General features: G+C 31.5%; 51 protein-coding genes (2 of these 51 running past the window's edge). 46 read left to right on the forward strand and 5 right to left on the reverse strand.

The genetic code is table 11. The annotated features are described in order from the left end of the window. On the forward strand, positions 1-1,171 hold the 3' portion of the coding sequence (locus CLOCEL_RS07100) for a hydratase (RefSeq protein WP_010075978.1). It extends 1,040 nt beyond the left edge of the window; 1,171 of the gene's 2,211 nt are visible here — the last part of the coding sequence; its start codon lies off the left edge, out of view; the stop codon is at positions 1,169-1,171. Between the two features lie 180 nt (positions 1,172-1,351). Here the strand turns inward: CLOCEL_RS07100 and CLOCEL_RS07105 are convergent, their stop codons facing one another. Further along, entirely contained in the window at positions 1,352-1,816 is a 465-nt protein-coding gene (locus tag CLOCEL_RS07105; RefSeq protein ID WP_010075977.1) for a GreA/GreB family elongation factor, read from the reverse strand. A 320-nt stretch (positions 1,817-2,136) separates the two neighbouring features. Here CLOCEL_RS07105 and holA point away from each other — a divergent pair, with 320 nt between their 5' ends. Further along, positions 2,137-3,168 (forward strand): DNA polymerase III subunit delta, encoded by a 1,032-nt coding sequence (holA, locus tag CLOCEL_RS07110; RefSeq protein WP_010075976.1) that lies wholly within the window; start codon positions 2,137-2,139, stop codon positions 3,166-3,168. 232 nt (positions 3,169-3,400) lie between these two features. Next, a complete protein-coding gene (locus CLOCEL_RS07115; protein WP_010075974.1) occupies positions 3,401-3,952 on the forward strand; it encodes a DEAD/DEAH box helicase family protein in 552 nt (183 codons plus the stop codon). 169 nt (positions 3,953-4,121) lie between these two features. On the opposite strand, the gene rpsT is transcribed toward CLOCEL_RS07115, so the two are convergent. Then, positions 4,122-4,382, reverse strand: a complete 261-nt coding sequence (rpsT, locus tag CLOCEL_RS07120) for a 30S ribosomal protein S20 (protein WP_010075973.1) — start codon at positions 4,380-4,382, stop codon at positions 4,122-4,124. A 235-nt stretch (positions 4,383-4,617) separates the two neighbouring features. Between rpsT and gpr the strand changes: the two genes are divergently transcribed. From gpr to CLOCEL_RS07185, 13 genes are all read left to right on the forward strand, one after another. Continuing rightward, the gene (gene gpr, locus CLOCEL_RS07125) at positions 4,618-5,589 is read left to right on the forward strand and encodes a GPR endopeptidase (protein WP_010075972.1); all 972 of its coding nucleotides are present in this window, start codon (positions 4,618-4,620) and stop codon (positions 5,587-5,589) included. Between the two features lie 116 nt (positions 5,590-5,705). After that, entirely contained in the window at positions 5,706-6,809 is a 1,104-nt protein-coding gene (locus CLOCEL_RS07130; RefSeq protein WP_010075971.1) for a stage II sporulation protein P, read from the forward strand. Between the two features lie 82 nt (positions 6,810-6,891). Then, entirely contained in the window at positions 6,892-8,697 is a 1,806-nt protein-coding gene (gene lepA, locus CLOCEL_RS07135) for a translation elongation factor 4 (protein WP_010075970.1), read from the forward strand. Positions 8,698-8,757: 60 nt separating this feature from the next. After that, positions 8,758-9,879: a radical SAM family heme chaperone HemW gene (hemW, locus tag CLOCEL_RS07140; protein ID WP_010075969.1), complete on the forward strand. Its 1,122-nt coding sequence runs from the start codon at positions 8,758-8,760 to the stop codon at positions 9,877-9,879. Between the two features lie 207 nt (positions 9,880-10,086). Continuing rightward, complete coding sequence (hrcA, locus tag CLOCEL_RS07145) at positions 10,087-11,118, forward strand: heat-inducible transcriptional repressor HrcA (protein ID WP_010075968.1); 1,032 nt, start codon at positions 10,087-10,089, stop codon at positions 11,116-11,118. Then, a complete protein-coding gene (gene grpE, locus CLOCEL_RS07150) occupies positions 11,108-11,722 on the forward strand; it encodes a nucleotide exchange factor GrpE (RefSeq protein WP_010075967.1) in 615 nt (204 codons plus the stop codon). The genes hrcA and grpE overlap by 11 nt, the downstream gene beginning before the upstream one ends. A gap of 16 nt (positions 11,723-11,738) precedes the next feature. Further along, entirely contained in the window at positions 11,739-13,583 is a 1,845-nt protein-coding gene (gene dnaK, locus CLOCEL_RS07155) for a molecular chaperone DnaK (protein WP_010075966.1), read from the forward strand. Between the two features lie 107 nt (positions 13,584-13,690). Then, on the forward strand, positions 13,691-14,827 hold the full coding sequence (gene dnaJ / locus CLOCEL_RS07160) for a molecular chaperone DnaJ (RefSeq protein WP_010075965.1): 1,137 nt from the start codon (positions 13,691-13,693) through the stop codon (positions 14,825-14,827). Positions 14,828-15,241: 414 nt separating this feature from the next. Further along, positions 15,242-16,198: a 50S ribosomal protein L11 methyltransferase gene (gene prmA, locus CLOCEL_RS07165; protein ID WP_013291668.1), complete on the forward strand. Its 957-nt coding sequence runs from the start codon at positions 15,242-15,244 to the stop codon at positions 16,196-16,198. A gap of 116 nt (positions 16,199-16,314) precedes the next feature. Further along, the gene (locus CLOCEL_RS07170; protein WP_010075962.1) at positions 16,315-17,061 is read left to right on the forward strand and encodes a 16S rRNA (uracil(1498)-N(3))-methyltransferase; all 747 of its coding nucleotides are present in this window, start codon (positions 16,315-16,317) and stop codon (positions 17,059-17,061) included. A gap of 331 nt (positions 17,062-17,392) precedes the next feature. Beyond that, complete coding sequence (locus CLOCEL_RS07175; protein WP_010075961.1) at positions 17,393-20,476, forward strand: glycoside hydrolase family 9 protein; 3,084 nt, start codon at positions 17,393-17,395, stop codon at positions 20,474-20,476. 269 nt (positions 20,477-20,745) lie between these two features. Next, on the forward strand, positions 20,746-21,099 hold the full coding sequence (locus tag CLOCEL_RS07180; protein WP_010075960.1) for a PadR family transcriptional regulator: 354 nt from the start codon (positions 20,746-20,748) through the stop codon (positions 21,097-21,099). Continuing rightward, positions 21,083-22,054 carry a permease prefix domain 1-containing protein gene (locus CLOCEL_RS07185; protein ID WP_010075959.1) on the forward strand — a complete coding sequence of 324 codons (972 nt, stop codon included), beginning with the start codon at positions 21,083-21,085 and terminating at the stop codon, positions 22,052-22,054. The genes CLOCEL_RS07180 and CLOCEL_RS07185 overlap by 17 nt, the downstream gene beginning before the upstream one ends. Positions 22,055-22,322: 268 nt before the next feature. Here the strand turns inward: CLOCEL_RS07185 and CLOCEL_RS07190 are convergent, their stop codons facing one another. Together CLOCEL_RS07190 and CLOCEL_RS07195 are read right to left on the reverse strand one after the other, a co-directional pair. Beyond that, positions 22,323-23,120, reverse strand: a complete 798-nt coding sequence (locus CLOCEL_RS07190; protein ID WP_010075958.1) for a DedA family protein — start codon at positions 23,118-23,120, stop codon at positions 22,323-22,325. A 28-nt stretch (positions 23,121-23,148) separates the two neighbouring features. Next, a complete protein-coding gene (locus CLOCEL_RS07195; RefSeq protein WP_010075957.1) occupies positions 23,149-24,132 on the reverse strand; it encodes a pectinesterase family protein in 984 nt (327 codons plus the stop codon). 501 nt (positions 24,133-24,633) lie between these two features. Between CLOCEL_RS07195 and CLOCEL_RS07205 the strand changes: the two genes are divergently transcribed. From CLOCEL_RS07205 to CLOCEL_RS07270, 15 genes are all read left to right on the forward strand, one after another. Continuing rightward, on the forward strand, positions 24,634-27,831 hold the full coding sequence (locus CLOCEL_RS07205) for a leucine-rich repeat protein (RefSeq protein WP_010075955.1): 3,198 nt from the start codon (positions 24,634-24,636) through the stop codon (positions 27,829-27,831). 292 nt (positions 27,832-28,123) lie between these two features. Continuing rightward, positions 28,124-30,391 (forward strand): peptidase domain-containing ABC transporter, encoded by a 2,268-nt coding sequence (locus CLOCEL_RS07210; protein ID WP_010075954.1) that lies wholly within the window; start codon positions 28,124-28,126, stop codon positions 30,389-30,391. Then, complete coding sequence (locus CLOCEL_RS07215; protein WP_010075953.1) at positions 30,378-30,875, forward strand: hypothetical protein; 498 nt, start codon at positions 30,378-30,380, stop codon at positions 30,873-30,875. The genes CLOCEL_RS07210 and CLOCEL_RS07215 overlap by 14 nt, the downstream gene beginning before the upstream one ends. Next, complete coding sequence (locus CLOCEL_RS07220; RefSeq protein WP_013291669.1) at positions 30,859-31,974, forward strand: HlyD family secretion protein; 1,116 nt, start codon at positions 30,859-30,861, stop codon at positions 31,972-31,974. The genes CLOCEL_RS07215 and CLOCEL_RS07220 overlap by 17 nt, the downstream gene beginning before the upstream one ends. Before the next feature lie 112 nt (positions 31,975-32,086). Continuing rightward, positions 32,087-32,482: a hypothetical protein gene (locus CLOCEL_RS07225; protein WP_010075951.1), complete on the forward strand. Its 396-nt coding sequence runs from the start codon at positions 32,087-32,089 to the stop codon at positions 32,480-32,482. A gap of 354 nt (positions 32,483-32,836) precedes the next feature. Further along, complete coding sequence (gene yicI / locus CLOCEL_RS07230) at positions 32,837-35,179, forward strand: alpha-xylosidase (RefSeq protein ID WP_010075950.1); 2,343 nt, start codon at positions 32,837-32,839, stop codon at positions 35,177-35,179. Positions 35,180-35,390: 211 nt separating this feature from the next. Continuing rightward, positions 35,391-37,853: a GH39 family glycosyl hydrolase gene (locus CLOCEL_RS07235; protein WP_010075949.1), complete on the forward strand. Its 2,463-nt coding sequence runs from the start codon at positions 35,391-35,393 to the stop codon at positions 37,851-37,853. Positions 37,854-38,085: 232 nt separating this feature from the next. Then, positions 38,086-38,253 carry a hypothetical protein gene (locus tag CLOCEL_RS23070; RefSeq protein ID WP_198283750.1) on the forward strand — a complete coding sequence of 56 codons (168 nt, stop codon included), beginning with the start codon at positions 38,086-38,088 and terminating at the stop codon, positions 38,251-38,253. A 68-nt stretch (positions 38,254-38,321) separates the two neighbouring features. Beyond that, on the forward strand, positions 38,322-39,713 hold the full coding sequence (locus CLOCEL_RS07240; protein ID WP_010075948.1) for a cellulase family glycosylhydrolase: 1,392 nt from the start codon (positions 38,322-38,324) through the stop codon (positions 39,711-39,713). 365 nt (positions 39,714-40,078) lie between these two features. Then, positions 40,079-40,711 carry a hypothetical protein gene (locus CLOCEL_RS07245; RefSeq protein WP_010075947.1) on the forward strand — a complete coding sequence of 211 codons (633 nt, stop codon included), beginning with the start codon at positions 40,079-40,081 and terminating at the stop codon, positions 40,709-40,711. Between the two features lie 138 nt (positions 40,712-40,849). Further along, the gene (locus CLOCEL_RS07250) at positions 40,850-41,302 is read left to right on the forward strand and encodes a hypothetical protein (protein ID WP_010075946.1); all 453 of its coding nucleotides are present in this window, start codon (positions 40,850-40,852) and stop codon (positions 41,300-41,302) included. A gap of 109 nt (positions 41,303-41,411) precedes the next feature. Then, positions 41,412-42,284, forward strand: coding sequence for an NADAR family protein (locus CLOCEL_RS07255; RefSeq protein ID WP_010075945.1), 873 nt, complete (start codon positions 41,412-41,414; stop codon positions 42,282-42,284). Between the two features lie 67 nt (positions 42,285-42,351). Continuing rightward, entirely contained in the window at positions 42,352-42,621 is a 270-nt protein-coding gene (locus CLOCEL_RS07260) for a DUF7660 family protein (RefSeq protein WP_010075944.1), read from the forward strand. 88 nt (positions 42,622-42,709) lie between these two features. Beyond that, positions 42,710-43,162, forward strand: a complete 453-nt coding sequence (locus CLOCEL_RS07265; RefSeq protein WP_010075943.1) for a DUF6882 domain-containing protein — start codon at positions 42,710-42,712, stop codon at positions 43,160-43,162. Between the two features lie 27 nt (positions 43,163-43,189). Then, positions 43,190-44,002: an acyltransferase domain-containing protein gene (locus CLOCEL_RS07270; protein ID WP_010075942.1), complete on the forward strand. Its 813-nt coding sequence runs from the start codon at positions 43,190-43,192 to the stop codon at positions 44,000-44,002. A 213-nt stretch (positions 44,003-44,215) separates the two neighbouring features. Here the strand turns inward: CLOCEL_RS07270 and CLOCEL_RS07275 are convergent, their stop codons facing one another. Further along, positions 44,216-45,340: a radical SAM protein gene (locus CLOCEL_RS07275; RefSeq protein WP_010075941.1), complete on the reverse strand. Its 1,125-nt coding sequence runs from the start codon at positions 45,338-45,340 to the stop codon at positions 44,216-44,218. 582 nt (positions 45,341-45,922) lie between these two features. On the opposite strand from CLOCEL_RS07275, the gene CLOCEL_RS07280 reads away from it, so the two are divergent. The 15 genes from CLOCEL_RS07280 to ppdK all read left to right on the forward strand — a co-directional run. Beyond that, the gene (locus tag CLOCEL_RS07280) at positions 45,923-46,234 is read left to right on the forward strand and encodes a hypothetical protein (RefSeq protein ID WP_010075940.1); all 312 of its coding nucleotides are present in this window, start codon (positions 45,923-45,925) and stop codon (positions 46,232-46,234) included. A 150-nt stretch (positions 46,235-46,384) separates the two neighbouring features. After that, positions 46,385-47,686 carry a tRNA (N(6)-L-threonylcarbamoyladenosine(37)-C(2))-methylthiotransferase MtaB gene (gene mtaB / locus CLOCEL_RS07285; RefSeq protein WP_010075939.1) on the forward strand — a complete coding sequence of 434 codons (1,302 nt, stop codon included), beginning with the start codon at positions 46,385-46,387 and terminating at the stop codon, positions 47,684-47,686. 25 nt (positions 47,687-47,711) lie between these two features. Further along, positions 47,712-48,056: a histidine triad nucleotide-binding protein gene (locus CLOCEL_RS07290; protein WP_010075938.1), complete on the forward strand. Its 345-nt coding sequence runs from the start codon at positions 47,712-47,714 to the stop codon at positions 48,054-48,056. A 122-nt stretch (positions 48,057-48,178) separates the two neighbouring features. Further along, positions 48,179-48,355, forward strand: a complete 177-nt coding sequence (rpsU, locus tag CLOCEL_RS07295; protein WP_010075937.1) for a 30S ribosomal protein S21 — start codon at positions 48,179-48,181, stop codon at positions 48,353-48,355. 288 nt (positions 48,356-48,643) lie between these two features. Next, positions 48,644-48,934: a sporulation protein YqfC gene (yqfC, locus tag CLOCEL_RS07300; protein ID WP_010075936.1), complete on the forward strand. Its 291-nt coding sequence runs from the start codon at positions 48,644-48,646 to the stop codon at positions 48,932-48,934. Next, positions 48,927-50,069 carry a sporulation protein YqfD gene (yqfD, locus tag CLOCEL_RS07305; RefSeq protein ID WP_010075935.1) on the forward strand — a complete coding sequence of 381 codons (1,143 nt, stop codon included), beginning with the start codon at positions 48,927-48,929 and terminating at the stop codon, positions 50,067-50,069. The genes yqfC and yqfD overlap by 8 nt, the downstream gene beginning before the upstream one ends. An 18-nt stretch (positions 50,070-50,087) precedes the next feature. Beyond that, complete coding sequence (locus CLOCEL_RS07310) at positions 50,088-52,148, forward strand: HD family phosphohydrolase (protein WP_010075934.1); 2,061 nt, start codon at positions 50,088-50,090, stop codon at positions 52,146-52,148. 7 nt (positions 52,149-52,155) lie between these two features. Next, the gene (gene ybeY / locus CLOCEL_RS07315; RefSeq protein ID WP_010075933.1) at positions 52,156-52,656 is read left to right on the forward strand and encodes an rRNA maturation RNase YbeY; all 501 of its coding nucleotides are present in this window, start codon (positions 52,156-52,158) and stop codon (positions 52,654-52,656) included. Between the two features lie 8 nt (positions 52,657-52,664). Beyond that, positions 52,665-53,375, forward strand: coding sequence for a diacylglycerol kinase (locus tag CLOCEL_RS07320; RefSeq protein WP_010075932.1), 711 nt, complete (start codon positions 52,665-52,667; stop codon positions 53,373-53,375). A 165-nt stretch (positions 53,376-53,540) separates the two neighbouring features. Next, entirely contained in the window at positions 53,541-53,939 is a 399-nt protein-coding gene (locus tag CLOCEL_RS07325) for a cytidine deaminase (protein ID WP_010075931.1), read from the forward strand. A gap of 9 nt (positions 53,940-53,948) precedes the next feature. After that, on the forward strand, positions 53,949-54,839 hold the full coding sequence (era, locus tag CLOCEL_RS07330; protein WP_010075930.1) for a GTPase Era: 891 nt from the start codon (positions 53,949-53,951) through the stop codon (positions 54,837-54,839). A gap of 28 nt (positions 54,840-54,867) precedes the next feature. Then, complete coding sequence (recO, locus tag CLOCEL_RS07335; RefSeq protein ID WP_081446448.1) at positions 54,868-55,593, forward strand: DNA repair protein RecO; 726 nt, start codon at positions 54,868-54,870, stop codon at positions 55,591-55,593. Between the two features lie 12 nt (positions 55,594-55,605). Continuing rightward, positions 55,606-56,304: a DUF4342 domain-containing protein gene (locus CLOCEL_RS07340; protein WP_010075928.1), complete on the forward strand. Its 699-nt coding sequence runs from the start codon at positions 55,606-55,608 to the stop codon at positions 56,302-56,304. A gap of 235 nt (positions 56,305-56,539) precedes the next feature. After that, positions 56,540-57,175 (forward strand): transcriptional regulator CcpN, encoded by a 636-nt coding sequence (gene ccpN / locus CLOCEL_RS07345; RefSeq protein ID WP_029169245.1) that lies wholly within the window; start codon positions 56,540-56,542, stop codon positions 57,173-57,175. Positions 57,176-57,252: 77 nt separating this feature from the next. Beyond that, on the forward strand, positions 57,253-57,671 hold the start of the coding sequence (gene ppdK / locus CLOCEL_RS07350) for a pyruvate, phosphate dikinase (protein WP_010075926.1). The gene runs 2,212 nt beyond the window's last position; 419 of the gene's 2,631 nt are visible here — the first part of the coding sequence; it begins with the start codon at positions 57,253-57,255; its stop codon lies off the right edge, out of view.

Genomic DNA, 57,671 nt, shown 5'->3' on the forward strand with positions numbered 1-57,671 from the left:
TGGTGGTACTTTTGAAAATATTACAAAGATGGCTGCTATTTTAGACGGAAAATCTGTAGGATCAGATTATTTCAACTTAAGCGTATATCCATCTAGTCAACCTGTATATTCAGAATTACTTAAAAACGGTGCAGCAGGTAAGTTAATGGAAAGTGGAGCTGTAATGAAAACTGCCTTCTGTGGACCATGCTTTGGTGCAGGAGACGTTCCAAATAACAACGGTTTTAGTATAAGACATACTACTAGAAACTTCCCAAGCAGAGAAGGTTCAAAACCGGGTGCAGGACAAATTGCTGCTGTAGCATTAATGGATGCAACATCTATAGCAGCAACAGCATTAAATGGTGGTATATTAACACCAGCTACTGAAGTTTATATACCAGAATTCTCAACAGCATATAGCTTTAATGGTAACATCTATGGAAATAGAGTATACCAAGGTTATGGCAAAGCAGATACAAGCTTAGATTTAAAATTTGGACCGAACATAACAGATTGGCCAAAGATGCCTCAATTAGCAGATAATATGCTATTAAAATTTGCTGCTGTAATCTATGATGAAGTTACTACTACTGATGAATTAATTCCATCAGGAGAAACTTCTTCATACCGTTCAAATCCATTAAAATTAGCTGAGTTCACATTATCAAGAAAAGAGCCATTATATGTAGAAAGAGCAAAAGCTACACAAGCTTTAAATGGAGAATTACAAAATGGTGTAGTTCCAGAAGAATTAAAGAAGGTATTTGACCAAGTTGAAGCTACAGAAGATATGATAAAGAACACAGGTCTTGGTAGCGTAGTTTATGCAAACAAACCAGGTGACGGTTCTGCTAGAGAACAAGCAGCTTCATGCCAAAAAGTTTTAGGCGGAACTGCTAATATAGCAGTAGAATACGCAACTAAGAGATATAGAAGCAATCTAATAAACTGGGGTATGCTTCCATTCACAATTGATCAAGAAAACAGCGTTGGTATCGAAAACGGTGATTATGTTTTCGTTGAAGGCATAAGAGCAGCTGTAGAAGCTGGCAAAGAAGAAATCAAAGCTAAACTTGTAGGTTCTAAAGGAGTTAAAGAAGTTACCCTTTACTTCAAGAACCTTACAAAGGATGAAAGAGATATAATCTTAGCTGGTTGTCTAATAAACTATTACGGAAAAGATAAATAAGACCTGTATTTTTATCAACAGGACTAAGTTTTTGAAGATAAAATAACTTTTTAAAATTGAAAACTTATATTAATAATAAAGCTACTTTCATTAGTTAACTGATGAAAGTAGCTTTTATAGATAGCATCTATAAAAATTGTAGTTATTCATATATATAGTACTGAAGCTAAAGATAATAAATTATAATATTTCTAATATTTCTACTGTATAAATATCCTCAGGAGCATTGACTGTAACTATTTCTCCAGCCTTTTTGCCAGATAGTGCTTTGCCTAAATCTGATTCTATACTTATGTACATATTTTCAGGATCTAAATCCATAGTCGTTACTAATGTTAATACGTCTTCATAATCATCTTCTATAAATCTAACTTTAGCTTTAGTATTAATTCCTAAAGTTGACTTATCTACAGTATGTTCATCTATTAAGGTAGCTGTTGAAATCATAGTTAATAAATATTGAATTCTATTATCATTTTCTCTATAATTTGCACAAGCTTCTTTGTATTCTGCATTTTCAGATCTATCTCCGTGGGCTGCTGCAATTAGTTTTTCTTTTGCTATCTCAGCTCTTTTTACGGTCATTCTATATTCTAATTCCTCCTGTAGTTTCTTCATGTTTTCTAATGTTAATTTATTATTCATAAAATTTAAACCTCCAATGAGACGGGTAATATTAATTGGATTTATAAAAGTATGATTACAATTTATAAACATATTCTTACTTAAATAATAATTTTAATATGTATTGATTAAGTTGTAAAGTATTGTATTTCGCTAAGAATGTATATAACAAATACAATTTTTTATATACTTCTAATAAAGAATAGTGAGTTTTTAATATATCTCAAAATTTATGGACTAGTTTCAATAATAAAACTCATAGATATGGTCAGCGGAAATAATTTTGATATTTTTATGAGAAATGATAAAATATCCTTAAGAATGCAAAGGAGAATACATTAATGATAGACTTTTTAGTTCTTGAGGAGAATATAAAAAACAATAAAATTGATAATAAATATATATTGTTTGGTTTTAATGAAAGCTTAATCAAAGAAAATATAAGAAATATTTCTAAAAAGCAGTTAGATCCCAATTTTTTTGATTTAAATTATGTACAATTTGATGGTATTACATCAAAGGCTGAGGATATAATAAATTCTTGTGAGACCTTGCCTTTTATGGATTCAAAGAGAATTGTAGTTGTATATAGAGCAGTTTTTTTAGAGGACGATGGAAAACAACAAGGTGTTAGTGCGGAAGATACCTTCAAGAAAATAAGTGCTTATATAGATAAGGTGCCAGAACATTGCATCTTGATACTTTATTACGTTTTTGACGAGAAAAGAGATAAGGCAAGTAAAAAGATTAAGGCTCTTGAGAAAAAGTGTACAGTTGTTGAATTCAAACAACTTAAAAGTGCAACACTACAAAAAAAAGTTAAAGTACTTTTTGAGGAAAGAAACCAACCAATAGAAAAAGCAGAACTTTCACTTTTCTGTTCAGGGCTTGATAATAATATGGATATTATAATAAATGAAGTAGAGAAACTTTGTTGTTATGCTCTGGGAAGAACTATAACAAAAGAAGATATTTTTCTTTTAGCTCCACCTAAAAGTGATAGTGATATCTTTAATCTAGTGGATTATGTTTCACAAAAGAATACAAAGGTAGCCTTGGATATATTGAATGAACTTATATTTAGAGGTGAGAAGTTTCCTGTGATTCTATCTATGATAGAAAGACAGTTTAAAATAATATTAAGCCTGAAGCTTGGTTCAAAAAAAGGAAAGAATTTAGAAGTGCTTTCAAAGGAATTACATCTTAATCCTTATATAGCTGAAAAGATGATGGCACAAAGTAAAAAATTTACGGAAGAGAAATTGATGAAAATTTTAGGTCATTGCTTAGAAAGTGAAAGAATACTTAAAAGTTCTTCTGTGGATGTGAAAATAGAGCTAGAAAGGTTATTAATAAAGATAGCTTTAGCTTAGAAGGCCTAAATAGTAGATATAATAAAAACTTTAACAATAAATTAAGTATATCTACAGCATTTTATTGGAGGCATACATTATTATTTATGGGTATCGTGAGCATTGGTGGCGTTGTAGAGGTTAATAAAGTTTTTTTGAAGAATCTTTTAAAAGATATCATAAGAAAGTGGAATTTTTACAATACCACGTGAGCCCCATAAAAGAGTTGTTAAGTAGTATAGGAGGAAATTTTTTGAAGTTGGTATTTTTAATCGGAGATGGAGCAGTAGGAAAAATGACAGTTGGACAAGAACTTATGAAAATTACAGGTTTACGATTATTTCACAATCATATGACCATCGAACCAGTTCTTGAAGTGTTTGGAGATTTTCATGGGAAAGCTATAGCTAGGATGAGAGAGGTTATTTTTGAAGAATTTGCGAACTCAAGTAACTATGGATTGATATTTACATATATATGGGCTTTTAATCAAAAGTCGGATTGGGATTATATTGAGCATGTAACTAATATCTTTAGAAAAAATGGTGCTGATGTTTATTATGTGGAACTTGTTGCATCTCAAGAAGTGAGATTACAAAGAAATATTACTGAAAATCGCTTAAAGCATAAGGCTTCAAAGAGAGATATTGAAAGTTCTAATCAAAGGCTAATCAATGATGACATGAATTATCGTTGTGTTAGCAATGATGGTGAGATACTATTTGATAATTATATTAAAATTAACAATTCTAATCTTTCAGCAGAAAGTGTTGCAAAAATTATAAAAGAACACTTTGATTTATGATTTTATAAAGAAGGTAAGAATAATATTTAATCCACGAAGCTCTTTAAATATATATTAAAGGAGTTTTTAATGACATCCATAGAAGAGTCGTATATTAGCCACTATATTATTAAGAATAAATTAATATAAAAAGAAATAAAACCGGTCTTATAAAACCGGTTTATTTATCCTACATAGCTGATAATTTTGCTGATAATCTTGACTTCTTTCTAGCAGCTTTGTTTGAATGTACTATTCCTTTTGAAGCCGCCATATCTAAAGCTTTAACTACATTGTTGAAGTTTGCCTTAGCTTCTTCAGCATTTTTAGCATCAACAGCAACTTCGAACTTCTTTATAGTAGTTTTAAGAGCTGATTTGATCATTTTGTTTCTTAAAGTTTTCTTTTCGATAACTTTAATTCTCTTTTTAGCTGATTTAATATTTGCCATAATTTCACCACCTTTTTCTATAAGGTTTTACAGCTTGGGGAATTGCTGTTTAATCGAGTAACGTATGTATTATATCACTTTATGCAAATTACTTCAAGGGAAAAAAATCAGAACCTATATTTTATTTAATTTACCTTAGAAATATTACCAAGAATATTAAAAAAAATATAAGAGATAATATATTTATAGGTAATGTTATAAGAAAATTACAATAAAATCCTAGGATGGTGAGTTTATGTACAGTATAAGTACTGATTTAGCTGTGGAAGCTAAAGAATATATAGAACAGCAAAATAAAAGTGAGATAAACGGCGTTGAATATTTAGAAAAGGTTGATGATGATGTAAAAGTAGCTACAGTTAAAGTTTTAACTGATGAAGGTGCAAAGACCTTAGGAAGACCGAAGGGTACCTATATCACTATAGACATTCCAAGTTATGCTCATTATGACTCAGATACTATGGATTCCTTGAGCAGGACAATGGCTAAGGAATTATCTCAATTAGTTAAGCTAGATAATAATGAGACAGCTTTGGTTGTAGGATTGGGTAATAGGATGGTAACACCAGATGCTTTAGGGCCTAAAGTTGTTTCAAAACTCATGGTAACCAGGCATTTAAAAGAATTGGTTCCTGAGTCAATTGATGATGATATTAGACCAGTTTGTGCTATGGCCCCAGGGGTTCTTGGTACTACTGGTATAGAAACCGTTGAGATAATTAAGGGAGTTGTTGAAAAGATTAAGCCAAAGCTCATAATTTGTATTGATGCTTTAGCTAGTAGAAAATTAGATAGGGTGAATTCTACAATACAAATTGGAACTAGCGGTATATCACCTGGTGCAGGAATAGGAAATCACAGACTTTCGATAAGTGAAGAAGTTTTGGGTATACCGGTTATAGCAATTGGTGTTCCAACAGTAGTTCATGCTACAACTTTAGCTCATGATACAATAGAAATGGTATTAGATGATCTTAGTAGCAAATCAACAGAGGGAAGTAGTTTTCATAGAGTAATTACTGAATTAAATGAAGATAAGGAAGCATTGATAAAAGAAATTTTAGCACCAAGATTAGGTGATTTGGTAGTTACTCCAAAGGAAGTTGATCTTATTATAGAATCTCTATCAAAAATTATAGCTAATGCTATAAATATTTCATTGCAGCCAGCTCTTGATCTAGACGATATTAATAGGTATTTAAATTGATTTTCTAACACTAAGTCTGACAATGAAATTTTGATTTATTCAAATAAGTTTTAAATTTTCATTAATCATATAAGTAAATCCTTTCTCATATCTTTTACATGAGGAGGGATTTACTTATGAGCTATAAGGTGAGGAACAAAGAAAAAGGTCTAGAAGCTCTAACAATTACCTTGTTTTTATTTTTGATTTTCACAATCATACTTTCAGCACTTTTAAAATATTGGACTGTCTGGGGAGATATTAACAAGACAGGACAAAATACTTTTTATAAAAAGTTAATAGATAATTCTGTAACATACATAGGAACTAATGCTGAAATGAATGCGGACAACTCCGAAAGTGCGTTCACTCTAAAAAAAGTCTTCTCAAAGATTTTTAATATGAGTCTTGATGCTCCTCAGACGATTATAGTAAAGGAAACTCCTATATTATTTAAAAAGACTCCAAGTGTTGAGGATAAAAAATCAAGAAGTCTTTATAATATAATAAAATCTTTTACCTTAAATGATGGGGATATAGTTATTGAGCAACCTTCAAATGTAGTACCACCATTAAATCCAGATGAAGACTATAATAATCTACATAATTTTGATAAGAATCTCATTGTAAAACCTTCAAGTAAGCCACAAGTACTTATTTACCATACTCATACTTATGAAGCTTACAACGATACTGGTTCTAGCACACAAAAAAATCCTAATTTAAGTGTTGTGGCTGTTGGTGAGGTTTTAACCAAAGAATTAAATCGATATGGTTATAATGTAATACACGATACTTCAGATCATAGCTTTGATTATAATAATGCCTATGCTAGTTCTAGAGAGAGTTTTAAGAATTATTTAAATACCTATGGAGATTTTCAACTTGTTATAGATCTTCATAGAGATGCAGGTTCTATAAAAGCATCATTTACTTGCAGCATTAATAATAATCTTTATAGTAAAGCGATGTTTGTCTATGATACAAGCTTTGGCAGTTATAATAAAAACATAGAAGTAATGAATAATTTAATGGCTATAGGAAATTCTATATATCCTGGGCTTATTAAGAGTCCTACAGAGTATAATGGAGGAATCCTTTGCTTTAACCAAGATTTAAGTAACAATGCTGTTCTTATTGAGGTGGGGGCAGATTGTAATACCTTAGGGGAAAGTAAAAATACCGCAAGTGCTTTAAGCAGAATAATTGCACAATATCTATATAATAAAAACCCACACTAAGATTTTAATAGAATTACTTGACACAGACGAAAGATTTTATGATATAATGTACTTTGATTTAATATACGTTGGGGGTAGAAGCATGGATAAAAACATCGCTAGTAACATAAGAAACTTTTGCATAGTTGCACATATAGATCATGGAAAATCTACTCTTGCCGATAGATTATTAGAAGAAACCGGAACTTTGACTCAAAGAGAAATGGAATCACAGGTTTTAGATAATATGGAACTTGAGAAAGAGAGAGGAATCACTATCAAATCTCAAGCAGCAAGATTAATATATAGAAGAGACAATGGAGAAGAATACATATTGAATCTCATTGATACTCCAGGTCATGTAGACTTTAACTATGAGGTATCAAGAAGCCTTGCAGCTTGTGAAGGCGCTATATTAGTTGTTGATGCAACACAAGGAATACAGGCTCAAACTTTAGCCAATTGCTATCTTGCAGTAGATAACAATCTTGATGTTGTACCAGTTATAAATAAAATAGACCTTCCAAGTGCAAGACCAGATGAGGTTAAGCAAGAGATAGAAGATATAATCGGTATAGAAGCGCATGATGCTCCACTTATTTCAGCAAAGACTGGATTAAATATTAAGGATGTTCTTGAAGCTATAGTAGAAAAGGTACCAGCCCCTGTAGGAGACCCAGATGCATCTTTAAAGGCATTAATCTTTGATTCTTACTATGATAGCTATAAAGGTGTTGTATGCTATGTAAGAGTTAGGGATGGAGTATTAAAGCCAGGAGTAAAAATTAAGTTAATGGTTACAGGTAAGGAATACGAAGTTACAGAAGTAGGGGTGTTTACACCAGGTTATTTCCCAATACCTGAATTAACACCTGGTATGGTTGGTTACTTTACGGCCTCTATAAAAAATGTAAGAGACGCTAGAGTTGGAGATACAGTAACTTATGCGAAGAATCCTGTAACTGAAGCACTTCCAGGATATAGACCAGCAATACCTATGGTATACAGCGGTATTTATCCTATTGATGGAGCTAAATATACAGAATTAAAAGAAGCTTTAGAAAAACTTCAAGTTAATGACGCATCTTTAGCTTTTGAACCAGAAACATCAATAGCCTTAGGATTTGGTTTTAGATGTGGCTTCCTTGGATTATTACATATGGAAATCATCCAAGAAAGAATAGAAAGAGAATTTAACCTGGATATCATAACAACAGCACCATCAGTTATATACAAAATCACTAAAACTGATGGAGAGTTAATCGAGCTTACAAACCCTACAAATATGCCGCAACCTACAGAAATTAGTAAGATGGAGGAACCAATGGTTAAGGCATCGATAATAGCTCCTTCTGATTATGTAGGACCTATTATGGAATTGTGCCAAGACAGAAGAGGTATCTTCAAGGGAATGGATTATATCGAAACTACTAGAGTTATGATAACTTATGAAATTCCGTTAAATGAAATTATCTACGATTTCTTTGACGCATTAAAATCTAGAACAAAGGGTTATGCATCCTTTGACTATGAATTAATAGGCTATACTGAAAGCGAACTTGTTAAGCTTGATATACTTTTAAATGGAGATATAGTGGATGCATTATCCATGATTGTTCCAAAAGAAAGAGCGTATGCAAGAGGTCGTGGAATAGCTGAAAAATTAAAAGAAATAATTCCAAGACAAATGTTTGAAGTGCCTATACAGGCATCTGTTGGTTCAAAGGTAATTGCTAGAGAAACTGTAAAAGCTATGAGAAAAGACGTATTAGCTAAATGTTACGGTGGAGATATTACAAGAAAGAAGAAGTTGCTTGAAAAGCAAAAAGAAGGTAAGAAGAGAATGAGACAGGTAGGTTCTGTGGAAGTACCACAAGAAGCCTTCATGACTATACTAAAAATAGATTAAGATAAAAAAAACAGCCTCTATGGATAAACATAGAGGCTGTTAATTTTAGGAGGTTTTAACTTGAAGTCTTTATATATACATATTCCATTTTGTAAGAATAAATGCTTATATTGTGATTTTAAATCATTTGAAGGAAAAGAAAATCTTATGGAACAATACATAGATAGCTTGATAGTTGAGATGAGTCTTAGGGTTTCAGAGAAGGTACAAAATATTTTTATTGGTGGTGGAACACCTACCTTTCTAAAAGAAGAACATATAAAGAGTCTTGGAGAAGCTATAAAGAAGATTCAAAAGGCTGAGAATTATGAATTTACTGTTGAGGGGAATCCAGGTACTTTTACAAGGGAGAAGCTTCTATTGTTTAAAGACATGGGGGTAAATAGATTGTCTATAGGACTTCAAGCATGGCAAAATAGTCTCTTAAAGGTTTTAGGGAGAATTCACAATAATGACGAGTTTATAGCTAGTTACAAATTGGCTAGAGAAATTGGTTTTAATAATATAAATATCGATTTGATGTTTGGATTACCAAATCAGACAATAGATATGTGGATGGATACCTTAGAAAAAGTAGTAGATCTAAATCCAGAACATTTATCTATATATAGTTTAATCATTGAAGAAGGAACAAGTTTTTATGATTTAAATGAAAAGGGAAAATTACTTGTACCTACTGAAGAAGAAGAAAGAGAAATGTATAACAAGGCTAAAACTTTTTTAGAATCAAAAGGATATAAGCAATATGAAATATCAAATTATTCAAAGTTAGGAAGCGAATGTAAGCATAATTTAGTTTATTGGGAACTTAATGAATATATAGGTTGTGGTTCTGCAGCACATTCTTATATTGATGGCAAACGATATGAAAATCTATCTTGTATAGAAGAGTATATAGATGCAATAAAAGAAAAGGCTGAAGCTGTGAAAGAAGTAATAATAAATAGTGAAGAGGACAATATTGAGGAGTATATTTTCATGGGACTAAGAAAAATACAAGGTATTAGTTTGCAGGATTTTAAAAATAGATTTGGGAAAGATATAAATGAAATATATCCAGAGATTATAAATAGGCATAAATCCGCAGGTCTTCTTATAGTAAATGATGAGAATATAAGGCTCAGCGAGAACGGTATAGAGTTATCAAACATAGTAATGAGCGACTTTATTCTTACTGTTTAGTATGAAATTTAGAACAGAAATGAAAAAAAGAGAAAATGAAAGATTTAACTAGGAATTTGATGGTAGTTTAATATAATAAGAGTTAAATGGTTTTTTTTATAAAAATAGTGTTTTTAGTGATGTTGACAAAAAAATTTGGAGATGTTATTTTAAATACATAGTGATTAGCACTCGATAGAAGTGAGTGCTAATAATGAGGTGATGATTATGGATATGGACGAAAGAAAACTTAGAATTCTCCAGGCTATAATCGACGACTATATAAATACGGGAGAGCCTGTTGGATCAAGAACCTTATCAAAGAAATACAACTTAGGAATAAGTTCAGCTACAATAAGAAATGAAATGTCTGATTTAGAGGAGATGGGGTATTTAATTCAACTACATACATCCTCAGGAAGAATACCATCAGATAAAGCTTATAGGTTGTACGTAGACAAATTAATAGAAGTACCAAAGCTGACCATTGCAGAGGAGAGAGCTATAAAGAAATATATAGTTGATTCTGCTATGTATGAGGTAGATAAGGTTTTAAAATGTACAGCTTCGATTTTATCGAGCTTGACAGGTCTAGCCTCTATTGTCAATACACCTACAACTGAATTAAGTTATATAAAAGCTATAACACTACTTCCAGTAAATAAATCAAATGTTCTGCTTACAATAATAACTGATAGCGGAGTTATTAGACAAAAGGTTTTAAAGACCTTTCATGAGGTTAAAGATGACATCCTTACAGAACTTAATAATCTCATTAATACTTCATTAAAGGGTGCCACCATTGATGATATAACTCATAAGCTTATTTCAGAGCTTAAGGAAGGCTTTAGTGGGCACGAAGATATTTTTATGAGTTTACTTCAGAGTGTTATAGAAAGCCTCCAAGAAGTAGATTTATCTAAAGTATATATTGATGGGGCAGTGAATATTTTAAACTTCCCTGAATACCAAGACATTGCAAAAGCCAAAAGTATGCTAACATTTCTTGAAAATGAAGAAACATTGAAAAATTTATTGAAAATGAATGATAAGTTTTCAATTGTAATCGGTAGTGAAAATAATATTGAAGAAGCTCAAGGTTGCGCTATAATTACAACAACCTATGGAGTCAATGGAAGAACCCTTGGCACAATAGGATTAATAGGACCTACAAGAATGCAGTATTCAAAGGTAATATCTATTTTGAACAATACTGTAGATGAGTTAAATAAGGCGATTACTAAGAATTATGAAGAATAGAGGTGACCTTATGTCAGAAGAAAAAAATATAGATAAAGAAGAATTAAATGATGTAGAAGAAAACTTAGAAGAAGCACAGGTTAATGAGGATTTAGAATTCGAAGGTGTAAAAGAAGAAGCTGACGAAGCATCATCAGAATTTTTACAAAAGAGAATAAAGAAATTAGAAGAGGAAAATAAAAAGCTTTCAAATGAAGTTTCAGCTTATCAAGATAAGTTAACTAGACTTCAAGCAGAATTTCAAAATTATAAAACAAGAACTGCTAAAGAAAAAGAAGGTATCTTTACAGATGCTACTTTAGAAGTTTTAAAAGAAATGCTTCCTGTACTTGATAATTTAGAAAGAGCAGCAACAGTTGATGGAAGTATTGAAGATATAAAAAAGGGTATAGACATGACAGTAAAGCAATTCCAGAATGCTTTAGTAAAATTGAATGTAGAAGAAATTCCAACATCAGAAGGTTTTGACCCAAATCATCATGAAGCTGTTATGCATATACAAGATGATAATTATGGTGAAAATGAAATTACAGAAGTATTCCTCAAGGGTTATAAAAGAGGAGATAAAGTATTAAGACATAGTATGGTGAAAGTTGCTAACTAACAAGGAGGAGAAATAAATGGCAAAGGTAATAGGTATCGATTTAGGAACAACAAATTCATGTGTAGCGGTAATGGAAGGTGGAGAACCAGTAGTTATAGCTAACGCTGAAGGTGCAAGAACAACACCATCAGTAGTATCTTTCCAAAAAGATGGAGAAAGACTTGTAGGTCAAGTTGCAAAAAGACAATCAATAACTAACCCAGATAAGACAATAATTTCAATAAAAAGACATATGGGAACTAACCATTTAACTAAAATAGATGATAAAGAATACACACCACAAGAAATATCAGCTATGATACTTCAAAAGTTAAAAGCAGATGCTGAGAGCTATTTAGGTGAAAAAGTAACTCAAGCTGTAATAACAGTACCAGCTTACTTTAACGATAGCGAAAGACAAGCAACAAAGGATGCAGGAAAAATCGCAGGATTAGAAGTTTTAAGAATAATCAATGAGCCAACAGCAGCATCATTAGCTTATGGTATAGATAAAACTGAAATCAGTCAAAAGATATTTGTTTATGACTTAGGTGGTGGTACATTCGACGTATCTATCCTTGAACTTGGAGATGGTATATTCGAAGTTAAATCAACTAACGGAGATACTCGCCTTGGTGGAGATGACTTTGACCAAAAGATCATAGATCATATAGCTGAAACATTCAAAAACGAATATGGCATTGATTTAAGAAACGATAAGATGGCACTTCAAAGATTAAAAGAAGCTGCAGAAAAAGCTAAGATTGAATTATCATCATCAATGCAAACAAACATCAATCTACCATTCATCACAGCTGATGCTACAGGTCCAAAACATATAGATATGGACTTAACAAGAGCTAAGTTCAACGAATTAACTCACGATTTAGTTCAAAGAACATTAACTCCAATGCAAAAAGCTTTAGACGACGCTAAGATGAATATAAATCAAATAGATAAAGTAATATTAGTTGGTGGTTCAACAAGAATTCCTGCTGTTGTTGAAGCTGTTAAGAACTTCACTGGAAAAGAACCATCAAAGGGTATCAACCCAGACGAAGCTGTTGCAGTAGGTGCGGCAATCCAAGCTGGAGTTTTAACTGGAGATGTTAAAGACGTTGTATTATTAGACGTTACACCATTAACTCTTGGAATAGAAACAATGGGTGGAATAGCTACACCATTAATCGAAAGAAATACAACAATACCAACAAGAAAGAGCCAAACTTTCTCAACTGCAGCAGATAACCAAACTTCAGTTGAAATCAACATTGTTCAAGGTGAAAGACAAATGGCTGCTGATAACAAGAGTCTTGGAAGATTCACTCTAAGCGGTATTGCACCAGCTCCAAGAGGAATTCCTCAAATCGAAGTTACTTTTGATATAGATGCTAACGGTATAGTTAACGTTACTGCAAAAGATAAAGCAACTGGAAAAGAAGCTAATATCACAATAACTGCATCAACTAACTTAAGCGATGATGAAATCGATAAGGCAGTAAAAGAAGCAGAAAGATTTGCAGAAGAAGATAAGAAGAGAAAAGAAGCTATCGAAGTTAAGAACAATGCAGATCAATTAATATACCAAACAGAAAAAGCTTTAACTGATCTTGCAGAAAAGGTTACTGAAGAAGAAAAGACTAAAGTTCAAGACAAGATTGAAGACCTTAAAAAGGTAAAAGATGGAGAAGATTTAGAAGCTATTAAAGCGGCTACAGAAGCATTAACTCAAGAATTCTATGCTTTATCAACTAAATTATATCAACAAGCAGGTGGCGAAGGTCAACCAGGACCAGATATGGGAGACTTTAACCAAGGAGCTCAAGGACAAAAGGATGATAATGTAGTTGACGCAGACTTTAAAGTAGACGATAATAAATAAGATGATTAGATGGGGAGGGGAGTATTCTCTTCCCTATTTTAAGGCATCTGAAATTAATTAAATTCTTTTATGATGTCGAAAGAAACTTTTATAGGTGGTGAAGATACTTGGCTAGTAAGGATTACTATGGTGTTCTCGGTTTAGAAAAGGGAGCAAGTGATGACGAGATAAAGAGTGCCTTTAGAAAAATGGCAGTTAAATATCATCCAGATAGAAATCAGGGAGATAAAGAAGCAGAAGAAAAATTTAAAGAAATAAATGAAGCATATCAAGTACTATCAGACCCAGAGAAAAAGGCTAGATACGATCAATTTGGTTCAGCAGATCCTCAAGATTTTGGAGGCTTTGGTGGCGGCGGTTTCGGCGGGTTTGACGTAAGTGATATTTTTGAAAGCTTTTTTGGTGGTGGATTTGGTGGCGGTTCTTCTAGACGTAGAAATGGTCCAGAAAGAGGCGCTGATATTGAAATTAGCTTAAATCTTACCTTTGAGGAATCAATGTTTGGAGCTGAAAAGGAAGTAAAAGTAGTAAGAAATGAATCTTGCGAAACTTGTAATGGTTCTGGAGCAAAGCCAGGAACATCGCCTGTAACTTGTGATAAGTGTGGTGGAACAGGGCAAATAAGAATTCAAAGGAATACACCACTAGGCGTTATGCAAAGCACAACTACTTGTGATAAATGTGGTGGTAAAGGAAAAACTATCACAGATCCTTGTACAAAATGTCATGGTTCAGGAATAGAAAGAAGACAAAGAACTATAAATGTAAGTGTTCCAGCTGGTGTTGACACTGGTAATGTAATTCCATTAAGAGGTCAAGGACATCATGGAAAAAATGGTGGACCAGCAGGTGATTTATACATTCATCTTAATGTTGCATCTAGCAGAGTTTTTGAAAGAGATGGTTTTGATTTAAGAATTGAAAAGCACATATCCTTTGGGGCAGCAGTATTTGGTGTAGAAGCTACAGTTCCTACTATAGATGGGGATGTAAAATACTCAATACCTTCAGGAACCCAATCTGGTACTGTATTCAGATTAAGGGGGAAGGGTGTTAAAAAGATAAACTCAACTCAAAGAGGAGATCAATATGTAAAAGTAATAGTTGATATCCCTAAAAACTTAAATGAGAAACAAAAAGAAGCTTTAAGAGAATATATGGATGCTTGTGGAGAAGATGTAACTCAAGCAAAAAAATCTAAGGGCGTTTTTAGTAAAATAAAAGATAATTTAAAAGATCTTTAGTAGGAATCACCCCTCTATAAAAGGATATTTATAGAAGGGTGTTTTTTTCAATCCTATAATTTGAATTTTATGTGGATAAATATAGATAACTACAATTGTAACTAAATGAATTCAAAAACAATTCTCAGCTTACAACAAAAAAGCAAGACGATGATTTGACGAATAACTTAAATTTAGGATATGGGTATCTATATAGATACCCATATCCTAAATTATTCAAGAAAGCTTTTAGCTGTATTTCAAAGATTATACAACGATTTTTTTATGAATAACTCAAATTTTAGCTGTGGCTATCTATAAACGGTGAACTTACAGTTCTAAAGTATAGGTTAAAACCTGACAAGGGTTAATACTTGTATTTATTTTTTATTATATGTTAATATTAATAGATAGATTTTATACGGAGGAAAATATATGAATAGCGAATGGATAGAGATTAGTATAGTAACTACTTCAGAGGCTGTAGAGCCTATTCAAGGAGTAATATATACAACAGATGTAAAGGGAGTTTCTGTAATAGATTCAGAGGATTTAGAGTTTAAGAAGAAACACCCAGGAGATTGGGATTATTTTGACGAAAACATTTTAAATATAAGAAAAGGTGCTGTTATAAAGGCTTACTATAATAGTTCTGTAGATCATAAAGAAGTTGAAGAGTACATAAGAAAAGGAATACAGCAAGTAAAAGAATATGGAGTCAACATAGAGCCTGGTACAATAATGGTGAACACTGTAAACGAAGAGGATTGGGCTAATAATTGGAAGAAATATTATAAGTCTACTAAGGTTGGAGCAAGAGTTGTTATTAAACCACAATGGGAAGAATATACACCTAAGGCTCATGAATTAGTTGTAGAATTGGATCCAGGTATGGCTTTTGGTACAGGAACTCACGAAACCACAAGAATGTGTATTCAAGCACTAGAAAGATATGTAGACGAAGGTAAAACAGTTTTTGATATTGGTACAGGATCAGGAATTCTTGCAATAGCGGCAGCAAAGCTTGGGTCAAAAAGTGTAATCGGTGGAGATTTAGATCCAGTAGCTGTTGATTCTGCAAATATGAATATAGGTTTAAATAATCTAGGAAACAATATTAGAATTTTTCATGGTGATCTTATGCAAGGAGTAGCAGGTCGTGCAGATGTAGTAGTTGCGAACATTATTGCTGATGTAATTATGTTTTTGACTCCTCAACTTAGAGATTATATTGTTGATGGAGGATATTTCATATCTTCTGGTATCATAAAAGATAGAAAAGACGAAGTTGTTAAAACTTTAATAAAAAATGGATTTGAACCTATGGAAGTAAATAACCAAGGCGAATGGATTTGTATCGTAGCTAAAAAACACGAAGACTTCCCAAGGTAGTAAAGTTCTTAGCATCTTTGATGCCTAGAAAACCTTATCTAGGGACTTATCGTCCGTCAAGATCAGTATTACCGGTGATAGCCGATAAACCTTTTAAAGTATAGGAGTTAATAAATATGCATAAGTTTTTTGTTGAGCCTTCTGAAATAGCAGAAGGAATAGTAACAATTGAAGGTGAAGATGTAAAGCATATATACAAGGTCTTAAGATTAAAGGTTGGAGATATAGTCAACATAAATGATTGTAATGGTACAGAATATAATGCTAAGCTCACTTCTATTGATAAAAAAGAAGTAAAGGCAGAAATTATTGAAACCCTTGATAGTAATAATGAGAGTCCAATCAAGATAGTTTTGTATCAAGGAATGCCTAAGGCAACAAAGATGGATTATATTGTTCAAAAGGGTACAGAGGTCGGTATAAATGCTTTTATACCTGTTAATACAGAAAGAGTAGTAGTTAATACCAGCGAATTTAAAAAATTAGACAGGTTAAATAGGATTGCTAAAGAAGCTGCAAAACAAAGTAAGAGAACGATAATCCCAAAGGTCCATGAGCCAATTGAATTTGAGGAATTGTTAAAGGAATTAGAAGAGTACAGTCTAATAGTAGTTCCTTATGAAAATGCTGAAAACTTTGGCATAAAGAATTTAGCAAAAGGTGTTAAAAAAGAAGAAGTAGACTCTGTTGCTATAATTATTGGACCAGAAGGTGGTTTTGAGGATTCTGAGATAGAGAGACTTAAGTCTATTAATGCACATATAGTAACCTTAGGACCAAGAATTTTAAGAACAGAAACTGCTGGTGTGGTTTGTGCTTCATTGATTATGTATGAATTAGGTGATATGGGCGGAAGCTTGTAATAGATATATAAAATAATAATTAAACTTAAGGTATTCAAGGTGATTAAGACACTTTGGATACCTTCTTTTTATAGTATATAACTTTCAATATTGAAGTTACAACAATATTCAATATATATATCGAGAAATCAATACAACCTATGAAAAGTCCTTATGAAAAAATTTCAAGGTCTATCTTAAGAAGGTTTGCTTCACTATATTCTACGTCAAATTAACTGTAATTAATATAAATATTTACAATTACTTTCAAAACAAGTAATATTAAAGTGAAAGGTTTTATAATTTTACATAAATTATAAAACTTAAAACATAAAAATGTGGGGGGAAAAAAATGAAAAAAAGATTTTGGTCTATACTTCTGTTAGTTATGGTGTTTATTATTAGTAATCAGCCAATAACTAATGCAGTAGTCAAAGCAGAAACTTCTAGACAGCTTTGTGATTTGCAGATTTTTAAAGATAAGGCTCCAGCCGGTTGGTGTGGAAGTGGAAATGGAGAATTAGAGACACAAAATGATATGTTACCAGTTGACACAGCAGTAATATGCAATGGTTTGCCGTCGCTAAAATTCAACGTTTCAAAACAAATAGATACATGGATGTCAGCTCAATTAGCAATAAGGGATTGGAATGCCCACGACTTAACACAATATCTTCCTAATGGATATATTGAATTCAATATAAAAGGAAATATTGGAGGAGAAGATGTTTTAATTGGTGCAAAGGATATTGTACATGAACGTAATGATGCAAGTGGAAATCCGTTAGAAAATGTTGAGCTATATCAACCAATTTCTAAGTACGCTACTATAACAAAAGAATGGCAACATTTAAAAATACCGATAAAAGATATTATAGACGAAACCAAAGGTTTTGTAACAAAAAGTGCTCAAGCTTTATTAATAGCTAGTGCTACTGGTCAGCCACTTACTGTATGGGTAAATGATTTTAAAATTACATCAACTGATAATGAAAAAGGTTTTGCAAAGATAAAGGTTAATCAAGTAGGATATTTAACCTATGGAGAAAAATGTGCTATTGTATCTGGCTTTGCAGATGAATTAAAAGCTGATACTAATACTGAATTCCAAGTGAAAAATGCTGTAAATAATGCTACAGTTTATACTGGTAAGTTAACTTTAGTAAAAGAGTATGACAGCACTGATTCAGGAGAAAAAGTTTTGCAAGCTGATTTTTCAGCTGTAACAACACCAGGAAGTTATTATGTTACTGTTCCTGCGGAAAACATGGAGAAGTCATTACAATTTAAGATTGGAAACGATGTTTACACTTCTCTTTTAGCAGATTCAGCAAGATATTTCTATTATCAACGTCAAGGGATAGACTTACAAGAAAAATATGCCTTAGCATATCCACGTAAGGAATCGACTCCACAAGATAGCACTGCTATATTTGAATCTAATCCTAACAAAGTTATAGATGTTTCTAAGGGATGGCATGATGCAGGGGATAAAGGAAAGGATCTTTTAAATGGTGCTTTAGCTGTATCTGATATGTTCTGGGCTTATGAAATGTTCCCTTCAACTTTCAAGGATAATCAATTTAATATACCTGAAAGCGGAAATGGAATTGTTGACGTTCTTGATGAAGCAAGATGGGAATTAGAGTGGATACTTAAAATGCAAGATTCAGCAAGTGGTGGTTTTTATGCTCGTGTTAAAAGTGATACATTCCCAGCCGAACAAGTAGTTAATCAAAGAATAATTTGTGATAAAAGTGGTGATATCGGTGATATTAAATCAACAGAGGATACAGCTTGTGCAGCTGCTATATTATCACACGCTTATATAATGTATAAAGATATTGATGCTAAATTTGCAAATCAGTGTTTAGATTCTGCAAAGAAAGCATGGACTTTCTTAGAGAATAATCCAAAAACAATAACATCTCCACCAGGACCATATAATGTGTATGATGACTCTAGCGATAGGCTTTGGGGTGCAGCAACATTATTTAGAGTTACAGGAGATGAAAAATACAATACATACTTTAAGAATAATTATCAAAAATTCAGTGAAAAGTTTGAAAGTAAAGAATCTTATGGTCATAACTGGGGTAATATGTGGACTACAGCTTTCTGGAGTTATTTGAAGGCTGAAAAGAAAGATGCTAATGTTGAAAGTTGGATTAAGATAGAATTCAATGTTTGGCTTAAGAATGTAATGGAACGTTATAATGACAGTGCGTGGAAAAATACAATCGTCAAAACAAATGTAGATGGTGAAAGTAAAGCAGATTATTTCTGGGGCTGTAACTCAGATATTATGCATGTTTCAAATGACGCTGTAATTGGTTCGAAATTATTAGGTACATATGATAACTCAATTGGAGCCTTTGCACGTTCAAGTTTGAACTGGATACTTGGAATGAATCCACAGCGTAAGTCCTATGTTACAGGCTATGGCGAAGATTCTATAAAGACAATCTTTAGCTATTTATATAGCTACGATAATAGAGCTGGCGTACCAGTTGGATATTTAGCTGGAGGACCGAATTATTCCCAAGGAAAAGGAATATCTAAGTTCCCAGGAAAGTGTTATATGGAGTCAGATCATGATTGGGTATCAAATGAAAATTGCCTTAACTGGAATGCTCCACTTGTGTTCGTTTCTGCCTTCGTAAATGATGAGGCATACCAACCTAAGGAGGACGTGAAGAAGCCAGAGGATGAAAAGAAACCAACAAATAATGATAAGCTAATTGTTGAAAAAAATGGAACTTCAGCTATTGTAACAGTGCCTGCAGGGATGATAAATAGAGATGCTTTAACTGTTATTAATCCAGGTCTGTTATCAGATATCACAACTGTTGAAACAAGAGTTCCTACGTCAGCAATAGTAGGTGGACAAGGACAACTGCAGTTTATAACAAGCAACAGCAATGTTACTCTTCCAATAGGAGCGATTGATTTTACTGGTATTGGAGATGGATCATATTTAGCTTTCACTCAGAGCGTTAAAATAAATGATCCAATTCTAGCAGCATTAAGAGGTGCTAAGCAAATTTTTGAGTTTGATGCATCAATTAATGATAAGGATGGAAATAAAGTTAGAGATATTCATAAGTTTAAAGATGGTAAAGAAGCAATGATTTCTTTACAATTAGACGAAAAAGACATTAGTGATCTAGATAAAACAAAGATGGCTGTTTGGTACTATAATCCAATTACTGGTAAGCTTGAAAAACTTGGTGGACATTTTGAAGATCATACTAAGAAGATTGTTTTTTATACATCACATTTCAGTCAATTTGTTGTAGGAGAAGATAGTGAGTTAGATGAAACTCTACCACAAACTGGTTCTATCAATAATATTACTTCATTAGTTGCTTTAGGGTTAGTAATGACCATAGCGGGTATTATGTTAATCTTGAGAAAAAGAGAAAATATGAAGTAGATATAAAAATTCAATATTTATTGTTTAAAAGAGGTATAACAAGCAAATATATTGCAAGTTATACCTCTTGTTACATTTTGTGAATTTTATTTATATTTAAAAAATATAAAAGTATCACATTTGTTATACTAAAGAATGAGTTATAAAACAACATAAAAAATGAAATTATAAATAAGTACTTGAAATTATAAAGTAGTTGATGTTATTATGTAATAGTACTTAATAATATAAACTACTTTATAATATCATTAAGATGGAGGCTATTATTGGTGGAATTTGATAAGGAATCATTAAAAGGATATATCGACACAATTGTTTTATCAGTGCTGCAAAATGAAGATATGTATGGATATGAAATTGCTAAAAGAATAAAGGAAAAATCAAGGAATGGTTTTGTTATTAAAGAAGCTACGTTATATGTATCTTTAAAAAGGCTTGAAAAGAAAGAATACTTAAAAGGTTATTGGAATGATAGTGAAGGCACTAGCGGAGGAAGAAGACGTTATTATAGTATAACAGAATCTGGACGAAGTTTTTTTGAGGAACGGGTAGATGAATGGAAAATATTAAGGGAGCTGTTAAGTAATTTTATGGAGGTAGTACATAGTGGAGAGGATAGATAAATATATTGATAATATTTACAAAGAATTCGATAGAAATGATGATGAAGTAAAAGAATTAAGAGAAGAAATGAAGGCTCATCTTTATGATGAGATTGAAGAACTTAAGAATAGAGGATTTAATGAAGACGAAAGTATAAAGATGGCTATTGAAAACTTTGGAGAAGAAACAAACGTATCTATAGATTTAGCTTATATAATAAATAGACAAAATAAATTTATAAGTATACTTTGGAAGTTAGCTATTATAGTATTTATCGCTTCTGTAGCAAGTTATGGGGTAAGTTTATATAGTGAACATAATGCTATGAAAAAATTTAATAAGGAATATACAGGATCAATAAATGCCATTGTTCAAAGTAAAGTAATTACTAATATAGAAAAGAAAGATAGTATTTCAGAAATAGAGAAATCAGAATTAAACGAGATTATTAATCAATATAATAGTGAACAAAATAATGGATTATATAATTTTATTGTAAAGCATTCAAATGATATAGTTTTTGAGTATAAAAAACAAGAACCTGAAAATAAAAAGTATGGATATAGTGTAAGTTTTGGAGGAGATAATGAATGGAGTGTTGATTTTAAATTAGCAAATGATGCAGCATTATATGAAAAAACAGTTGATGATGTTAAGGATAGCTATATAAGTTCTAGTAATGTACTGCATAATAGACTTAAAAAGCTATCATTACAGTTGGCATTTGTCTCATGGATGATGATAGTGGTATATTTTATACAAAAAACTGTTTTAAGGGGAATATCTATAAAAATATTTGCTATGATTTTATTTTTAGAAACTTTTTTAGTATTTACAGCGTTGACCTTTGATGATCATAAGGACTTTTTACTGTTAATGGTACCAGTATTTACACTAATAGGATACGTATACACAATATATACCAGAAAAAGCATATCAATTTCAATAAAAGATAAAAATCAGTGTCTTAGTTGAGAAATTTAAAATTATAAAATGGTTATCCAAGAAAACTAGCTACAGAAAGTCCATATATGGTACATAAAAATATAGATTCCTAATAGAAGCATATATGTTTCTATTGGGAATCTTCGTAGGAGTTATTAATTTTTTAATAAGCTTGTAGCCTTTTATATGTAGGTATAACAATGAAGCTTATATAAATTTTAAACAGGTTTTAGAGGAGTATCTTTTTTATTTAGTATGACAAGTTTTAAGGTAATTATACCTGGAAAAAAGTGTATACTTACACTTTTATGATTTGAGATAGAATTTCCTTAAATTTAATAAAAAACATATGATAAAATTCATTTGCAATATATTCTTGAATAATCCCTATTATAAGAGCTGATAAAATTAAAGTTATAGTTGATAGTTTAAAAAAGAACTTTCTTTTCTTTTCAGAAGAATTTGAAAGCTTTATGATGCTATGACTAGAAGCAGTAAGGAATTTTTGAATACTTGGAAAACATTTTTTTAAAATATATAGAATAATTATTAGTAGAACTACGACTAATATAATTATTCCTAAATATTCTCTCAAGATGCTATGGTACTTTTCCCAGTTTGAGCCGAGAAATTTGCCTAAGGTAATAAAAGTAAAGGTCCATATAAGTGCACCGCTATAGGCACTAATTGCAAACTTTCTATAGGAAATTTTAGTCATTCCTGCAAAATAGCCAGTGATATGTCTTACACCAGGAATAAAGTATGATGCAATTAGTAATTTTGCACCATAAAGATTAAACCATGCTGCAAATTTATCAAAGTTTTTTTTATTTAAATGAATATAGCGACCATGTTTTTCTACAAGGCTTACTTCTAGTATTCTTCCAATGAAATATGAGAAAGTAATGCCTATTATTGTTCCTGTGGTTGCGAAAAAAACGCAAATAAAAAAATTAAGTTTATCCATATGAACAACATAACCGCAATAGGTCATAAGTGTCTCGCCAGGTAGTGGTAATGCTATTAATTCTAGCATTAAAGAAATTAATAATACAATATATCCATAATGATCAAATAAATCAAATATAACATTCATAATTTTCACTTCCGTATTTTTCTATAAGTTAAACTTCACAAGATGAATCTATAGGATTCCAATTATCGTTTCCAGAAAGTACGTTGCTGATCGAATAAATAGCTACTGATTCTCTTGATAGCACCTTTGTCCACTGAGCTCTTTTGTCTAGTGTAGCTCCTGGGCCATAGCTATTGTATTCTACATAGCTAACTAAATTTTCTGCTTGTTTCTTATCCCAATTGTGCCATCCTTCGTTAATTATATGTTTTCCCATATAACAATTTATAAAAGCAGTTTTGGCATAGTCTCTCCAAGGTCGTCCTAGATACACTGTTTCTTTTTTTGCATTGCTTGTTAATTTACAATCTATAAATACATACCCAAAATCTAAACCTTCTGGTGTTGAGGCTGCAGTTATATATCCATTAATAGGTTTATCTTTGTCTAAGGAAAAAACTTCACATTTATTAAAGACAACTGTTGAAGAACCGAATATGAAGTCTATATCACCTTCAATATAACATTGTTCAAAGTATTGTCTAACATTTCTTCTTGGTTTACCTTCCATAGGACCACCAAAATCGTTTCCTTCTATAGGCTTAGGGGGAAGAGGACCAGTAAATATAGTGTCTTGTTGTCCAAGGAATTTACATTTCTTAAATATAGCTTTGTCGCTATCAACATATAATGCCACTGCTTGCCCCACGACGTCTCCACTACCAGCAGAATTTTCAATGGTAATATTTTGAGCTGTGAAATTGTCACCAGAAATAAATACAGTATATGAATTAAAGGTTCTATATTTTTCGCCGTTAGGAAATAGTTTGTTAGCATAATCATCAAAAGTTATAATAGTTTTTTCAGTACTTTCTCCGATTAAGATTACATATGGCTTGGTAATATGTAGCTTTTCTTTATAAACTCCATCTTTAATATAAATAGTAACTTTTTCGTTACTATTATCTGGTATAGAATTTATAGCCTCTTGAATTGTTTTAAAATCTCCACTTCCATCTTTACAAACTATCATTCGATTATCATTCCTTTTCTTTTATACAGTTAATGTAGAAAAAATTGATATTATTACCTATAATATCATTCTTACCATTTAAACTACAACCTTTAAAGGGGTGATTACATGTTTCTATATAAATATATAGTAGATTTAAATATATTACAATAAGTTGAAACTGTTTGGGTTAATGCTGGAGAAAATCTTGAAACATATGAAGAAAATTTAGAAGTATCTATAATAGCAAAATCAGAAAATAATAAAATGTATGAAAATATAAATTTAGCACAAGCTTCTATAAACTTATTGCTAGCTAATGATGTTGCAATCATATCTTTATAACATCATTTAGATAAAACAAAACCCTATAACTATCCGAAATTTAAGGAGTAATTGTCCTACATCTTAACTTCAAAAGAAATGAGTAAAGTCACAATATAGGTAAAAAGATATCAAATAATTACTTTATAATTGAAAAAGTGATATAATGTAGTAAAAATGTAATTTAGGAGGGGAACAATGAAGATTAAAAAAAAGTTAATAAGTAAAATGCTAGTATTAGTTATGTGTACAAGTTATACACCAACGATGAAAGTTTTTGCAGAAGAATCAAAAGTTGTAGATCAAGTAACAACAAGTGTAATTGAAAAAACTGAGGAAATAGGAGTTAGTAATGATAAAAACAACACAGAGGAAATCGCTAATCCTGAGTCTGATTTTGCATTTAATGCGAATATAGGAGAAATAACAGGATATTATGGTGAAGATACTACTGTTGTTATACCAAGTACAATTCGCGGTGAATCAGTAAAAAGTATAGGTGAAATGGCATTTTCTAGTTCATGGAGAAAAACTGCTAATATAGAAAGCATAAGCATTCCAGAGGGCGTAACTGACATAAAAAGGTATGCATTTCAGCGATGTGCTAATTTAAAAAGTATAAGAATTCCAAATAGTACGACGGTTATATATGATAATGCTTTTGAGAATTGTGAAAGTTTGACAGATATTGTGATACCAAATGGTGTAAGAGGTTTAGGAGCGTATGTGTTTTCAGGTTGTAGCAGTATAGAAACTATAAATATACCTACAAGCATTTGCGACATAGGAGCTGGAGCATTTAGAAATTGCTCTAAATTGAAAGATATAATTGTAGATAATAACAACTGGTATTATACCAGTGACGATGGAGTATTATTTAATAAATCAAAAAATACGGTAATTAAATATCCAGAAGGAAAGTATAGTGAAAGTTATCTTATTCCAGATAGTGTAATAAATATAGGAAATTATGCATTTGAATATTGTAGTGAATTAAAGAGCGTAACAATACAAAATAGTGTCACTGATATAGGCTCAGGTGCATTTTATTATGCTAAAGCTTTGACAACTGTAGATATTCCAAATAGTGTAACAAAAATAGGTGATGATGCTTTCGATGGTTGCAGTAGTTTAATAGGTGTAACCATTCCTAATAGTGTCACAAGTATAGGAGCGAATTTGTTTTGGAGGTGTTCAAGTTTAACTAATGTTAAACTACCTGATGGTATAACGAATATACCAAATAACACATTTGCAGAGTGTAATAGCTTAAAGAATATAGTAATTCCAAGTGGTGTAACAAGTATAGGAAGTTCTGCATTTTCATATTCTGGTTTGACAGATGTAGTTATTCCAGATACTGTTAGAACTATAGGGAGTTGGGGATTTGCAAGTTGTCATGACCTCGCAAGCATAACAATACCAGATAGTGTAACAACTATAAAGGAACGTGCATTTCAAGCTTGCTATATGTTAACAAGTATTTCAATTCCAAGGGGTATAAGAACTATAGAATCTGGTGCATTTGAACATTGCAAAAGTTTAAAAAATGTAGTGATCCCAGAAAATATAACTGAAATAAGAGATACTGCATTTCAGTATTGTAGCAATTTAACTAATGTAACAATATCATATGGGGTAACTAGTATAGGGAATTATGCATTTCAGTTTTGTGATAAATTAGAGCGTATAGAAATCCCAGATACTACAGCAAGTATAAGTACAAATGCATTTGTAAGTTGTCCCAATGTAATATTTTATGTTGAGAGTAATGAGGAAAAACAAATTTTGATTAACTCTGGTATAAGTGATAATAAAATTACAGTAGAACTCCAATCAGAAGAAGGACTTGTAAGAAGTATAATACTAGACAACGCAAATGTAACCCTGTTAAATGGATATTCCTTAACCTTAAATGCAGAAGTTTTACCTTACAATGCCAAGAATAAAACTTTATCATGGAAATCAAGTAACTCAGATGTAGCAATTGTAGATGAAACTGGAAAGGTCACTGCAGTAGGGCTAGGAAAAGCCACAATAACATGTACAGCAAATGATGGAAGTAATCAAACTGCTACATGTTTAGTGATAACTACTGATAATTATGATAGTAAATTTAAGTTTAACCAAGTAACAGGAACAATAGAAGATTATGTTGGAAATGATACTGTGTTAGTTGTTCCAAGAACGATTAATGGTGTTTTAGTTACTAAAATTGGGAATAATGCATTTAATTCTTGTAGTGATTTAAATACAATAGAGATTCCTAATAGCATAACAAGTATAGGAGATTATGCGTTTAATAAATGTATAAATTTAAAAAACATTGTAATGCCAGATAGTATAACCAGTATAGGGGAAGATGCTTTTTATAAATGTATAAACTTAAAAAATATAACAATTCCAAGTAGTGTAACAAATATAAAAAGGTATGCATTTTCAAATTGCAGTAGCCTAGAAAGTATAGTTATACCAGATAGCATAACAACTATAGAAATTGGTACATTTAGGGAGTGTACGAACTTAGAAACTGTGTCAATTCCAAATAGTGTAACAAGTATAGGTAGCAGTGCTTTTTTTAGATGTATTAGTTTAACAAATATAACAATTCCAAGTAGTGCAACAAGTATAGGTAGCGGTGCATTTTGTGGTTGCACAGGTTTAAAAAATGTAGTATTACCTAATTTACAAGAGATATCAGATAATGTTTTTAATCACTGCACTAGTTTAATAGGTATAATAATACCAGAAAGCGTAACCAATATTGGGCCTTACGCGTTTACAAATTGCGACAGCTTAAAATATGTAATAGTACCGAGTACTGTAAAAAGTATTGGCAAAGGTGCATTTGAAAACTGTAATGAGACAATGTTTTATGTAGATAGTATGGAAGAAATAAACCTATTGTGTAATAATGGTTCATCGGGAGATAAGATACAATTGGCAAGTGAATTACCGAAAATCAATCTAACCTTAAGCAAGACAACTTTAGATATGAGCACTAAGCAAACGGAAACACTAGTAGCAACAATACTACCTAAATGTATTACTAAAAATGTAAGTTGGGAATCTAGTAACCCAGACGTAGCAAGTGTAGATGAAACTGGAAAGATAACAGCGATAGGGGAAGGAACGGCAACAATAACATGCAGCACAACTGATGGAAGTAACCAATCTGCAACTTGTTTAGTTACAAGTAAAGAAGTTTTGGTAAATGAGTTTTTAGGTGATGTAGACAGTAATGAGAAAGTTAATGTTATTGATGCTGCATTATTAAAGAAATACATATTAAATAGTAGTACGGTTATTAACTTAGCTAATGCTGATATCAATGGAGACGGAAAAGTTAATGCTATAGATCTTGTATTATTAAAAAAGATGATTCTAGAGAAATAGAGGAATATTTTTAAAAACTTATTCTCAAATCCAAGAAAAATGCCATTTATTCTTACATAATATTAATGCAGCCTTTGAATCTGTATTAGTATATAGGAGTGAGAATGGAAAGATTAAGAATGGTAAAAACATTGCAAAAATATTTTAAAAGTAATTCACAGCTATTGCAGACAATTAAACAGATTTGATTATATTTAATACCATGGAATCGGTAAGTTCAATTTGCTACTAAAAGCACAAGATAAAAACTGTAGAAAATAAAATAATATAGTAAACTTTTGAGGGGAAAATTGTGGGGAAAAAGAATTTATTAGTAAAGCAACATGATGCTACTGACTGTGCAGCAGCATGTTTAGCTACTATCTGTATGTATTACAAAAAAGAAGTAACAATAACAAGATTAAGAGACATTTTGGGTACTGATATAAAGGGTACAACACTCAGTGGTATTGAAAATGGGGCTAAGCAGCTAGGGTTTGATACTAAAGCAATAAGAGTAGATAAGGAAGGATTTCAAAGTAAATTTACTTTGCCTTGCATAGCGCATACCATAACTAAAGAAGGTTTGTCACATTTTGTAGTTTTACATAGAATACAAAAAGGAAAGATAATAGTTTTAAATCCTGCAACGGAAATTGAAAGACTTAGCGTAGATGATTTTTTTAAAGAATTTGATGGAATACTTTTACTTATGGTACCAAATAATGAATTTACATCATTTAAAAACAAGAGTGAAGGAATGCTTTCAAAGTTTATAAAAATATTACTACCGCAGAAATCATTATTCATTTATAGTATCATTTGCTCAGTAATACTTACTTTGTTAGGTGTAGCATCATCTTTTTTTAATAAGATTTTGATGGATGAGATATTACCCTATGGATTAAAAGATCAGCTTAAGCTCTTTGTAATAGGTTTTTTAGTATTGGGAGTTGCTCAAATAATTTTATCAGCTATAAGACAGCATATGTTACTATATCTATCTCAAAAGATAGATATACCGTTGCTACTTGGATATTTTAAACATGTATACAAATTGCCAATGGTGTTTTTTACTACAAGAAAAGTAGGGGACATATTAACTAGATTTAGCGATGCAAATACGATAAAAAATGTTCTTACATCAGTATCACTATCGTTAATTATAGATATTACCTTAGCATCTTTTTCAGCAGTAATTCTATATACGATGAATAGTAAGTTGTTTTTGGTAATTACAATACTTACCTTGGTAAATGCAATATTGGTTTATGTCTTTAAAGAACCATATAAGAAAATCAATTTAAAGCATATGGAAGCAGAGTCTAGGCTTAATAGTTATATTATAGAAAGTTTAAAGGGATTAGAGACAATAAAGGTGTTATCAGCAGAAGAAAAAAGTATAGAAAAGCTAGAAGTAGAGTACATAAAGAATCTTAGAATTGTATTTAAAGAAGGGGTATTAGCCAATGTTCAAGGATCAATTTCTGGTGCAGTATCAACTGTAGGTAACCTTATACTAATGTATATTGGAGCAATGATGGTTATAGATGGGAAAATTACTTTAGGTAGTTTAATGGCATTTACATCATTATCAGGTTATTTTATGAATCCGATAGGAAGATTAATTGGGTTACAATTAACCATACAGGAAGCAAGTATATCATTAAAAAGAATTTCTGAAATTTATGAGGTGGATATAGAGCAGAAGGAAGAGAATAAGATAAAAATAGCAGATATTGATGGAAATATAGATATTAAAAATGTTACATTTAGGTACGGAAGTAGACCTCCTGTTCTTAAGGATGTGAATATTACAATACCGGCGAGAAAAAAGGTAGCATTGGTTGGTGAATCAGGAAGTGGTAAAAGTACAATATCGAAGTTGTTACTTAAGTACTATACACCTGAAGAAGGGAAAATAAATATAGCAGGTTATGGTATTGAAGAATTAGATATCTATTCATTAAGAAAAGCAATAGCATATGTACCTCAAAATATAGAACTTTTTTCTGGAACAATTAGAGAAAATATTACGTTAGGCAAAGATGATGCTACCTATGATGATATTAAACATGCTTGTAAAAATGCCAGTTGCAATGATTTTATTGAAAAGCTACCAGCAAAATATGATACATACCTAGATGAAGCCGGAGGTGGTTTATCTGGAGGAGAAAGGCAGAGGGTTGCACTTGCAAGAGCATTAATAAAAAAATCAAAATTTCTTATACTAGATGAGGCTACTAGTAACCTTGACTTTATTAGTGAAACCAACATTTATAATACACTATTTGCTAAAGGAAAAGATTTAACTATGTTAATTATTGCACATAGGTTATCAACTATTAGAAATTGTGATTTGATCTACGTTATGGATAAAGGTACAGTAGTAGAAGTTGGAGATCATGAAACATTATTAAATAAAAAAGGGTACTACTATAGACTATATAAAAGTCAGGTAGGCGAAATAAATCCTAAGAATATAGAGGACGAGCGTGAAAAATGTGAGGTTAATGAACTGCAGAAAAACTATATAGCAGTAGATGAATTAATCGAGGTAGAAGAATATGAGTATAATTGAAAAAATAATAGTTAGAGAGAATAAAATATTAAAATTGAACAATGTATTAATTAGAGAGGTTAATCCAAATGAGTTCAATGATATAAGTAGATTGAGTTATATGATGGAAAGTTATATTAAATCAAAAGGAAATAATGTCATAGGGCCAATGATAAATTATTCAAGTGCAGTATTAGATGATAATAGACAAGCTAGAATAACACTAAAGCTTATAGTCCAGTTAAAAAATCCAATATATGATGTAATCTATCCGTATGAATTTGTAAATCAGGTTAGAGTAACAAATTGTTTATTTGCAAGATTTTCCGAAAAGGGAGAAAATCTTCACTATGCATATTCAAAATTAGAGTTATATGCCTTTGAAAATGATATTAAATTAAAGGGATCTAATTATACTGTATTTGTGGAAAACAAGGATAATAAAATGGTAGCTGATATTTTCATGGAAATAGATAATGGAGGACTAAGTGTTGAATGTCTATAAATTGAATGAAATAACAGATAGTAAGATTCAATATGATAAGAAGCCACCAAGATTTATGTATTATATAATTTTGGTTATGTTGATGTTGGTTGTTAGTTTTTTTATATGGAGTACAAAATCAATAAAGACTTATATAGTTACGGGAAATGGTATAGTGACTACTGAAAATAAAAGTAACATAACCGCAAAAGTATCGGGAGAAGTAAAAGAAGTTTATATCCAAGAGGGGAAAGAAGTAAAGGCTGGAGATATACTTATTGTATTTAACTCACCAGAGCCCAAATATCAGATAGAACAGGTAGAAAATCAGGTAGAGTTTTTAAATAAAAGGATTGACCTCTTGAAAAGAGCTGAAAATGAGGCGAATAAAGGAACTAATACCTTCGATAAGAATAATATTGATGAACTAGAGTTTTATAATAGATTGTTAGGTAGTAATGCAAAACTTGAAGAGTATAAAGTGGATGAGGAAGCCTTGAGAAAACAAGGATATAAAGAAGCAGAAATAAAACAGTTCTATGATAAAGCTCAGATAAAAAAAAATCAGATATATTATGATACTATACTATCTTTTACTAATGAAAGAAATCAACTTGAAATGGAAAAGGATAAGCTGGAGACACAAAAAAAAGCTATAGCAAATTCTATGAATGAATATATTATTTATGCAGTTAGTGATGGGAAAATACATTTAAATAGTGAGATTAAAAAAGGAATGGTTCTACAAAGTGGTAGCCAAATAGGAAGTATAGCTAAGGTTGATGGAGAATTAACGGTAGAGGCGTTGATATCAGGTAGTGATAGACCTAGAGTACAAGAAAATGATGAAGTTTCTTTAGCTATTGATGGTTTAAATCAAGCTGAATATAGAACTTTAAATGGAAATATAGAGTCCATAGATGAAGATGCAACAATAGATAATCAAAAAGGAAAGATATATTTTAAGGTTAAAATTAGGCCTGATAATAATTATATAGAGGACAAAAATGGTGATAAGGTAAAATTAAAACTTGGAATGGTAACAGAAGTTAGAGTGAAATATGAGAAAATTACTTATATGAAATACTTTATGGAGCAAATTGGAATAAAGGGTGAGTAGCTATTAGAAGTAGATATTTTAATAGTAGATGGCTGCAGACATCTGCTAGAACTATGAATACTTTTAATATAAATTGAAATAAAATCATTATTAAAGAATGGAGGATTGAAAAATGAGTATATTTGCATCAAAGAAAAATTATAAATTGCAATTACCAAATAATTTTGTTGGCGTTGACGAAGAAGAAATGGAATATGTTGATGGAGGAAGTGCATCAATAGCTGTAGATGAATCTTATTTATCTAAGAGTACATGTAGTAGTTTAGCACGTGGACTTGTTTCGAGTGGAAGAGTAACTGGAATGACACAAACAGAAGTTGCTCAAGAAATATTTGCACATGCTATGTGTTATTACGGTGCAGATTCTCTTAAGGATGCAGGAATAAGTGGTTCAGTTGTAGATTATCTTTATAATCATGCTAACCCAATAGATATTGCAGATGGCGGAGATACTTGGTATCGCAAAGCTGTTTTTGCAGCAATATGGAACTTAAATATTCAACTATAAAATTAGATACATAAAATAGTCTGTGTACTCCTATAGAAGGAGTGCACAGATTTTTATGTTGTTCAAGAAAATTTTTAGATGGGTCTATATAAGAACAAGTAATCTATTTTTCATAGGCAAACCAAATTTATAGTAGATTTTGGTGCAAAAATCCCCTGAAAAATATGTCTTTTTATAAAAGACCTCAAGATAGTGTTAAAAAACCTTGCTATTGTTAAAGATTATACATGAAAATATCAATATAATAACAGATGTAAGAAAATAAATGTGTTAAAAATAATTCCTATAATGGTTTTATACTATAAAAAAATATGTATTATTACTTCATGAGGAAGTAATAGAAAGGGGATAAAAATGAAAGTAGCAGACGGATTTTGGCTAAGTAGGAAAGGCTATGAAGCAAATTATGCTTCACAACCTTATGAAATTGAAATAACAGAGAACTCAATAAAGGTTTTAGCAACTCCTTATGTTGTACAACATCGTGGAATGACATTAGGTGGACCAAACCTTGAAATTACTTATTCATCAACTTCTGAAAATATTATTAAAGTAAACACTACACACTTTAGCGGTGGACTTGATAATTCTCCTGAATTTGAATTGAATGAAGATACTGGATACACACCAACTATTAATGAAACTGATGATTATGTTGAATTAATTTCTGGTGACACTAAGGTTGTAATTCAAAAGGGAAATCAATGGAACGTTCAATATTATTACAAGAACAGACATCTTACAGGAGGATCATGGCGTGCTACTACTTATATAAAAGAAAGCCAATTTGCTGCAAATGCAAGAATGGCAGTACAAGAAGATGATCAGTTCTTCAACTATCCACAAGATCCTCATACTTCATATTTAAGAGAGCAATTAAAGACAGATATTGGAGAATGTATCTACGGATTTGGTGAAAAATTCACTCCATTTGTTAAAAATGGTCAAAATGTTGAGATATGGAATAGTGATGGTGGTACTTGTTCAGATCAAAGTTATAAAAATATTCCATTCTACATTTCATCAAAGAGCTACGGTGTATTTGTAAACAGTTCAGATAAAGTATCTTTTGAAGTTATGTCAGATACAGTATCAAAGGTAACTTTTGCAGTGCCAGGCGAAGAATTAGAGTATTTTGTAATCGGTGGAGAAAACTTAGAAGAGGTTATAAAGAATTATACTACATTAACTGGTAAGCCAGCATTACCACCAGCATATTCTTTTGGTCTATGGTTATCAACTTCTTTTACAACTAATTATGATGAAGAAACAGTAAATTCCTTCATTGATGGAATGGCTGAGAGAGATATTCCACTACAAGTGTTCCACTTCGATTGTTTCTGGATGAAAGAATACGAATGGTGTAATTTTGAATGGGATAAAAAACAATTCCCAGATCCTCCTGCTATGCTTAAGAGACTTCATGACAAGGGCTTAGAAATCTGTGTATGGATAAATTCTTACATAGGCCAACGTTCAAAGTTGTTTAAAATAGGTAAGGAAAAAGGATACTTCATCAAGAATTATGATGGAAGTGTATTCCAAACTGATTTCTGGCAACCAGGTATGGCTATTGTTGACTTTACAAATCCAGAAGCTTGTGAATGGTACAAAGGCTTATTGAAGGAATTATTTGAAATGGGTGTTAACAATATTAAGACTGATTTCGGCGAAAGAATTCCAACAAAATGCGTATACCATAACGGCATGGACCCAATAAAGATGCACAATTACTATACTTATCTTTATAATAAATGTGTATTTGAAGCTTTAGAAGAATACTTTGGTAAAGATAAAGCTTGTCTATTTGCAAGAAGTGCAACAGTTGGCGGACAAAAATTCCCTGTACATTGGGGTGGAGACTGCTATGCAGAATATTCTGCAATGGCTGAAACTGTTCGTGGTGGACTTTCACTTTGCTCTTCAGGTTTTGGTTTCTTTAGCCATGACATCGGTGGTTTTGAAGCAACTGCACCTGCGGACGTATATAAGAGATGGTGCGCATTTGGCTTAATGTCAACTCATAGCCGTCTACATGGTTCAACATCTTATAGAGTGCCATGGACTTTTGATGAAGAAGCTTGTGATGTTCTTCGTTTCTATACAAAATTAAAAGGTAAAATGATGCCATACCTTTGGGCACAAGCAATCAAGACTCATGAAGTTGGAGTTCCTATGATGCGTTCAATGGTTATAGCATTCTCAAATGATGCAGCATGTAAATACCTTGATCAACAATATATGTTAGGAGACAATCTTCTAATAGCTCCAGTAATGAACGAAGAAGGAATAGCAGAATTCTATGTTCCACAAGGAACTTGGTTTGATGTTGTTACAAAGGAAACTTATGAAGGTGGCAGATACTATCAAAGAAAATGCGATTATTATCAAATGCCAATCCTTGCAAGACCAAATTCAATTGTAACTTATGGTGAATTTGCAAATAACAACGTTGTATATGATTACCTTCAAAATGCTGAAGTAACTATCTACAGCTTAGAAGATGGTAAAACTGCTACAGCTGCAATCTATGATAGTGAAGCAAATAAGCTTACTGATATTACAGCTACAAGACAGGGCGATGTAATTAAAGTAACTTATGGTGCAGTTGATAAGAACTTCAAAGTTGTTGTTGCAGGTACAGATAAGTCTGTTGAAGCAGCTGCTGGAAGCACAAGCGTAGAAATTAGCTTGTAATCACTGGAAAATATAAATCTTAAATTAATATTTGAATAACTTATGAGGCTATTGCATTGAGATAAAAGAATCTCTATTGCAATAGTCTCATTTTTAGTTTTGGATGATTTAATGTTCTTATTTCCTTTAACAGCAACACCAGATAGACTATGTTAAAATGTAGTTAAAGATAAATAAGATGAAGGGATTAGTTAACAATGGGGGAAAACCAATGAAATATGAAATAATAAATTATGATGAGAAGCTTCCTATAAAAATATTTGTGGCGAAATTAAATAATTATCCACCACACTGGCACGATGAAATAGAGATAGTCAAAGTACTGGAGGGGAAAATCAAAGTATCAATTTCTGAAAGTGTATGCTTTCTGGAAAAAGGTGAAATGGCAATTATAAAACATAAGGAAATACATCAAATTCAAAGTCTTGAGAACGAATCCTTACTTCAAATAATTCAAATTAATTACAAATTTATGGAAACTCATTTTCCACATTTGTCTCGGATAAGTTTCGAAAATAATTTATTAAATATTTCTAAAGATATAAATTTAAATGTGGCTTCGAATCTTAAACAGTTAATAAATGAAATGATAAACTATTTGTCAGTGAGAAATCAAGGCTATGAGTTTCATGTAATATCAGCAATCTACAAGGTTTTTGGAAGCATAATAAGTAATGTGCCATACACAATAAGTACTGAGGATGAATTAGAGAAAAATAATATAACATTTAATAGAATGAAGAAAATAATCGAATATATCGAGCAGAACTATATGAATGAAATTAATATTAATACTTTAGCTGAAATTCTCCATTTAAATAAATATTATATAGCACATTTTTTTAAGAAGCATACAGGATTGTCACTAGGCCAGTACATAACAAATCTGAGAATGAATAAAGCTACGGAATTGCTTATAAAGAACGAAGATTCTATAACTAACATCATATTATCCTGTGGCTTTAAAAATATAAAATACTTCTATAAAGTTTTTAGAGAGGTGTATAAATGCTCACCGCTAGAATACAAGAATAATAGACAAGAAAGAAGTAACAAGAAAGTCCATGAATCAGAAGTCTATCAAGGGTATATTTATTATACAAATAAATTTCAACAAATCTTGGGTAAGAATGAATTTGTACCTCAGGACCCGGAACGTTCCAACAAATATATCAGCAGCGAGAAAGAAATTAGAAACATATATGTTGATTTTAATGATGTAAAGGGAAAACATAATAAATATGCATCATTATGTGTAGGTGGGGGACGTGCAGGGGAAGTCCTTAGAAAGGATTATGATAATCAACTTGATATTATAAGTAAAGAGTGTGGCTTTAAATACCTCAAAGTACATGGCATTTTCCATGATGAATTAGGTGTTTGTAGCATAAATTCTGAGGGAAAGCTTATATATAACTGGCAGTATATCGATAAAGTATACGATAACATTTTAGAAAAAGGAATGAAGCCTTTTGTTGAACTAAGCTTTATGCCTTTGGCTTTAGCCAGTGGAGATAAAACATGCTTTTGGTGGAAAGCTAATGTTACACCTCCAAAGGATTATAATCATTGGTATCACTTGGTTAATAGCTTTGTAAAGCATCTTGAAGAACGATACGGAAGAGGTGAAATAATCACCTGGTATTTTGAAGTATGGAATGAACCTAATCATGGGGGGTTTTTTAGTGGAGATATGCAGGAATACTTTAAGCTATATGATTATACTGCTAAAGCTGTTAAGGATGTTTATAGTGGATATCGAGTAGGAGGTCCTGCTTCTGCGGGGAATTGTTGGATTGATGAGATTATAGAGCATTGCAGTAGCACTGGCACACCCCTTGATTTTATAACTACCCATCATTATGGTATAAACGGTTTTTATGATGAATATGGTGAATGTACTATTTATTTAGATAATAAGGATACAGTAGTAAATGGTGCAAAGGGTGTTAAGGAAAGGGTAATGAAATCTTCTATGCCAAACCTTGAGATACATTATACGGAATGGAGTTCCAGTTGTAACCCACGAGACCCTATTCACGATTCTTATATAGAAGCTCCATATATTTTGCATTCCATAAAAAACTTTCAAGGGGTGGTGGATTCAATGTCCTACTGGTCTTTTACGGATATTTTTGAAGAAGGTGGACCACCACCGACACCTTTTCATGGTGGCTTTGGACTTATAAATACTCAATCCTTAAAGAAAGCAGCATATTTTGCGTATAAATTTATCCATGAGCTTGGTGAATATGAACTGAATAATGAAGATGTGGCAAGCTGGGTTTGCAAAAATGAAAATGAAGTACAAGCCTTGTTCTGGGATTTGACTATAGATAAACAAGGTGATGTTGATAATCGCAAGTATTTTAACAAGGATATGCCCCCTGCTGATATAAGTCCAGTAGCATTGGAAATCAAAGGGATTCCAAAAGGGTGGTATCAACTGGAATTATACCGTATAGGTTACGAAATTAATGATGTTTATACTGAATATATCAAAATGGGATCACCAGATAATTTAAGCTGCCAACAGGTGGAAGAATTGTGTAATAAAAACTCTGGAAAGCCGTTTTTAGTTCAGGAAGTTAACATTGATAGTAACGGCAAATTTGCATACCACGTTGATATGCGTGAAAATGATGTTTGTTTCATTAAATTAAAAAAGATATGACATAGTAGCCTTATTAATCTCCACTATTTTAGATAAAGCACAATATATTTTTGAAGATATAGTATAACTTTACTACTGACACACTTCTACATTGCTTGTAGACAAATTTTCAGTAGAAGCTTAAACAAAACGATAGGACAAGCTAACGAAATACCAGAATTATTAATTATATCATTTGGAATATCCATGAGTTTAAAGCGAAAAGCACCATATTTATACAAATTTTTATGCTTTGGATGGAATAAGAGCAATAAACAAGAAAAAAATAGCAAAAAGGTCCATGAAAAGGGTTTACATAAATGGTACATTTAATATAAAGGTAAATCTAAAGATTTTAAGGATTCTAGCTAGAGACGTTAAAGTTCAAGCTTATCTTTGGAAAAATAAATATCTAGACTAAACATGAAAACACAAAAAGTTTATCTAATAAATTACTTTGGTTTTAGATGGAAAAGTGGGGGGATTCATATGAAAAAGATTAAGAAAAATGCAGCTCGTTTTGCTGCAAGTATCATGACAGCAGGTTTAGCTATGTCATATAGCACAGCAATCACAAAAGCAGAAACTACAACTATTGATAAATACAATGTGCGTAATATTACTACTGGCCAAGTGGTTCAAAATATGGGACTTGGTTGGAACTTAGGTAATACATTTGATGCTTTTGGTACTTGGATTAATGGTACTAAAGTTTCAGATTACGAAACTGCCTGGGGAGCTCCTATTACTACAAAGGCTATGATAGACGGAGTACGTAAAGCAGGTTTTAGTTCAATGCGTCTTCCAGTGGCATGGTCAAATCTTATGGCTTCTGATTACACAATCAATGCAGGATTACTTGATCGTGTTGAAGAAGTTGCAAACTATGCACTTGATAATAACATGTATGTAATTATTAACATTCACTATGATGGCGGATGGTTTTCAGGATTTTCTACAGATTATGACACCAACATAAAAAAATACACTTCAGTTTGGACACAAATTACTTCACGTTTTGCAAAATACGGAGACCATCTTATTTTTGAATCTTTAAATGAAGAAGGGTGTTTCAATGATATCTGGAATAGATGGGGAGGAACTACTGGAAAAGATAAAGCCTTCGGAATCCTAAATAACATAAATCAAAAATTTGTGGATATAGTTAGAGCATCAGGTGGCAATAATGCAAAACGTCATTTATTAATTGCAGGTTATGCAACAGATATTGATTTAACTTGTGATCCTTATTATAAAATGCCAACGGACCCAGCAAATAGATGCGCTGTTTCCGTTCACTACTATAACCCATCTCCTTTTGCAGTCTTAGATGCAGATGCTGATTGGGCTAAAGCACAAACTACTTGGGGTACCGCTAGTGATTTAGCAGACCTTGCAAACTATATGAATAAGATGAAAACAACTTTTTCAGACAAAGGTATTCCTGTAATAGTAGGAGAATATGGTGTAGCTCAAAAAAATAAAACACCTGAGATGGTAAGATTATTCCTAACTTCTGTTGCAAAAGAAGCATACAAAAATGGATTATGTCCTATGTTATGGGATGGCCCTGGCCCACAAAATGTTGTATATAATAGAACTACATGTCAAATGAATGATTCTGAGCTAGCAGCACAATATAAAGCTATACCACAAACAGTAACACGTGTAAACCAAATCAATTATGGAGATATAAATAAGGATAAGAATGTAAATGCACTTGATTTAGCCTTAATGAAAAAATATCTAATGGCTCCAAATACCACAAGTGATACTAAAGTTATGGATGTTAATGGCGATGGAGCTGTAAATGCAATAGATCTTGCATATCTTAAGAAGTATTTATTAGGACAAATAACAGTATTCCCCGTTCAAGCTTAATAAATAAAATTTCTCATAGAAAATCTCTAATTTTAATTTTTTAACGCTCCCAAATAAGTTTAATATATAATAGCCTTCTCAGTGAAATATCTGAGGAGGCTGTTTCTTTTGCTTATAAAAATATATAGTAAGGCATGGGGACGAATTCTTTAGTTAATAGTTTTTTTATGACTCTAATAGATGAATGTATAAAGGATATGAGAATTCAGGAGAAAATTAGTATTTCTAATTGACTAAACAACGATATAATGGTTATAGAGAATGAAGAATATTGACATGTTGGAGAGAAACTTAAGAACACTTATCTTTTACTAATAGATAATAAATTATTAAGTGATAAATTAAGATGATAGAGGGTGCTGTATATGAAATTTAATACTAAAAAAGTTATGCTAAGTAAGAACAGAGAGGTATATATTTATATTCCTTTAGAGGTGCCAAGACATCTTACAGCTATAGATCCGATAATATGGGATAGAGCTATATTAGGTGATTCATCTGGGTATAGGTATCTGAAAGAATTATTTTTGGTAGCTTCAAATCTAAGAGCACAAGAGATAATATATATTCCTACATATCCTCTTATTTTTAATGAATATAAAGATATCTGGAGTGATGGCATCTTTGATATGGATATAGTGCTTGTTAATTATCATTCTACCCAACTTAAAGTCAAGGATATATTTAAGGCAATTAATATAAAGAATAACATTTCAGAACATTTTAGAGAAATTAGAATTAAAGATAGTAGCACGAGATATCCTGAAAGTTGGCTTACTGACAGAAGGTTGAATGCTAGACGGTTCAAGAGTGTTTTTATTATATCTACGAATCGTAATGTATTTGTAAAATTAGCTTTTGATACTGAGTATATGATGGTAGACAAGGATGATGAACAATATAATTTTGATTTTCATATTCATGAGGATTTAATAGGTACATCAGAAGATAATGGATTTAATTTTTTGTACTATCATAGAAAAGAAAATATTCAATAAAAGGGTATATAGATATGAAGTGAATATCAACTGAACTATTTGCAAAATGTTGATATTAAGAGCTTATTTGAATTATAAGAAAATATGTAGAATTGAACATTTAGTATAAAAATTTTTGTGTTTGTAAGGGAGAGTGTAATGATAACATCTATTTTTTCTAATTTAATTAAAGGTAAATGGCAAAAAGATATTCTAGCAAAAGATTTACCAGGAACCCATAAAAAATCTTTTGCTATGTATTTTGGTGGAGGAGAAATTTGGTTTGAACATTTAGATGGTATGTATTCGTTCACCGATGAAGTGATACAAAAATTTATTTATGATACGCGAAATATCACAAGACCCTCTGCACCATCTTTAATTGCTGTCAATCTTGACGAAACTGTTGTCACTAAGAAGATAGTTGATTTAATTACGGATATATACATAAAGAATACACGATATATCCACAAGGTGGTATTTGTTGGAATGGATAGCTATTCACAAAAGTTGATGAAAAAAGTTTTTGGGAATAGAGTGGGAGAGTATGAGTTTTCAGTAAACTACATAAATGACTTTGAGAAGGCGAAAGAATGGTTGGTAGGTAAATAAGACAGGTTAAAGGCTATTATGTTAGAAAGGAATTATAAGTATAGTTAAACTGGTGAATGTTTGTAGAATATTGCGTGACAAAGACGCGTTAACTGAAGGAGAAAAATCTATGAAAGATATTTATAATATTAATAACCCAATGGCGCCACTATGGATAATGTACCCTCATATAAGCAGATATAGTATCGGTTGGAGAATGGGATGTGGAGAGGCTTATGCTATAGAGTTTGTTGGTTGGTATTCTAGACTGAATGTTGATGAACAGCAACAGTATCAACAGATGTTTCCGGAGCCTAGAAGATGGAGTGGTTGGTATGAAGAAGAGAGGTATATAGATACCTACGATGGAAATGTACTCCTTTGCGATAAGGAAGGAAAACTGAAAGACTCTCTTGATAACCTAAAAGAAGACTTTCAAAAAGGAAAAAATATAAAATATCTATTCTTTTGGGGACACCAGCCATCTAAGGATGGAAGTATTGTAAAGACATGCTTAAGTCAGTGGTGGCAATCTGATTTTACTGTTGATACAGATACCTATTGCTGTATGGAACAGTACATGATGGCAGAAAAAGCAAGACTTTTCGGAGATGATGAAACCTTAGAAAAAATCATAAAGAGTAAGGAGCCAAAGGAAATAAAGGATTTAGGAAGACAAGTAAAAAATTTTGATGAAAACCTATGGAATGAAAAAAGATATTCCATCATTCTTAACGGTAATTATGCAAAGTTCCTTCAAAATGAAGATTTAAGGCAGTTTCTTATAGGTACAAAAGGTAAGGTGCTAGTAGAAGCAAGTCCTTATGATAAGATTTGGGGAATTGGACTGTCTGCTGATGATGAGAAGATAGAAAATCCTATGCTGTGGAAGGGTACAAATCTATTAGGGTTTGCTTTAATGGAAGTTAGAGATGAGCTTATTAGGGTTTGCGAGAATTATGGTAAGTTGGATTTAGGAGAACTCCATAAAAATTTTGATTAGTAAAACTAAATTATGAAAGCTTTATTTTTAAGTGTCTGAATCTTAAAGTAAGGAGTTATTAGAATTTATGAAAAATGAAGACTTATTTGAATTAGTTAATAAAGTGGAAGATGAGGATGATTTTCTAGACTTTATAAATGAATTGAGCGAAGATAGAATTAAAAGTTTACAGAAGAAATCTTCTGAAGATTGGGAAAATGATACAATTGAAGACTTTTTCGAGCGTGCGCATGAATGGGGTGTAGCCTCAAAAGAGGGACTACGATATTATGAGAAGCCGCAAAATCCGTGGAAGAGATGTGCGCAGATACTTTATATGGGCAAAATTTATGAGTAAATGGTAACGGTTTCCAACTTGTAGAAGTTCACAAACTCTATATTATATAGAATAGTTGTATTAAATAAAGGAATAGAAGGTGCTATTGATGACAGATGAACAATTTGATCAGTTCATTAATAAATGTTACGAGGAACTTGAAGACAAGCAGAAAAAATTATTTGATATTTACAACATAGGGTCATATGAAAGTTATTGGTTTGATCAAATGACTAGAACTCTACAATTCAAAAATAATGATAAAGTGATGTTAGAATTTAAAGTTTTATGCATAGGAACATGGGCACATCAAAAGAATAACTGGATGTGGGGCTGGGCTAATGAAAGTTTTACTGATGAAATAAGAGAAGAGGCAAGTGTATTAAAAGGTTTAAAAGAATTAACTGGATATGATGTATTTGAAGAACTTGGCTTTCAATGTGACGAGATCATGGCATATGAGGCTGTTGCTATGGCTTTAAGTTATTTGGATGCTTTAGGAATGTATAAAATTCCAGGAGGAAAAAGCCACTTGTTTTTAGCTTTGTTAAAGAATACATAATTTAATTTAGAATTTTAGGAGGTTCATATGACATTACTTGAATTATGCGAAATCATCCAACTGGATCAAGAGATTGTTAAAAATGTATTGGAGATCAACACTATATACAATCATAATGATTTGAAATTTATGTGGGAAAAGTTATATTCCAGCACCACCTGGGACGAAGGAATAAAACAATTGCAAGAGTATTTTGGTGAGGATAAGAATGGGATGAAAATCCTTACTTGTATCTTAAATTGTACGCTATATACATATGAACTTTACGAACAAAAGGGTATATCAATAGATATTTTTGTAGATACAGTAAAATTTATTCCTCGTTTTTTTGAACGACATATGCAAACCTATGGGTTTTATGCCTTTATATGGGCTTGGTGGTTTCCAAGACAATTATCATTACATGAATTCCGGATTGGTGAGTTAGAATATGAAATGAAATATGAAGGAAATGTACCACAAATACATATACATATCCCTTCTGATGCAATTATTAAAAAAGACAATTTATGTGCTTCTTATTGTGGATTAAAAAAGTTTCTTAATAATTACTTTCCTGAATATATAAATGCAGAGTTGTATTGCGATTCATGGCTACTAGCACCTGCATTAAAGGAACTTTTGCCAAGTGATTCTAATATCCTGTATTTTCAGAATAGTTTTGAGGTTATTAGTGTTGATGAGCAGAGCAATGCGTTTTTGGATTGGATATATCTTAGAAATGACATACCTTACGATAAACTTCCTGAATCAACTTATTTACAACGCAAGGTAAAAATATATTTGCTAGAGGGTGGAAAAATAGGATGGGCATTCGGTAAGTTAAAAGGTTTCTTCTGATACATCATTTGTTCCTTCCTTATGGGTAGAATAGAAAAAAGATGTTACTTGAACCTAGTAGGTTCTTGGTAGCATCTTTTCTTGAAATTAAATGAACACACACTCTGAGTATTATTAAAATTAGAACTTCTATTTTAATAATAATATCTGGTGCTTAAACATTCATAAAAATTGTTTCTAGTTTTTTAAGGAAAAACTAAAGGACAAGACCTATTAAAAAAGCATCTCTCCTGGTCTATAGCCTTCAGGCAATTCTTCTTCACTTAAAAATTTGAAATTGTCATCACGTAATATTGGTAAAAATACTTCGTATGGAATCTTTGAGAACTCACAAGCATAATTACTAGCTCCGAACCACTTACCTTCTTTGCTACTCAAATTTAAGTTTCTAGCAAACTTTGTATTGTTTGAGCAATCATGAACTGCTAAATCCCAATTTTCTTCATCAGCTATCTTCATGAATTTTAGAGTTAATTCTCTACTCCAAGTTGGAGATATATAGCCGTGTCTGGAGATATACATATTTTCTCCAAAATAATTGTTTATGTTATTTTCATTTAAGTGTAATTCAGCACAATTGATAAAATCTAGTTTTGTATCTAGAATTGTTTCTTTTTTCTTAAAGAAAGCATCAAAAAACTCAGGGGTCATTGGAGTTTCAATACCAACATTTTTAATATATTTCTTAGCTATTCTAATGTTTTCGATAACCTTGTCTGCACATTTAGAAGCACCTAAGTTGAAACGTATCTCGTTAAGACCAGCTTCAGCTAATGCCTTCAGTGTTTCTTCTGTAGCTAAAGTACCATTTGTATATAGATGCTGATGAATTCCTGCATCACTAAATTTCTTTATAACTGAATAGTATTTTTCAATCTCCATGAATGGCTCTAAATAAACGTAGGAAATGCCAGTTGGTTTCTGGTGGATGGAAAGAAGTAATTCAATATCCTTCTCGTAAAATTTTGTACCTCCGATTTCCCACATACCTTCGCCAATAGGAGCAATATCATCTAGTTCTCCATAGTTGTAACAGAACTTACATTCTAAATTACATTTGTTGGTTTTTCTAATTGCACTCAAACCAGTTCCTAATAGACAAGAACGGCATCCTTTAGGAAACTTGCTGTCATTTCCCACAAAAAGAGTTCTATTCTCTAAAGTTTTTAAACTTTTAATTTCTGACATTAACATATCATTTCTATGGTCAATGGCTGCCTCAATTTGTGCAAAGGTAGAGTAAATGATTTCTTGTTGCTTTGTCATTGGCTCCTCATCCTCTGGCAATATTGAAAAAAATTCAAACCATGTCAACGCATCTTCTTTTGAGATTTTCATAAAATGTCCTCCTTGTATTCCTCATCCTAAGCATAGAGTTTATTAATCTTTATGCTCTTCTAATCAATCCTCTTGAAGACTTAATTTAAGTCTTTTGCTGTTTTTCCACATATCCTTCTTCAGAAGACATATATGAACCCATTTAATTATATAGCAAATGTCTTGTTTTGTATGCAAATAAAGAGTCTAAAATTCTTTAATTTATGCATAATTTTAAAAAAAACGAAATCTAAAATATAGATGTAATCGATAAAGGTGTTAGGTAGCAATGGGTAATCAGATTGTTGTGGGTTGATAATAGTTAGGTTGATTTTATGTATTCATCATAATTACTTGAATAAAGTTTTTCAGTGTTTTCCACAAAATAAAGTAATTGCTTATAATAGTCAACGACATATATAATAACAGCATAAAAGTGTTTGAAGAAGAAAATTAATTGGAGTTTAATATAGAGATTATTCCTAGAGAGCGTGCTGGAGATTTAGTTAGATTAATTGATGAGGCATAGTATTTTTGGGGGAATGGAAGCTGACTTTGATTCATATGGAATCTAGGTATTAAAACTTATAGGAGACGATTAATTTGTACAGAAACATTGACTGGTTAGAACCATGGGATTCATTATGTACTGAAGGAAGTTCATTTGAACGGCAATTATATAAAGAATTGGGAAAAAATCATAAACTATATAATAAGAAAGTAACAGTAATCGGAAGACGATATGACTGTGATGATTTTTTATTTGAGGTTAATGACACAGAATTTAAGTTTGCTGTAGTACACCTAACTTTTTCGGGTAGAGATGAAACTGGAACTTACCCTAGAACAAAGTTATATAAGGACTTAGATGATTGGATAAACAGGTGTATGATACCAGACCACAATGAATTTTAATAGTTAAGAAAGGATGAAATAATAAAGCCAGATTCCCCTGGCTTTATTATTTTAGAAAAAGACAACCCAAGGTTGAAAAAAATGAGCAAATAATGTTATACTTTGAAGATGGATAATAGCGTACAGAAGAAAATTAGGAGGACACTTAGAATGAAAGTAGCATTTGCAACACTAGGTTGTAGAGTTAATATATATGAATCAGAAGCCATGACAGAAAAGTTTAAGAGCGAAGGCTATGATGTAGTAGATTTCGATGAAAAAGCAGAAGTTTATGTTATAAATACCTGTACAGTAACAAACATGGGTGACAAGAAATCAAGACAATACATAAGCAAGGCAAAAAAGAAGAACCCAGAAGCAGTAGTAGCAGTGGTTGGATGTTATTCTCAAACATCACCAGACGAAGTGTCGGCTATTGAAGGTGTTGATGTTGTACTTGGAACACGTAATAAGGGGGATATCGTTTATTACGTTAACAGAGCAATGGACACAAAAGAGAAATTTGTTGTGGTAAAAGATGTTTTAAGAAACAAAGTTTTTGAAGAATTAAAAATAGAAGATTTTGAAGGAAAGACAAGAGCATTCCTAAAAGTCCAAGATGGTTGCAACAGATTTTGCTCTTACTGCTTGATCCCATATGCAAGAGGTGCTGTTTGTAGCAAAAATCCAGAAACTATAATAGATGAAGTGAATAAGCTTGCTGACAATGGTTTTAAGGAGATAATTCTTTCTGGTATTCATATAGCTTCATATGGCGTGGATCTTGAAGAAAGAAAAACTCTTATGGATATAATAGAGGAAATCCACAAAATTAATGGAATAAAGAGAATTAGGATAGGGTCTGTTGAACCAAGGTTCTTTACTGATGAGGTTATCGAAAAAATGGCTTCAATGGAGAAGATGTGTCCGCATTTCCACTTGTCATTGCAAAGTGGTTGTGATGCAACGCTTAAGAGGATGAATAGAAAATATACAGCAGAAGAATATTTTAATACTGTTGTAAAACTGAGAGAAAGAATTCCTAATGTTTCTATAACAACTGATGTAATAGTAGGATTTCCAGGAGAAACAGCAGAAGAATTTAATGAAACCTTTAATTATCTAAAAGAATTACGTGTTGCAAAAATGCACATTTTCAAATATAGTCCAAGAAAAGGTACTAAGGCAGCAGATATGAAGGATGATGTTCACGGTACAATAAAAGAAGAGAGAAGCAAGCTTCTTCAAGAATTGGATAGGGAAAACGAAAAAAACTTTATACAGGATTTTATTGGTGAGAAGTTAGAGGTTTTAGTAGAAGAAAAACTAAAGGATGATAATAGATATATAGGCTATACATCAAATTATATAAAAGTAATTATTGATTCAACAGAAGATATTGTGGGAAAAATAATTACTGTTAGATTAATTGAAAACAAGGGTGATTATGCCACTTGTACAATAGAAAGTTAAATCACGGATATTGGAGGAATTATTAATGAACGATTGTATTTTCTGTAAGATAGTTGCTGGAGAAATACCATCTCAAAAGGTTTATGAAGATGATTATGTATATGCTTTTAAGGATATACAACCACAAGCTAAGGTTCATGTTTTAATCATACCTAAGGTTCATATTTCAAGTGTAAATGAGCTGGAGGATTCACACAAGGAGCTTATCGGGCATATATTTATAAGTGCAGGGAAGATAGCTGAGATATTAGGTGTGAAAGAAAGTGGTTATAGAATAGTAAACAACTGTGGAAAAGACGGAGGACAAACCGTAAATCATATTCATTTTCACATGTTTGGAGGAGAACCTTTTGGTTGGCCACCATTTTAAAAGACTTGTATGAAATTGTTGACAGTAAGAGATAATATATTGTATAATATTTTATGTGCTATTCAGCCCGCTATTATACTTATTTTTACAAATTAAGTTAGCTAGCGGAGGGAGGGATATAGATGTCAGAAATTAAAGTTGGAGAAAACGAATCACTAGAAAGCGCTTTAAAAAGATTCAAAAGAAAATGCGCTAGAGCTGGTGTGCTTTCAGAGGTAAGAAAAAGAGAGCATTATGAAAAACCAAGTGTAAAAAGAAAGAAAAAATCAGAAGCTGCAAGAAAGAGAAAATTCAAATAATATAAATTAACCAAGAAGGTACGGCAATGTAATTATGCTAGGCCAAGTAAATTATTACAAAGTTTAGTATAAGTTAAAAATATTGTTAGGTTACCTTCCTCAGCAGTTATAAGTTTACATTAGTTAACATCATATAAAAATAAGTGGGTAAATAGCTTGTTAATTACGAACTTAATAATGAAAATGTTAAAGGATATGCCTTAGGAAACTAGGGCATATTTTATTTTTGTTATTTTTTATAAACTCATCTCATAAATTAATATGAAAGCGGTATGTTAGGAGGAGTTTATGAAAAATAAATTATTGAAGATTACAAGAAACGTAACTGAAACCTTGGACATTCCTAAAGAAGTGGTTTTAGGTTTACCAAAGATATCAATAATTGGACATGAAGAAGCTCTAATAGAAAATCATAAGGGTATATTAAGTTTTAAAGAGAATTCATTAGTTATAAAATCTCAAGTTGGAAATATCACAATAAAAGGGAAAAAACTTGAGATGTCATATATAACAGATAACACAATAATTATTAAGGGTGTTATAGAAGAATTATATATAGGAGGTAAGCATGATGAATAATATACGTATTTCTCAGAAAGCCAGGAGCGGAAACTTAAAGCTCAGGGTTACTGTTGTAAATCCTCAAAGACTTTTAAACCTCCTATTAAACAAAAATATACCTTTAAAAAATGTACAATATGTTGATCGATATACAATATACATAACTATAAATTCAATTGATTATGAGGATTTTAAAGAACATGCTAAACGAGTAAATGCGAAACACATAATAGTTGATGGGGATAGCACCTTTAAGATTTTGAAAAGATTAAAGGAAAGAAAAATAATAATGACCTTTCCTATAATATTTATTGTAGTCATATATCTTTTATCAAGTCGTGTCTGGATAATAAATATTAAAACACAAAATCATCTTGCTCCTTTTGAAGTAAGAGGTATATTAAAAGATTTAGGGATAAAGGAAGGTATAAAGAAAGCAAATTTAAATGTGTTTAAGCTTCAAGAAGAAATTATGAGTAAAAATGAAAATATTTCTTGGATCAAGATAAGAATTGATGGTTCAACCTTAAATGTAGAAGTTACAGAAAAGAAGACTCCTCCTGCTATAGAGCAAATAAGAGATTCTGGAGATGTTGTGGCTAAAAAGGATGGTGTTATAACTAGATTATATTCTACAACAGGTACTTGCGTTGTAAAGGTTGGAGATACAGTAAAAAAAGGGCAGGTAATCATTGCTGGAAATCAAGGGAAAGAAGGAAGTACCTATGAAGTTCAGGCAAAAGGTATGGTGTTTGCAAAGACCTTTTATGAGGAGATGCAAAGAGTTAATTACAAGACTACGAAAGTAACTTATACTGGAAATGAAGAAAAGGATATATACACTACTATTGGAGGAAAAAGGATATATTTAAAAAAGAGTGTAAACAAATTTAAAAAATATGATAGAATAGAGGAAAGTGGTTTATTTTACACGAAGGTTGTCTATAAAGAGTATACAGAGGAAATAATAGAGAATGACAGGGATGAGATGACCAATACTGCCATTGAAGATTTAACAAAACTTATAGAACTAAAGATTGATAAAAATGTAACTATAATTGATAAAATTATTGAGAAGAATCCTGTTGCAGACGGCTGTGATGTCAGGGTTATTATAGTTGCAGAAGAGAATATTGCGTCAGAGAATCCATAAGACTAAGAGGTGAGTTTAGTGACTAAAGAAAAGTCTGATGATAAAAGCAAAAGTGTCATAGTTAAGCTTATGATTTTTTTTATAACCTTTATATTAGCCTATGGAACGATTTTTTCTTCACTATATGTTAAAAAATATACTCTTATTTCAGGTGATATAGCAAAATTTGATATAAAATCACCTAGAGATACTGAAAATGAATATGCTACAGAAGTAAAGAAAAATAAAGTTCTTGAGACTTTAACACCCTATTATTATAAAGATATTGAAATAGAAAAACATGCGATTACAACAATTGAAGCTCTTTTTACAAGGATAAAACAATTAAATAGTTCTACAGCCGTAGATGAAGTTGCAGTAAAAAAAATATTGGACGGTATGAGTTTAACATTAAATACAAATGATATTAGCAGGCTTTTAACTATGCCTGCAAGTGATATGGCACAATTTGAGAAAATTATTAAGGATTGTATCACTGATACATATAAACAAAATATTGAAACTGATGATGATATTGAAAATGCTAGGGATAACGTGGCGATGATTTTTGATGAGAGCAATTTTTCTAAAGAGTATAGGGATATTGCTTTAAAAATACTAAATGAACTTATACAAAAGGACTATTTTTTAGATGAAGAAAAAACCCAAGAGGAAAAAGAGGAAGCACTAAAAAAGGTTCAATCAGTTATGATAAAAAAGGATCAGCTTATAGTAAAAGAAGGTGAGCCTATAACTGATGAGCAAATTGCTGTTTTAACAGATTTAGGTATTTTGAGCACCTCTCAAAAATCAAATTGGTACCTATATTTTACATACGCTGCGTTAATAGCTATAATATTAGTAGTACAGTGGACATATTTAACTAGATATAAAGCTCATATATTTTATAGGAATAAATCATTGATTTTAGTTAATCTTCTTAATACAGGGATGCTTTTAGGGGCTAGGGTGTTAAGTGGTTTTCCCTTTGTAATACCTTTTGCGACAATACCTATGCTTATGACGCTTCTTTTAGATTATGAAACAGCTCTTATTATGGGGATTATTAACATTGTGCTTGTAAGTTCTATTATGAATTTTAATATAGAACTTACTGTGATAGCTTTATTACAGGTGATATTGACTGTAACAATGTTAAAGCAAATGCAACAGAGAAATGATATATTAAAAGTTGCAGGAAAGCAAGGGGTAATAGTAGCTTTAATAGCGTTCTTTATTGGGATTTTAATAAACAACAATATAATCGTCGTAGTAAAAAATACAGGTCTTGTTGCAACAGGAAGTGTATTATCTGCTGTTTTAACAATTGGACTTTTACCGCTCCTAGAAAATATGTTTAATATAGTAACTAATACAAAACTATTAGAACTTTCAAATCCTAATAATGCACTTTTAAGAAGATTGGTATTAGAAGCTCCAGGTACATATCAACATAGTATAATGGTCGGAAACCTAGCGGAAATGGGAGCAGAAGCTGTTGGGGCTAATACTATCTTAGCTAGAGTAGGGGCATATTATCATGACATAGGAAAGTTAAAGAAACCTTATTATTTTAAAGAAAATCAGATAGGTTTTGATAATCCTCATGATAGATTATCCCCAGAGATAAGTGCTTCTATTATTACTGCGCATATAGAGGATGGAATTAAAACAGCAAAGGAATATAATCTACCACCAGCCATAATTGATATAATTTCTCAGCATCATGGCAAAGATTTAGTTAAGTACTTTTTAATTACCATGAAAAATGCTTCTGATAATCCAGACGCTATTAATGAGGATGATTTTAGATATAAAGGTATAAAACCATCAACAAAGGAAAGTGCTATAGTTATGCTTGCCGATGGGGTTGAAGCTGCAGTAAGAAGCTTAAAAGAAGCTGATTCAGAAAAAATAAAAGATATGATTGATAAAATTATTAAAAGTAGGCTTTACGAAGGTCAATTAGATGAAAGCCCATTGACTTTAATTGATTTGGAGAATATAAAAAAAGCATTTTTTAAATGCTTAAATAGTATGTATCACCAAAGAATAGAATATCCGGTGGATAAAACCTTAAATAGTAAAGAGGAGAAGTAGAAATAAAATGATTTATCTTGATAACAGGCAAAGTGAAGTCGAAGTAGATGATGACTTTAATGGAACCATAAGAAAGGTTATTGATTATGCTCTTAAAGAAGAAGGAGTTAATATACCTTATGAAATAAGTATAATATATGTGGATAACGAGACAATCAGGAACATTAATAGTGACACAAGGAAGATTGATAAAGTTACGGATGTTTTATCCTTTCCTATGCTAGACTATCCTAAAGGACAGGTATATAAGAATACATATGAGGATCAATCCTTTCATGTGGTTGATTTAGATGATGGTTATTTAGTGTTAGGAGATATTGTGCTTTCTTTAGAAAAGGCAAAAGAGCAAAGTGAGGAGTATGGTCACAGCTATTTGAGGGAAACTTGCTATTTAGTTATTCATTCTGTTCTCCACCTTTTAGGGTATGATCATATGGAGGAAGAGGAAAAAGGTATAATGAGAAAACGTGAGGAAACTATTTTATCAGAATTTTCCATTGTTAGGTAGGTGAAATTTTGAAGAATCTACAGAAAAAAATTGTAGATAGCTTTAATTACGCTATTGAAGGAATAATTTATGCTGTAAGAACTCAACGAAATATGAGGATAGAAATGGTGGCTACTCTAATAGTTTTAGCTGCCTGTTTTTTCTATAATATATCAAAGATCGAAATGTTAATTTTAACTGTAACTATTTCTATGGTTATTATGGCAGAACTAATAAATACTGCAATTGAGGCAACTATAGATATGAAGAGTAACTATTATCATCCTTTAGCTAAGGTAGCAAAGAATACTGCGGCAGGGGCTGTTTTAGTTACAGCAATAAATTCTGTGATAGTAGGATATGTTATATTTTGGAATAAACTAAAATATATCAGTTTTAAAATGGTTGGAGTTATCAGAAATACTGATTCATACATGATATTTTTGGTACTGATAATTATATGTATAATCACTATAATTATCAAAGGGTTGTTTGGAGAAGGAACTCCCTTAAGAGGAGGAATGCCAAGTGGACATAGTGCTATTGCTTTTTCCATAGCAACAATGATTTCTCTTTATACAATAGAGCCAACTATAATGACCTTAAGCTATATATTGGCACTGATAGTAGCTCAAAGTAGAGTGGACTCAAAGGTACATTCTTTATGGGAAACTGTTGTAGGTGGAGCTTTAGGAATATTCTCTACTATATTAATCTTTAAGCTTTTTCATCTTTTTTAGTATAGAGATTCCAATATGAAGCTTTTACTTATTTATATAAGTTCCAATAATCTTTATACATTTACTATTTATAAAATCAATGTAGATTTTTAATCGGAACTTATATATTAATAATATTTTTTAATATCAGTAAAAAATCAAAAGAGCAAGAAAGGAAGAACAACTATGGATATAGAAAAATTAATAGAAACTGCTTTAGATTATAGAAATAAGGCTTATGTGCCATATTCTAATTTTAAGGTTGGAGCAGCATTGCTTACAGAAGATGATAAGATATTTGGTGGTTGCAATGTTGAAAATGCTTCTTTTGGAGCAACTAATTGTGCTGAAAGGACTGCAATTTTCAAAGCTGTCAGCGAGGGATACAGTAGTTTTAAGGCTATTGCAGTAGTTGGGGATTTAAATAACTTAACTGCTCCTTGTGGTATATGTAGGCAGGTAATGGCAGAATTCTTTATCAAAGATGCTAAGGTGATTTTAGCTACAAGTAAAGATAATTATGTAATAAAAACAATGGAAGAAGTATTACCAGGTGCATTTGTAAAAGATGACCTTATAAACTAAGGAGGATTTATGTTTAAATCAGGATACGTAGCAATTATAGGAAGGCCTAATGTAGGAAAAAGTACATTAATGAATAATTTGATGGGAGAAAAATTATCAATTGTTTCTCCAAGACCGCAAACAACTAGAAATAACATTCAAACAATTTTGACAAAGAAGGATTTTCAAATAATATTTGTGGATACTCCAGGTATGCATAAGCCTAAACATAAATTAGGTGAATTCATGATGAAAAGTGTAAGCGATTCTCTTAAAGATGTAGATTTAGTAGTTTTTATGACTACCGCTGACGGAGAACTTGGACCAGGAGATAAACATATACTTGAAGACTTGAAAAAAGTTAATAGTAAAAAGTTTTTAGTGGTAAATAAAATAGATGAAACTAAGGCTGAAACTGTAGCAGAGACTTTACAAGTGGTTGGGGAACTAGTTGAGTTTGATGAGATAATACCTATTTCTGCATTAAATGGTAAAAACACCGATAAGCTTTTGGAGTTGATGGTGGATTACTTGCCAGAAGGACCAATGTATTACCCAGAGGATATGATAACTGATGCTCAAGAGAGATTTATAGTTTCAGAAATAATAAGAGAAAAAGCTTTAAGACTTTTATCACAAGAGGTTCCTCATGGAATAGCTGTAGAAATTGTATCTATGAAACAAGATAAAAAGAATACATATCATATAGATGTAAATATGATTTGTGAAAAAGATAGTCATAAGGGTATAATTGTTGGTAAAGGTGGATTAATGATGAAAAAAATTGCCACCTACGCAAGAGAAGATATAGAAAAACTTTTAGGTGAAAAGGTAGATTTAAAGGTTTGGGTTAAGGTAAGAAAAGAATGGAGAGATAATCCAAATCTACTAAGAGAGTTAGGTTACAAGATGAATAAGTAATAGAAAGGAGAGAGTACTTCTGGCTATTATAAAAACTCGTGGAGTGGTGCTTAAGGCTCAAGATATAAAGGAAAGTGATAAGTTAGTCACTGTATTTACAGAGGACTTTGGTAAAATGAATATTTTAGTAAAGGGAGCTAACCGAGCTAAAAGCGCTATGTTGCCTTTAACGCTTCAGTTTTGTTTTTGTGACTTAGTTCTTTTTAAGGGAAAATCTATGTATACAATTAACGAGGGAAATGTAATAGAATCTTTTCAAAATTTTTTAGAGGATATTGACAGCTTAGCTTATGGGTCTTACCTTATTGAACTCATAGATATTTCCCTGTCTGAAGGTGAAGTAAATCAGTATATATTTAGAGAACTTATTACTTGTTACTATATCATGAAGAATAGGGCAAGTAGTATGGAGGCTATCGTAGTATATTTTCAGTGTAAGCTTTTATATTATACCGGCCATGGAATTACATTAGATAGATGCTCAGTTTGCAAATCTAAGATTATAAGCTCAAATTATTTTAATTTTCAAACTATAGGAGGAATATGCAATAGTTGTGAAAAGAAAAATGGCATTTCTGTGTCCTATGAGGCATATAGTCTTTTAAAATATATAATGAAAATTAAATTAGAGGATATTGCCAGGATTAATTTAAGTAATGACACCTTTAAGGAAATACAAAAAATTTTACTTTATCTTATTTCCGAGAATTATTCAAGAAAACCCAAGAGTTTAGAAATACTCAATTTATTTTAAGGAGTGATGTATATGTCAGAAATAACTTTAGAAAAAGTAGATTTAGTAAAAGACCGTACAAAATGCACTTATCAAGAAGCTAAGGAAGCATTAGAACTTCATGACGGAAATGTGGTAGATGCAATAATTTATTTAGAAGAAAATAAAAAATCAAAAGGAACTTTTGATAATAAGGACGAATTTATAAACTACATAAAGGAATTAATAAACAAAGGAAATATAACAAGAATAAAAATTAAGAAAGATGATCAGGTTCTTTTGGATGTTCCGGTAAATGCTGGTGTTGCGGCGGGATTATTAGCTTTAGCAATTCCTTGGGTTATACCAGTTGGAATTATTACAGCTGTAGCAGTAAAAATTACTGTAGAAATAACTAAAGAAGACGGAACAGTAGAGGTTATTAATAAGTTTATAAAAAATACAGCTGGTAATGTTTCAGAAAGATTTCAAGATGCAAATGATATAATGAAAGATGCTAATGAAGTTATAAAGGATACTTTACATAATATTAAAAATATGATGGATAAAGATAAGTTCCAAGGTCAAGGTAAAGATATGTTTAATGATATAAAAAACATGTTTTCTAAGGATAAGGATGAGGAAAAAAGAAAATCAAAATTCAATCAAGAGAATGTATTTACATATACGGTAGATTTTGAAGATGTAAAAAAAGAAGATAATAATGTAGAAAAAACTCAAGATAATGAATAAATCGTAGGATTATTTGTAGTTTTTTATAGAAAAAAGATTAGCGTAGATATATGCTAATCTTTTAATTTGTGGACAAGGTATAAAAATATATACTAAATTTCAAATATTAAGAAAATTAAAGCAATTCAGAGAAAACGTTTTAAAATCGTAGCTTAGTTAAAATTTAAGGATTAAAAGTGCTATACTATTTATAAGAGTACTATGTTATAATACGACTATAGTTGATGGAAAGATGGTGGCTATGATGAAAATATCTAAGAGACAGAAGGAAATTATTGAGATTGTGAAGAGACATCAACCTATTACCAGCGAGAGAATCGCTGATAACTTAAATGTAACAAGAGCTGCCTTACGTCCAGATTTATCTATACTAACGATGATCGGGGTTTTAGATGCTAAACCCAAAGTAGGATACGTATTTATTACAGATACACCAAAATCATCGCTAGGGAAAAATGTACAAGAGATAAAGGTTAGAGAAGTTATGTCAAAACCGGTGGTAGTGGATGAGGGGACAAAAGTATATGATGCAATAATTCAGCTCTTTTTAAATGATTCAGGAACATTATTTGTACATAGTAACGGGTATTTGGTAGGTGCAGCTTCTAGAAAAGATTTCTTAAAGATAGCAATTGGAGGCACTGATACTCATCAAGTACCAGTAGGCATTATAATGACGAGGATGCCAAACATAGTTATTGTAAAACCTGAAGACGATGCATATTTTGCGGCACAGAAGATAATTGAACACGAGATAGATTGCCTTCCTGTAGTTGAAACAGTAATTAAAGACAACAGGGAGTTGTATAGAATCGTAGGGAAAATATCAAAGACCAATATTACAAAATTATTTGTGAAGTTGACACAATAGTAAATTTTAGTTACTAACTGGGGTTACCCGTTAGACATAAATATTCACACATAATAATCAAAGGGGATGTTGTAAATATGGAAAGCAAAAAATATGTTTACCTTTTCAGTGAAGGTAATGCATCGATGAAAAATCTGCTTGGTGGAAAAGGCGCAAACCTAGCAGAAATGACCACCCTCGGAATACCAGTACCACAAGGCTTTATTGTAACAACAGAAGCTTGTACAAAATTCTATGAGGATGGCAGAAAGATTGCAGACAGCATTATAGAAGAAATGAAAAATGCTATTGCAGATCTTGAAAGTAAAACTGGGAAGAAATTTGGAAGCACAGAAAATCCATTATTAGTATCAGTTAGATCTGGTGCAAGAGTATCAATGCCAGGAATGATGGACACAATTTTAAACTTGGGATTAAATGATGAGGCTGTTGAAGGTTTAGCAAAATTAACTGGAAATCCAAGATTTGCTTATGACTCATACAGAAGATTTATTCA

The sequence above is a fragment of the Clostridium cellulovorans 743B genome, from assembly GCF_000145275.1.
GTDB classification, from domain to species: domain Bacteria; phylum Bacillota; class Clostridia; order Clostridiales; family Clostridiaceae; genus Clostridium_K; species Clostridium_K cellulovorans.

Excerpts from the sequence above, each read along its gene's own strand:
- CLOCEL_RS07270 (WP_010075942.1), top strand. The coding sequence starts at position 43,190 with ATGACATTACTTGAATTATGCGAAATCATCCAACTGGATCAAGAGATT.
- CLOCEL_RS07290 (WP_010075938.1), top strand. The coding sequence starts at position 47,712 with ATGAACGATTGTATTTTCTGTAAGATAGTTGCTGGAGAAATACCATCT.
- holA (WP_010075976.1), top strand. The coding sequence starts at position 2,137 with ATGATAGACTTTTTAGTTCTTGAGGAGAATATAAAAAACAATAAAATT.
- CLOCEL_RS07260 (WP_010075944.1), top strand. The coding sequence starts at position 42,352 with ATGAAAAATGAAGACTTATTTGAATTAGTTAATAAAGTGGAAGATGAG.
- CLOCEL_RS07195 (WP_010075957.1), bottom strand. The coding sequence starts at position 24,132 with ATGATAGTTTGTAAAGATGGAAGTGGAGATTTTAAAACAATTCAAGAG.
- yicI (WP_010075950.1), top strand. The coding sequence starts at position 32,837 with ATGAAAGTAGCAGACGGATTTTGGCTAAGTAGGAAAGGCTATGAAGCA.
- lepA (WP_010075970.1), top strand. The coding sequence starts at position 6,892 with ATGGATAAAAACATCGCTAGTAACATAAGAAACTTTTGCATAGTTGCA.
- CLOCEL_RS07190 (WP_010075958.1), bottom strand. The coding sequence starts at position 23,120 with ATGAATGTTATATTTGATTTATTTGATCATTATGGATATATTGTATTA.
- CLOCEL_RS07215 (WP_010075953.1), top strand. The coding sequence starts at position 30,378 with ATGAGTATAATTGAAAAAATAATAGTTAGAGAGAATAAAATATTAAAA.
- CLOCEL_RS07250 (WP_010075946.1), top strand. The coding sequence starts at position 40,850 with ATGATAACATCTATTTTTTCTAATTTAATTAAAGGTAAATGGCAAAAA.
- yqfD (WP_010075935.1), top strand. The coding sequence starts at position 48,927 with ATGAATAATATACGTATTTCTCAGAAAGCCAGGAGCGGAAACTTAAAG.
- CLOCEL_RS07170 (WP_010075962.1), top strand. The coding sequence starts at position 16,315 with ATGCATAAGTTTTTTGTTGAGCCTTCTGAAATAGCAGAAGGAATAGTA.
- CLOCEL_RS07105 (WP_010075977.1), bottom strand. The coding sequence starts at position 1,816 with ATGAATAATAAATTAACATTAGAAAACATGAAGAAACTACAGGAGGAA.
- CLOCEL_RS07325 (WP_010075931.1), top strand. The coding sequence starts at position 53,541 with ATGGATATAGAAAAATTAATAGAAACTGCTTTAGATTATAGAAATAAG.
- dnaK (WP_010075966.1), top strand. The coding sequence starts at position 11,739 with ATGGCAAAGGTAATAGGTATCGATTTAGGAACAACAAATTCATGTGTA.
- CLOCEL_RS07130 (WP_010075971.1), top strand. The coding sequence starts at position 5,706 with ATGAGCTATAAGGTGAGGAACAAAGAAAAAGGTCTAGAAGCTCTAACA.
- CLOCEL_RS07265 (WP_010075943.1), top strand. The coding sequence starts at position 42,710 with ATGACAGATGAACAATTTGATCAGTTCATTAATAAATGTTACGAGGAA.
- gpr (WP_010075972.1), top strand. The coding sequence starts at position 4,618 with ATGTACAGTATAAGTACTGATTTAGCTGTGGAAGCTAAAGAATATATA.
- mtaB (WP_010075939.1), top strand. The coding sequence starts at position 46,385 with ATGAAAGTAGCATTTGCAACACTAGGTTGTAGAGTTAATATATATGAA.
- CLOCEL_RS07175 (WP_010075961.1), top strand. The coding sequence starts at position 17,393 with ATGAAAAAAAGATTTTGGTCTATACTTCTGTTAGTTATGGTGTTTATT.
- CLOCEL_RS07245 (WP_010075947.1), top strand. The coding sequence starts at position 40,079 with ATGAAATTTAATACTAAAAAAGTTATGCTAAGTAAGAACAGAGAGGTA.
- CLOCEL_RS07255 (WP_010075945.1), top strand. The coding sequence starts at position 41,412 with ATGAAAGATATTTATAATATTAATAACCCAATGGCGCCACTATGGATA.
- prmA (WP_013291668.1), top strand. The coding sequence starts at position 15,242 with ATGAATAGCGAATGGATAGAGATTAGTATAGTAACTACTTCAGAGGCT.
- yqfC (WP_010075936.1), top strand. The coding sequence starts at position 48,644 with ATGAAAAATAAATTATTGAAGATTACAAGAAACGTAACTGAAACCTTG.
- CLOCEL_RS07235 (WP_010075949.1), top strand. The coding sequence starts at position 35,391 with ATGAAATATGAAATAATAAATTATGATGAGAAGCTTCCTATAAAAATA.
- rpsU (WP_010075937.1), top strand. The coding sequence starts at position 48,179 with ATGTCAGAAATTAAAGTTGGAGAAAACGAATCACTAGAAAGCGCTTTA.
- hrcA (WP_010075968.1), top strand. The coding sequence starts at position 10,087 with ATGGATATGGACGAAAGAAAACTTAGAATTCTCCAGGCTATAATCGAC.
- CLOCEL_RS07225 (WP_010075951.1), top strand. The coding sequence starts at position 32,087 with ATGAGTATATTTGCATCAAAGAAAAATTATAAATTGCAATTACCAAAT.
- CLOCEL_RS07275 (WP_010075941.1), bottom strand. The coding sequence starts at position 45,340 with ATGAAAATCTCAAAAGAAGATGCGTTGACATGGTTTGAATTTTTTTCA.
- CLOCEL_RS07205 (WP_010075955.1), top strand. The coding sequence starts at position 24,634 with ATGAAGATTAAAAAAAAGTTAATAAGTAAAATGCTAGTATTAGTTATG.
- CLOCEL_RS07340 (WP_010075928.1), top strand. The coding sequence starts at position 55,606 with ATGTCAGAAATAACTTTAGAAAAAGTAGATTTAGTAAAAGACCGTACA.
- CLOCEL_RS07240 (WP_010075948.1), top strand. The coding sequence starts at position 38,322 with ATGAAAAAGATTAAGAAAAATGCAGCTCGTTTTGCTGCAAGTATCATG.
- rpsT (WP_010075973.1), bottom strand. The coding sequence starts at position 4,382 with ATGGCAAATATTAAATCAGCTAAAAAGAGAATTAAAGTTATCGAAAAG.
- ybeY (WP_010075933.1), top strand. The coding sequence starts at position 52,156 with ATGATTTATCTTGATAACAGGCAAAGTGAAGTCGAAGTAGATGATGAC.
- era (WP_010075930.1), top strand. The coding sequence starts at position 53,949 with ATGTTTAAATCAGGATACGTAGCAATTATAGGAAGGCCTAATGTAGGA.
- grpE (WP_010075967.1), top strand. The coding sequence starts at position 11,108 with ATGAAGAATAGAGGTGACCTTATGTCAGAAGAAAAAAATATAGATAAA.